At 45.4% G+C, this 57,671-nt stretch carries 42 protein-coding genes and 1 pseudogene (1 of these 43 cut by a window edge); 17 read left to right on the top strand and 26 right to left on the bottom strand.

Annotation, left to right across the window (positions count from 1 at the left end; translation table 11 throughout):
- Positions 1-743: the beginning of a non-ribosomal peptide synthetase gene (locus QUA80_RS09030; protein WP_333423383.1), read on the bottom strand. 1,195 nt of this gene lie to the left of the window's left edge; 743 of the gene's 1,938 nt are visible here — the first part of the coding sequence; it begins with the start codon at positions 741-743; its stop codon lies off the left edge, out of view.
- Positions 744-1,291: 548 nt separating this feature from the next.
- Here QUA80_RS09030 and QUA80_RS09025 point away from each other — a divergent pair.
- Positions 1,292-1,579 carry a PhzF family phenazine biosynthesis protein gene (locus QUA80_RS09025; RefSeq protein ID WP_333423381.1) on the top strand — a complete coding sequence of 96 codons (288 nt, stop codon included), beginning with the start codon at positions 1,292-1,294 and terminating at the stop codon, positions 1,577-1,579.
- 455 nt (positions 1,580-2,034) lie between these two features.
- Here the strand turns inward: QUA80_RS09025 and QUA80_RS09020 are convergent, their stop codons facing one another.
- Positions 2,035-2,886, bottom strand: coding sequence for an alpha/beta hydrolase (locus QUA80_RS09020; RefSeq protein WP_333423379.1), 852 nt, complete (start codon positions 2,884-2,886; stop codon positions 2,035-2,037).
- 249 nt (positions 2,887-3,135) lie between these two features.
- Here QUA80_RS09020 and QUA80_RS09015 point away from each other — a divergent pair, with 249 nt between their 5' ends.
- A complete protein-coding gene (locus tag QUA80_RS09015; protein WP_333423377.1) occupies positions 3,136-3,390 on the top strand; it encodes a hypothetical protein in 255 nt (84 codons plus the stop codon).
- Here QUA80_RS09015 and QUA80_RS09010 read toward each other — a convergent pair.
- Together QUA80_RS09010 and petH are read right to left on the bottom strand one after the other, a co-directional pair.
- A complete protein-coding gene (locus QUA80_RS09010) occupies positions 3,368-4,684 on the bottom strand; it encodes a homoserine dehydrogenase (RefSeq protein ID WP_333423375.1) in 1,317 nt (438 codons plus the stop codon). The two genes, QUA80_RS09015 and QUA80_RS09010, sit on opposite strands and share 23 nt — an antisense overlap.
- A 228-nt stretch (positions 4,685-4,912) precedes the next feature.
- Positions 4,913-6,121 (bottom strand): ferredoxin--NADP reductase, encoded by a 1,209-nt coding sequence (gene petH, locus QUA80_RS09005; protein ID WP_333423373.1) that lies wholly within the window; start codon positions 6,119-6,121, stop codon positions 4,913-4,915.
- A 587-nt stretch (positions 6,122-6,708) separates the two neighbouring features.
- On the opposite strand from petH, the gene QUA80_RS09000 reads away from it, so the two are divergent.
- Positions 6,709-7,713, top strand: coding sequence for a phosphoribulokinase (locus QUA80_RS09000; RefSeq protein ID WP_333423371.1), 1,005 nt, complete (start codon positions 6,709-6,711; stop codon positions 7,711-7,713).
- Positions 7,714-7,804: 91 nt separating this feature from the next.
- Here the strand turns inward: QUA80_RS09000 and QUA80_RS08995 are convergent, their stop codons facing one another.
- From QUA80_RS08995 to QUA80_RS08975, 5 genes are all read right to left on the bottom strand, one after another.
- Entirely contained in the window at positions 7,805-9,001 is a 1,197-nt protein-coding gene (locus QUA80_RS08995) for a 5-methylcytosine restriction system specificity protein McrC (RefSeq protein ID WP_333423369.1), read from the bottom strand.
- Positions 8,998-10,692 carry an AAA family ATPase gene (locus QUA80_RS08990; RefSeq protein ID WP_333423367.1) on the bottom strand — a complete coding sequence of 565 codons (1,695 nt, stop codon included), beginning with the start codon at positions 10,690-10,692 and terminating at the stop codon, positions 8,998-9,000. The genes QUA80_RS08995 and QUA80_RS08990 overlap by 4 nt, the downstream gene beginning before the upstream one ends.
- A 197-nt stretch (positions 10,693-10,889) precedes the next feature.
- Positions 10,890-11,063: a PIN domain-containing protein gene (locus QUA80_RS08985; protein ID WP_333423365.1), complete on the bottom strand. Its 174-nt coding sequence runs from the start codon at positions 11,061-11,063 to the stop codon at positions 10,890-10,892.
- An 84-nt stretch (positions 11,064-11,147) separates the two neighbouring features.
- Positions 11,148-11,291 (bottom strand): hypothetical protein, encoded by a 144-nt coding sequence (locus QUA80_RS08980; protein ID WP_333423363.1) that lies wholly within the window; start codon positions 11,289-11,291, stop codon positions 11,148-11,150.
- Positions 11,291-11,668: a hypothetical protein gene (locus tag QUA80_RS08975; RefSeq protein ID WP_333423361.1), complete on the bottom strand. Its 378-nt coding sequence runs from the start codon at positions 11,666-11,668 to the stop codon at positions 11,291-11,293. Before QUA80_RS08975 ends, QUA80_RS08980 begins: the two co-directional genes overlap by 1 nt.
- Positions 11,669-11,726: 58 nt before the next feature.
- Between QUA80_RS08975 and QUA80_RS08970 the strand changes: the two genes are divergently transcribed.
- Positions 11,727-13,379 carry an FAD-dependent oxidoreductase gene (locus QUA80_RS08970; RefSeq protein ID WP_333423359.1) on the top strand — a complete coding sequence of 551 codons (1,653 nt, stop codon included), beginning with the start codon at positions 11,727-11,729 and terminating at the stop codon, positions 13,377-13,379.
- A gap of 251 nt (positions 13,380-13,630) precedes the next feature.
- Positions 13,631-16,192, top strand: a complete 2,562-nt coding sequence (locus QUA80_RS08965) for a calcium-binding protein (RefSeq protein ID WP_333423357.1) — start codon at positions 13,631-13,633, stop codon at positions 16,190-16,192.
- A 1-nt stretch (position 16,193) separates the two neighbouring features.
- Here the strand turns inward: QUA80_RS08965 and QUA80_RS08960 are convergent, their stop codons facing one another.
- The gene (locus QUA80_RS08960) at positions 16,194-16,391 is read right to left on the bottom strand and encodes a hypothetical protein (RefSeq protein WP_333423355.1); all 198 of its coding nucleotides are present in this window, start codon (positions 16,389-16,391) and stop codon (positions 16,194-16,196) included.
- Positions 16,392-16,422: 31 nt separating this feature from the next.
- Here QUA80_RS08960 and QUA80_RS08955 point away from each other — a divergent pair, with 31 nt between their 5' ends.
- On the top strand, positions 16,423-19,146 hold the full coding sequence (locus tag QUA80_RS08955) for a valine--tRNA ligase (RefSeq protein ID WP_333423354.1): 2,724 nt from the start codon (positions 16,423-16,425) through the stop codon (positions 19,144-19,146).
- Between the two features lie 155 nt (positions 19,147-19,301).
- Positions 19,302-19,799, top strand: a complete 498-nt coding sequence (locus QUA80_RS08950) for a hypothetical protein (RefSeq protein ID WP_333423352.1) — start codon at positions 19,302-19,304, stop codon at positions 19,797-19,799.
- Between the two features lie 142 nt (positions 19,800-19,941).
- Here the strand turns inward: QUA80_RS08950 and crtB are convergent, their stop codons facing one another.
- Positions 19,942-20,871, bottom strand: a complete 930-nt coding sequence (gene crtB / locus QUA80_RS08945; RefSeq protein ID WP_333423350.1) for a 15-cis-phytoene synthase CrtB — start codon at positions 20,869-20,871, stop codon at positions 19,942-19,944.
- Between the two features lie 92 nt (positions 20,872-20,963).
- The gene (gene pds / locus QUA80_RS08940; protein ID WP_333423348.1) at positions 20,964-22,337 is read right to left on the bottom strand and encodes a 15-cis-phytoene desaturase; all 1,374 of its coding nucleotides are present in this window, start codon (positions 22,335-22,337) and stop codon (positions 20,964-20,966) included.
- A gap of 357 nt (positions 22,338-22,694) precedes the next feature.
- Here pds and QUA80_RS08935 point away from each other — a divergent pair, with 357 nt between their 5' ends.
- Positions 22,695-23,333 (top strand): restriction endonuclease subunit R, encoded by a 639-nt coding sequence (locus tag QUA80_RS08935; protein WP_333423346.1) that lies wholly within the window; start codon positions 22,695-22,697, stop codon positions 23,331-23,333.
- A gap of 102 nt (positions 23,334-23,435) precedes the next feature.
- On the opposite strand, the gene QUA80_RS08930 is transcribed toward QUA80_RS08935, so the two are convergent.
- The 12 genes and pseudogenes from QUA80_RS08930 to QUA80_RS08875 all read right to left on the bottom strand — a co-directional run bounded on the left by QUA80_RS08930 (position 23,436) and on the right by QUA80_RS08875 (position 38,971).
- Positions 23,436-24,065 carry a TraX family protein gene (locus QUA80_RS08930; protein WP_333423344.1) on the bottom strand — a complete coding sequence of 210 codons (630 nt, stop codon included), beginning with the start codon at positions 24,063-24,065 and terminating at the stop codon, positions 23,436-23,438.
- Positions 24,066-24,432: 367 nt separating this feature from the next.
- On the bottom strand, positions 24,433-24,612 hold the full coding sequence (locus QUA80_RS08925) for a hypothetical protein (RefSeq protein WP_333423343.1): 180 nt from the start codon (positions 24,610-24,612) through the stop codon (positions 24,433-24,435).
- A complete protein-coding gene (locus QUA80_RS08920) occupies positions 24,609-25,793 on the bottom strand; it encodes a hypothetical protein (protein WP_333423341.1) in 1,185 nt (394 codons plus the stop codon). The genes QUA80_RS08925 and QUA80_RS08920 overlap by 4 nt, the downstream gene beginning before the upstream one ends.
- 86 nt (positions 25,794-25,879) lie before the next feature.
- Positions 25,880-26,968 carry an SPFH domain-containing protein gene (locus tag QUA80_RS08915; RefSeq protein ID WP_333423339.1) on the bottom strand — a complete coding sequence of 363 codons (1,089 nt, stop codon included), beginning with the start codon at positions 26,966-26,968 and terminating at the stop codon, positions 25,880-25,882.
- A 430-nt stretch (positions 26,969-27,398) separates the two neighbouring features.
- Positions 27,399-31,430 carry an Eco57I restriction-modification methylase domain-containing protein gene (locus tag QUA80_RS08910; protein WP_333423337.1) on the bottom strand — a complete coding sequence of 1,344 codons (4,032 nt, stop codon included), beginning with the start codon at positions 31,428-31,430 and terminating at the stop codon, positions 27,399-27,401.
- A gap of 129 nt (positions 31,431-31,559) precedes the next feature.
- Entirely contained in the window at positions 31,560-32,129 is a 570-nt protein-coding gene (locus QUA80_RS08905) for a Uma2 family endonuclease (RefSeq protein ID WP_333423336.1), read from the bottom strand.
- A gap of 162 nt (positions 32,130-32,291) precedes the next feature.
- Positions 32,292-35,690: a helicase-related protein gene (locus QUA80_RS08900; protein WP_333423334.1), complete on the bottom strand. Its 3,399-nt coding sequence runs from the start codon at positions 35,688-35,690 to the stop codon at positions 32,292-32,294.
- A gap of 104 nt (positions 35,691-35,794) precedes the next feature.
- Positions 35,795-36,544, bottom strand: a pseudogene (locus QUA80_RS08895) (Uma2 family endonuclease).
- A 75-nt stretch (positions 36,545-36,619) separates the two neighbouring features.
- Positions 36,620-37,027, bottom strand: a complete 408-nt coding sequence (gene vapC / locus QUA80_RS08890; RefSeq protein ID WP_333423332.1) for a type II toxin-antitoxin system tRNA(fMet)-specific endonuclease VapC — start codon at positions 37,025-37,027, stop codon at positions 36,620-36,622.
- On the bottom strand, positions 37,024-37,278 hold the full coding sequence (locus QUA80_RS08885) for a hypothetical protein (protein ID WP_333423330.1): 255 nt from the start codon (positions 37,276-37,278) through the stop codon (positions 37,024-37,026). The genes vapC and QUA80_RS08885 overlap by 4 nt, the downstream gene beginning before the upstream one ends.
- A gap of 181 nt (positions 37,279-37,459) precedes the next feature.
- Positions 37,460-38,710 carry an FAD-dependent oxidoreductase gene (locus QUA80_RS08880; RefSeq protein WP_333423328.1) on the bottom strand — a complete coding sequence of 417 codons (1,251 nt, stop codon included), beginning with the start codon at positions 38,708-38,710 and terminating at the stop codon, positions 37,460-37,462.
- Positions 38,711-38,848: 138 nt separating this feature from the next.
- The gene (locus tag QUA80_RS08875) at positions 38,849-38,971 is read right to left on the bottom strand and encodes a hypothetical protein (protein WP_333423327.1); all 123 of its coding nucleotides are present in this window, start codon (positions 38,969-38,971) and stop codon (positions 38,849-38,851) included.
- 55 nt (positions 38,972-39,026) lie between these two features.
- Here QUA80_RS08875 and dnaK point away from each other — a divergent pair, with 55 nt between their 5' ends.
- Together dnaK and QUA80_RS08865 are read left to right on the top strand one after the other, a co-directional pair.
- A complete protein-coding gene (gene dnaK / locus QUA80_RS08870; protein ID WP_333423325.1) occupies positions 39,027-41,123 on the top strand; it encodes a molecular chaperone DnaK in 2,097 nt (698 codons plus the stop codon).
- Between the two features lie 178 nt (positions 41,124-41,301).
- Positions 41,302-41,652, top strand: a complete 351-nt coding sequence (locus QUA80_RS08865; protein ID WP_333423323.1) for a four helix bundle protein — start codon at positions 41,302-41,304, stop codon at positions 41,650-41,652.
- 56 nt (positions 41,653-41,708) lie between these two features.
- Here the strand turns inward: QUA80_RS08865 and QUA80_RS08860 are convergent, their stop codons facing one another.
- On the bottom strand, positions 41,709-41,972 hold the full coding sequence (locus QUA80_RS08860; protein ID WP_333423321.1) for a hypothetical protein: 264 nt from the start codon (positions 41,970-41,972) through the stop codon (positions 41,709-41,711).
- Positions 41,973-41,974: 2 nt separating this feature from the next.
- On the opposite strand from QUA80_RS08860, the gene QUA80_RS08855 reads away from it, so the two are divergent.
- The 6 genes from QUA80_RS08855 to QUA80_RS08830 all read left to right on the top strand — a co-directional run bounded on the left by QUA80_RS08855 (position 41,975) and on the right by QUA80_RS08830 (position 47,523).
- On the top strand, positions 41,975-43,117 hold the full coding sequence (locus QUA80_RS08855; RefSeq protein ID WP_333423319.1) for a DnaJ C-terminal domain-containing protein: 1,143 nt from the start codon (positions 41,975-41,977) through the stop codon (positions 43,115-43,117).
- Positions 43,118-43,523: 406 nt separating this feature from the next.
- Positions 43,524-45,959 carry a dynamin-like GTPase family protein gene (locus tag QUA80_RS08850; protein ID WP_333423318.1) on the top strand — a complete coding sequence of 812 codons (2,436 nt, stop codon included), beginning with the start codon at positions 43,524-43,526 and terminating at the stop codon, positions 45,957-45,959.
- A gap of 144 nt (positions 45,960-46,103) precedes the next feature.
- Complete coding sequence (locus QUA80_RS08845) at positions 46,104-46,514, top strand: KGK domain-containing protein (protein WP_333423316.1); 411 nt, start codon at positions 46,104-46,106, stop codon at positions 46,512-46,514.
- Between the two features lie 12 nt (positions 46,515-46,526).
- Positions 46,527-46,715 (top strand): hypothetical protein, encoded by a 189-nt coding sequence (locus QUA80_RS08840; protein ID WP_333423314.1) that lies wholly within the window; start codon positions 46,527-46,529, stop codon positions 46,713-46,715.
- Between the two features lie 47 nt (positions 46,716-46,762).
- Entirely contained in the window at positions 46,763-47,230 is a 468-nt protein-coding gene (locus tag QUA80_RS08835) for a KGK domain-containing protein (protein WP_333423312.1), read from the top strand.
- Between the two features lie 47 nt (positions 47,231-47,277).
- Positions 47,278-47,523: an HNH endonuclease gene (locus tag QUA80_RS08830; RefSeq protein WP_333423310.1), complete on the top strand. Its 246-nt coding sequence runs from the start codon at positions 47,278-47,280 to the stop codon at positions 47,521-47,523.
- A gap of 187 nt (positions 47,524-47,710) precedes the next feature.
- Here QUA80_RS08830 and QUA80_RS08825 read toward each other — a convergent pair whose 3' ends face one another.
- On the bottom strand, positions 47,711-51,526 hold the full coding sequence (locus QUA80_RS08825) for a sugar-binding domain-containing protein (protein WP_333423308.1): 3,816 nt from the start codon (positions 51,524-51,526) through the stop codon (positions 47,711-47,713).
- Between the two features lie 343 nt (positions 51,527-51,869).
- Here QUA80_RS08825 and QUA80_RS08820 point away from each other — a divergent pair, with 343 nt between their 5' ends.
- Entirely contained in the window at positions 51,870-57,419 is a 5,550-nt protein-coding gene (locus tag QUA80_RS08820; protein ID WP_333423306.1) for a PAS domain S-box protein, read from the top strand.
- Positions 57,420-57,671: the final 252 nt, after the last annotated feature.

Raw genomic sequence — 57,671 nt, 5'->3', positions numbered from 1 at the left:
ATCATGAGACTTCTTTGTGTAATGTCGAAACTGAAAGAACTCATAATAAGTACCTTGTCGTGAGGACTTATTTGAAATTCTTGGGTAAACCAATTTAATAGGTTATTCCAGCCACGATTAAATACAGCAGTCGCTTTTGGCTTACCTGTAGAACCCGACGTAAAAACGACGTACGCAAGATTCTCGGGCGTAGGATTTTCACCCGTGAGATTTTCTGGATCTCCTTTTGTAAACAGTTCCCGATCTGTGTCCAAACAAACGATTTTTGCTTGACGATCGGGTAAGTGATTTATAAGGGATTCTTGCGTGAGCAGAATGCCGATCGGGACTTCTTGAAACATTGTTGCAAGACGAGCCTTCGGATATGTAGGGTCGTATGGTACATACGCCCCACCAGCTTTGAGGATACCTAGCAATCCAATCACCATCTCAACCGATCGATGGGTGAATAGTCCAACTGGCATGTCCAAGCTGACACCGATTTGTCGCAAGTAGCGCGCTAGTTTATTAGCTTGCTCGTTGAGCTGCAGGTAGGTCAACCGCTGATTGCCGAAAACCACTGCGGTGGATTCTGGAGCGCGTTCCACCTGTAACTCGAATAGCTCGTGAACACACTTATCGATCGCGTACTCAGCCTCAGTATTATTCAATTTTGTCAATAGTCGATCGTACTCATGCGAAGACAGGGCGTTAGATGAATTGTCGATCGTAGAGATCGATCTTTGCTGGTCAACACGTGCCATAGTAATCAATCTTCCTAATTCTTATTTTCTTCAACAAGCTTCGGGAACATTAGCGATGCCGAGGCATTAATTTGAAAAGAGAATGTTCGGATTTCCGTTGGCTGGATGTCAGGTATGACCTTTCTCTTAGCCCAATCTCTTAGCGCTACATCAGAAGAGAGGACGAGAGAGCACGCCAAAAACCTGATGACCTCGCTATAAAACGAGTTCAGCAGATTGAATGGGTCAAGTTTCTTCTCCTATCAGAAAGCAACTAAATTGATTTTGAGTAATTTTCATGATGTTAGCGATCGCAAAATCATTGACAGCCATAATACAACCAAACAAACAAAGATTTTAGAAAGCAATATTAATATTTGTTAAGAGCGCTCGCACTTAATACATTGACAAAAAACATCATCATACATTGACAAAAAACATCATCATACATTGACAAAAAACATCATCTATGAGTTTTAGATAATGCCATCACTGCCAAGGTTGACAAAAATCTGCTCAGGTATAACTAAAGTGAACACATTCGTTAAAATTGAAGGAAAATTTAATATTTGATCCTGAGACTTACAGCGATATTTAATGATTTGAGCGTGCGAGTCTTTGCTGATTCTTTAGGAATTCCCAAAGATCCGGCGACGGGGAGTGCAAATGCCTGTTTGGCTGGATATTTGGTCGAGTATTCATATTTTGGGAAATCAAAAGTTGATGTTAAAGTTGAGCATGGTTATGAAATCGATCGACCTTCGCTGCTGCTGTTGCAATCTCAGAGAAACAATCGTGAAATAGAAGTGTTGGTAGGCAGAAAAGTTGTGATGGTGGCTAAAGGAGAATTTGTTTAGAACCCGCAACTTAAATAATCGTAAATATCTGTAGTGGCGGATTTTACCAACCATAACGATCGAAAACCAACAATCTCATAAACCCCGGCAGAACTTCTGTGCGTAACTTCTGTTAATATGAGGTAGCTCATATTTATTGATGTGCGTTAGTCGGAGCGTGAAAGTGTCATCTCTACCAAATATTTTCCGACGCTAGAAACATTTTCTCAGTCTTTAAATTTATCCCCTGACGCTTCAGAAGCCCTGCTTTCACTTCCATTAACCACTTGGCTCGATTCACCGGAACTCAATCAATTATTGGGAAGTCTCGATACTGCTTTACTCAAAGAAACTTTGCCTGCTGCTGGATCTGTAAAGCAAGAATGGGAAAAGGCGGTAGGGGCACTTTGTCTGTTTCTGGCAGTCGCAGCGCGGGAAAACCAGCCATCTGCAGCTTGAAGCAATTCTGTCTGAGTTTAAACAAAGCGCTTTTTTCGGAACAATTGCAATTGAGTGCGATCGATCTCAACGACTACCGGCCGCCGTTTGTTGAGGACGATCGCATTGTGTCTGTTTAGCAAAAGCAACTGAGCCAATATTGCCACAATCGCGCGTCTTTTGAGAAACTTGCCTTCAAAACGCGCCATTCGGACGATCGCCTCTTCGATTTTATAACAACAGTTGTTGCCTTTGGGGGAAATTACAAAAATCGTTCCCGGTATGTAATCGCCTTCATTTGCCCAGAAAGCATACCTTTCGCCTAAAGTAAAGTAGTGAAAAACATTGTTAGCGGTGGAAGTTTTAGCTAACTTTTCCGAAACGCCCAAAGAATTAAAAACTACAGTGGATCTAATATAATCCGGGTATTTTGCTGCTATTTGCTGAGCAACTTTGCCGCCCAAACTTTCTCCGATGACATCCGGCGGATTTCCGCTGTAAAATTGCTGCTTTATCCAATCAATAGCACCCGCAGTTTGCGCCGATTTTAACTGGCGTTCTAGTTTTGCTATAAATACATCTGGCGTATCTTCCAAAACGCGCTCGAAAGGATACCAAGAACCGTATCCGCGAATCACTAAAACAGGTGGGTTATTGCCAGAAATGGGGAGGCGACTTTCAGCATAAAAACCAGTTCGATAGTCTTCAAACACTTGTTTTATGATATAATTTCCATCAATAACTTGCCCTGACTCGTGGCGAATGTAAATAGACGGGTTATTGGGTTTAAAAGTATCGTGCAGTTGGGGTTTTGCAAACTTTTCATACAGGGAATCCAGCAAGTGCCTTCCCGTTTGGCGATCGACAAAATCTGATTTTGTTATTTTCATCCCAAATCTCATTTTTAACTGATTGTGAGGGGAAAACCCGGTATTGTTGCAAAATACCTTTACCCAGATTTGGTAGGGGCGGGTTCACCAACCATATCTAACGATGACCGACAATCTAGATCAACCCGCCCCCACCACCGATAACCTACGTCAACCCGAAATTTGCCTCGCATCGGAAAATGTACGTGATGATTTATGGTTCGGTTCGAGCGGGTTTTCGAGATTGTTTGTTTCAGGCAATTATTGTTTGTGAACCCGTCCCTACAAGTACCAGGTACATCGCATAGGCAAATGTACGTGATGATTTATGGTTCGGTTCGGGCGGGTTTTCGAGATTGTTTGTTTCAGGCAATTATTGTTTGTGAACCCGCCCCTACAAGCACCCGCTACATTCTGATTTATGCTTGGGTAGGGGCGGCTTTTAGAAATTGTCAATTATTGGCAAATATTGTCGGTGAAACCCGCCCCTACCAAATCACTTTTACAAAACTCGCAACGTGCTAGCAATACTATCGACTGCTTCCATCGCGCGAATTTCATCGAGTGCTTGTTGAAAATTTCCTTCCCTAACATCGTGAGTCACGACGACAATTTCTGCTAAATCGCCGTGAATTCCCGTTTGCACAACTGATTCCAAACTAACTTTGTGGTTGCCGAAACAAGTGCCGAGTTTGCCAATTACCCCCGGAGTATCGCGCGTCAGAAAACGGGCGTAAAAGCGAGTAACAAGTTCCTGCATCGGGGCAATTTTGCAGTAGTGTTGGTGACTGCAACTCAGCAAAGGATGGGGAATCGGAACAGTTTCGGTTTTCAGGATGGCCGCCACATTCATAATGTCGGATACTACGGCGCTAGCTGTTGGGCCCGCACCCGCGCCGCGCCCGTACAGCATCAATTGCCCGATCGGCTCTCCTTCGACTAAAATTGCATTGTAAACCCCGTTCACACTCGCCAGCGGATGAGTTTTCGGCACAAAAGTAGGATGCACTCGAATTGACAGCAGTTCGCTTTCTCCCTCCGCTTGCTTGCCATTGTAGCGGGTGGTTTCTCGAGCAATAGCCAACAATTTGATCGCAAATCCCAGCTTGTCGGCGTAGTCAATATCAGCCGCACTAACTTTTCTGATACCTTCGCAGTGAACATCTGCTAATTTGATGCGTCCGCCAAAAGCTAGCGAGGCTAAAATAGCAATTTTATCTGCCGCATCTAATCCATCTACATCTGCTGTGGGGTCAGCTTCAGCATAACCTAATTGCTGGGCGTCGGCGAGCACTTCGGCAAAGTCTGCGCCTTCTGTTTGCATCCGCGTCAGGATGTAATTAGTTGTGCCGTTGACGATGCCGGTGACAGTTTGAATGCGGTTTGCACCTAAAGATTGTTTGAGGCTTTGAATGACTGGAATGCCGCCGCCGACAGCAGCTTCTAGCATTACGTAAACGCCTTTTTTGTTGGCGGCCTCGAAGATTTCATTACCGTAGCGGGCGATAACTGCTTTGTTGGCAGTGACGACGTGCTTGCCGCTGGCAATAGCTTGCAGAATGAGCGATCGCGCCGGTTCCAATCCGCCAATCAGTTCTACTACAATATCAATTTCCGGGTCAGTTGCGATCGCTTCTAGGTCAGTTGTCAGCACATTTTCTGGCAATTGTAAAGACCGAGTTCGAGAAATATCGCGCACTCCCACCCGATAGATTTCCAATTCCTGCAACAGCGGATGGCGGCCGTCTGGGGAGAGCAAAATCTCTGCTGTTCCCGCCCCAACTGTACCCAAACCTAACAAACCAATTTTGAAAGCCACGACTTTGACCCGTAGAAACTCAATTAAGCCACAACCATTGTAGGCTATTCCCGTACCGGAGCAATCAAAATAGTATTGTAGGGTTCGGAATGGGCATCGAAAAAATCCTATGCAATCACGGAGGTAGGGTTCGGAATGCGCACTTGAAAAGTCGGATATAATTGCCCTACAAACAATTGTAGGGCGAGCCAAGCCCACCCTACAAATCAGATTAAATCAAGTAACACATTAATAAGTTTCAACGTGCCAGCGGTGTTCTTTCTTCAACTGTTTCTGATAGGCAGCCCAGTCAACACCGTACTTGCTAGACGCCGCCGACATTCCCTCATCAATTCCACCTTCCATGCCCTTCAAACCGCAGATATAAGTGTGAGTATTCGGCTTTTGAACCAATTCCCACAATTGGTCTGCGTTCTCTTGAATCCGGTTTTGAATGTACATCTTGCCGCCTTCAGCATTCTTTTGCTCGCGGCTGATGGCATAAGTCAAGCGGAAATTATCGGGGAATTCTTGTTGCAATTGCTCCAACTCTTCCTTATACAGAATGTTGGGAGTGTAAGCAACGCCAAAGAACAGCCAAGCTAAACCTTTGAATTTGTAATCGGGATTGTTTTCTTTAAACATCCGCCACAAATACGCCCGGAAAGGAGCAATACCCGTACCCGTAGCCATCATAATAATGGTGGCCTCCTCATCGTCAGGCAATAACATTTCCTTGCCTACAGGGCCGGTGATTTTGACATCATCTCCAGGTTGCAAAGCGGTGAGAAAAGTCGAACACACACCAAAGACTTTTTCACCGGTTTCTGGGCTTTTGTACTCTAGGCGGCGGACGCACAGAGAGACTGTTTTGTCGTCTACATCGTCTCCGTGACGGGTGGAGGCGATCGAATAAAGCCGAATTTTGTGAGGTTTGCCGTTCTTATCAGTCCCATCTGGAATAATGCCAATACTTTGACCTTCCAGATAGTGCAGATTGCCTCCAGAGATGTCAAATTTGACGTGACGGACTGTGCCTTCGCCGCCTTCTCTGACTAATTCTTCTGTAGAAATGCACTTACCAATATAGGGATTGGCCGGCTTGTAGAGGTTGACAGGAACCTGAACTTTTTCCTTGGCTTGAGTCATGGGCTTAGTTTTTTCTCCAGATTTCTGACTCTGTAGCCCTGCTTCTGGTGCGACTTTGCCGTTATTAGTTTCGGGAGCGCCGTTTAAGGGGCGGATGCTGATGATTTTGCCACCCATGCCAGCAATTCTGCGCATTTCCTGATTCATGCGATCGTAGGGAACAGAGATAAATACGCTGCCGCTACGGCGAATCGGGTTACTTGTTTGGTCAGTTGCTTTGTTCTGACGCATACCCTCCACTTCGTAAACAAAGATGCGGCTGCCTGATTCTGAGTTGGCCGCTACACCAGATATGCTCGGGCTGTACATTTGTTGCTTGTCCTTCACGATACAGAGTTATAAAGAGAGAGAATGTGACGTTAGACTCAATTTACTTTTTTTTTAAGGCCATCTAGACTAATTGGCCGCACCAATCTTTGGGCCTTCCCACGCCGGCGGGAGTGTCAAGTTGCGATCGCTCCCGTCTGGAATTTCCAATTAGCCGAACATCACGCTTGCCGAGTCCGGCTGCGTTCAGGTGTTGACCTATAGCTATTGTTGTCTGCGTACTGCCAATATTTTACCCGATCGGGGGATCTGACCCGATAAGTCCTTCTGATTTGGAGAGCGCCCCACCCGATCGAGGAAGATTCGAGCAGTTTAATGAGGTTGAGCTTGTAGGGGGCGGACGCATTCTGGTAAGATTAACCACTAAAGTTAGTATTAATTACTTGCCTTGAAGATTGCTTGGCTCTTCCCGGGCAGGCAGTCAACTCACTGCTGTATGCTGGTGAGAACTCGATGCTCTCGGGGTAGCAAAGCAGCACAAAGCCTGCTTATCGGTACCTGCGGGCTGAAATTTTGTGGAATCTAGACTTGAGTTAGTTAGTAAACAGTGATTTTGTTAGAGGGAAACTATGACAAGTAAGCCGGATCGCGTGGTTTTAATTGGCGTTGCCGGAGACTCCGGATGCGGAAAATCTACTTTTTTGCGCCGATTGACAGATTTGTTCGGGGAAGATTTCGTGACTGTAATCTGCCTTGACGACTATCACAGTCTCGATCGCAAGCAGCGCAAAGAAACAGGGATTACTGCCCTTGACCCCAGAGCCAACAATTTTGACCTGATGGCCGAGCAAATGAAGGCCCTCAAAGAAGGTCATGCGATCGACAAGCCGATCTACAACCACGAAACCGGTATGATCGACCCGCCTGAAAGGGTAGAGCCGAATCACGTGATTGTGATTGAGGGGCTGCATCCGCTGTACGACGAGCGAGTTCGATCGCTCCTCGACTTCAGCGTCTACCTCGACATCAGCGACGAGGTAAAAATTGCTTGGAAAATCCAGCGCGACATGGCGGAACGGGGCCACCGTTACGAAGACGTGCTGTTTGCGATCAATGCTCGCAAACCGGATTTTACCGCCTACATCGACCCGCAAAAGCAATATGCTGATGTGGTAATTCAAGTGTTGCCGACCAACTTGATCAAAGATGACAAGGAGCGGAAGGTTCTGCGCGTGCAGATGATCCAGCGCGAAGGCATCGCCAATTTTGAACCTGCGTATTTGTTTGACGAAGGTTCAACAATTAACTGGGTTCCTTGCGGCCGCAAGCTGACTTGTTCCTATCCCGGAATTAAGATGTACTACGGGCCTGACGCTTTCTACGGTCACGAAGTCTCGATTTTGGAAGTAGATGGTCAATTCGAGAATCTCGAAGAAGTTATTTACATCGAAAGCCATTTGAGCAAGATTTCTACGAAGTATGAAGGCGAGTTAACTCACCTGTTGCTCCAGCACCGCGAATATCCTGGTTCCAACAATGGAACTGGTTTGTTCCAAGTGTTAGTCGGATTGAAGATGCGGGCGACTTACGAGAAGTTGACTGCAAAAGAAGCGAAAGTGGCTGTTAGTGTTTAGAACCCTGACATGAAAGATTTGGGAGGCGCAATTGCGCCTCTTTTTTTGTGGGAAAATGAACCGCAGAGGGCGCAGAGGGCGCAGAGAATAGTTAGGGGAGGGTGTTTGGAAGTAGAGATTTTAAGAAAATTTTTCCGGCTTCATTCAGGTCGCTATCTAGGGAAAAAGTTAGACTGCGAACTCGAATATCGTCATTTTTTATATCTAGTGGCTGTTTGAGGTTTTGCGGGTAGATGAGAATTGCATTTTGGCACTTTAAGGCATTTGCGTAAGCAACTATTTGATGAATGTCATTATTGGCTACTTTATCGGGCGCTTTGTATTTTGTATCGAGGACGTATTGGACTTTTTTTGTTTCACTATCGCCTAGGAGTAAGTCAATGCGATCGAAATAGTTTTGGTCGTGGGTGACTCGGTGTTGTTGTTTGACAAAAAAGCCTGTTGGTGTATTTGCTTTGAGCCATTCAGCGACAAATTGTTCGTATAAATTAGCCATGTCTATGAGAAAAGGGAGCATTTCGCGATCGCCACTTTCGTGACTCGGCCCTGTGTTATCTAAAAAGAATCGACATAAGGCGTGTAAAAGTTGATAATCTTGATTCAAACGGTGATAATTTCTATCAATACAAGCTTCTGATTTAAAATGTTTTAATGTAACAAATCCTTGGAGTGCGTGAAAGGCTTTTCGCACAGTGGATGAAACAGATTCACGGCACAAACCGCTGCGGCCAATGATGAAAAGTGTCCAAGCGAGTATTTGATTATCTTCGATGTCACCTGTTTGTTCGTGATAGTGGCATTTTAGTTTAACATCCCAAGGTTTTTGCAGGGCTGACCGCAAATCGACGCGGCCGCGAATGTAGGCGAGTCTTTCTGTTTTGGATAAGTAATCGCGATATAATCCTTTGCGACAGCGTTCTAGGATTTTTTGGGCAAGGATGTTAGCCAATCGTTCATAGACTTGTTCTAAAGATTCGCACTCAATCTGTCCATTCGGAAAATTGATATTAAGTTTGTAGGCATACTCAAGCATTCCGAATAAGTTTGTTATCGGAACTTTTGGGCGGATGGCGATGTGAAATTCTGGAGTGATGGGAATGTTGCCAACTCTGCCTTTAGATTTTAAGTGCCATTGATATTTTGTTTTAAAGTTGGGAAATTCTATATCGATTTCCTTGTCATAATTCTGGTGTATTTTTTGTGCGACTGATTCGGGGATTGAGTATTGTTCAAAAGTTGCTAATTGATATTCTGTAAGTTCGATAATTCGGCTGGATTCTGGTTTCATAATTGTGGTGGATGCAGTAACGCCACCGTATCGGCGTTAATGACGGAGTTAGATTGTCCATAGCCCAATTTATTGTTGATATTCTTCCAGAGAAACTCATCCATTTTTGCCTGATTATCAAAGAAGTATTCTTCGAGGTATGGCTCAATTTCCATTTGCCAAATATCTTGCATATCTTCAGCTAAGGTTTTTGTCAAAAAGAAGGAGATGCCTAGTTGATAGTGTTTGTTGTTAATTGCCAGATTGACATTTTTGAGAAGGTTAATTAATTGATCAACTGCAAAACCTGTTTCCTCTCTATTATGATAGTTTTGCAGCAGTTCATAGTTAGGATAAAGGGGGACGAATGCGAAGCGGCGGCGGAGGGCTTGATCGACTAAGGCAATAGAACGGTCTGCGGTGTTCATTGTGCCGATAATGCGGACATTTGTAGGGATTCTAAACTTTTGACCGTTGGCTAGTGTAATAAAGCGTTTTGTGTCTTGTCGGTCATCTAGGAGATACATTAACTCGCCAAAGACTTGAGAGAGATTTGCGCGATTAATTTCATCAATAATGAGAACACAAGTGTCTTCACAGACTTCGGCTTTTTCGCAGAATTCTAGGAACCTACCCGGAACTATTGGATAAGTTAATTGCCCATCTTGACTTTGGGGACGGAGGCCTTGAATAAAGTCTTCATAAGTATAAGCTGGATGAAATTGGATAATGTCAGAGAAACCGTCACCGCCGCCGATTAATTGTTGGGCAAGTTTTTGGGCGAGGAAGGTTTTTCCGGTTCCGGGGGGGCCTTGGATGATGGTTTGACCTTTGCGGTTAATGGTGTGTATCCATTGGGCTAGTTGTGTTGTTTGAAAACCAGTAATTTTAGAAATTTCTTCTAGTTGGTACACAGGATTAAATTTTTGTTCATATACTGCAAAATATTCACTAATAAGAATAGGTAAATCATTAGGGGAGAGCGTTGACATCAAAACTAATGGAAATAATTTTTTAAAAGCCTGTGCTATTTGCTGAATTAATTGTTTAGCAGAATATCCTAATATTTCTTCTAATTTCAGGGATACTTTTCCGTGAAGATAATGATAACGCTCGACTTCAAATTCTAGTGCATAGCCAGAAATTTCTTTCAAAAATAAGAGAGTTTCACATAGTTCATAAATACATGGTTTTTGTTCTATTGGGCAACAAAAAATGTTTTTTTTATCATCTTTTTTAGAAAACCCTAAATTAAACTCACAACTATTAGGAAGCTTATAACCTTGAAAAAATTTGAGTAAATCCACATTATTTGTATAATATTTTTTGTAATTACATACCAGACGTTCTGCACATTTCAACCCTGCATAAAAACCAAAATTTAATTGTGATTTACCAAGTGTTAGCCTTAAAAGAGAACCATGTAAATCAGTGTTCGATAAAGCTAACTCGTAGGATTGTGATTCCAAATTTTTGGATTTAATCTTAAGATAACATATTTCATACTTAATATTTAGATATTTTTTAATAAAATCAGGTAACTGCTCTTCTACCTGGCTTAAAATATACTTTAATGGCTCTTCTACATATTTTAAGCAATCTTTTTTGTGTGCCATGTAAAAATCAGGGCTTTGGTCTTCATAAAATTTTTCCAATAGGTCAAATGTTTTTACTGAAAAAGGGCAGTCAGGATGTACAAAAACTTTTTCCATTTTTTCTGTATGTTTAAGGTGACTCAATTTTTGTTCTTAAATTATTGTAGCCGATCGCCCTTCCCGACACCAGATATCTGAAATACGATCGCACCCCCATCCTTACCCACATCAATAGCCCTCCCAAACCAGTAACACTGGCAAAACCGCTAACAACAGTTCCCGGAAAAGTTAAACTTGCGCCGAGTGACTCATATTTACCAAATAGTGTCTATACTAGATAATTGAATCCGGCGATCGCGACTAATAACGGGTACATTAAGATACAAAGCAGTAGCAGCAATAATGCGATCGGGCAAATCGGGAATTTGCGATCGGTCAACTTGCTTTAAACTCAAAGCTATATTGCGATCGAAAGGAATTTCAACCAATAAGGCATCATCGCTCTAAACTTCTCTCAATCATAGATCTAGAGTAGTTGAATTAATCCGCCCTCTCTCGCTCAGATAGACAATTTATGCTAATGTAATTGATGAAAAAGCCACCTGATTTCCCTCGGCAGCTATCTGTTCTATAGTCGTTCTAGCAGTCACCGAAAGTCGTGAATCGGCAAAGATATACCAGATAACAGCATGAGTATCAGCTACAGCACGCAGCATTAGAAATCCTCCCTTGGGAAATTCGCCCATTCTTCGCTGCGAGCTTCATCTATATCAGCGGCAGAGGGTGCAATTCCCAAGTCAGCACATAAACCCCACAACGATTTGCGGGGACTCGGCCCAACAACTAATTCTCGTTCTATTTCAGGAACTATCCACTTAATCAATCGTAACTTTTCGGCTAGAGACAAGTGCTTAACAAGATTTAAAACCTGCTCAAAAGTCATGTTTTTTATGTTTAAATTGGTGATAGATGTAATTGTAGCATTTTGGCTGCCAAGCACAGCATCACCAGGTTTGGGTTGAGAAGATTCGTTTACTGCGGTTCCCGGAAAAGTTAAAACTGTGTCGAAACTATCTAAACGTGCTATATTCAATTCCGTAAACCCTGAACAGCCCTTTCAGGTAATGCAAATTTATAAACGAGTCAACTGAATGCTCTCTACTTTCAAGAAATTAGCTTCAATTGCAATCTTCTTTGTCGCCCTAAAACTTTTAGTTAACTCTCCCCCTTTCAGAGAAATAGAAAATTATATCGCAAATAGAAACCCAGCAAGTGCCACCTTAGACGCTGGAACTCTGCAGCAAAAATCCAGCAGCCCGCCTCCGGTAACTCCCAAAAAATCACCGGAGCAAACATTCGATGTAGTAGTATATGGTGATGAAGTACCGGGGATATGTGCGGCGATATGGGCGAAGAAAACTTTAGGCGCAAAGGGCAAAGTTGCGATCGTGCGATCGAACTACGGAAGAGCACCTTTGGGCGGCTTACTCACCCGCGGCGGTTTAGCTTACCTCGATTTAGATAAAATCCCCGATTGGTACCGCCAACCCTACGCCCAATGTTTTAAGGAATTCTTAGATAAAGCGAATGCGCGCGAATCTTGCTTAGACCCAAAAAGGGCAGATCGATCTCTCAGGCAAATGCTTTCAGCAGCCAAAGTCAGAGTTATTTCCAACTCAACTCTTACTCCCCACGTTGTAGATAAAAAAATCGAATATGCCGAAGTAAAAGGCAGCAATCTAATAATTAAAGCCAACTCTTTTATTGACGCAACTCAAGATGCAGAATTCGCCAGAAAAGCCGGGTTATCTTATTATACAGGATATGAATCTCAAAATATAAAATCCAAAAATGAAACTTTAGCTGTCTCTGTAGTTCCGAGAATTACGGGTATAACGATGTCCGAATTCCGCAGCATAGAAGATGAAATTCTCTACAACCGGCCTTTGGTAAAAAAGATTAAAGAAAGCATTATGAAATCTAAAGATCCGGCTAGTACAAAATTCTGGATGAGGAATTTCTGGAGTACGATTTATCAACCGTATACAGACGGCTACGACATCAGAAGCGTAGCTATAGGTGCAGCGTATCACATAGACAGAAATCTGCCCTTTAGCCAAAATAAGGGATTCTTTTTTGATAAAGGCAATGTCTGCGTTTATAACAAAAATGTGCTGTCATGGAACGGGTTTCTGTTTAAATACCAAGTTGACCAAATCATGAAGATGGAAGCTAATGGCAGAAAACCGACTCCTGAGATGATTAAAGAAATGTCATATCTCCAATACTGGCTACAAAAGAAGTCTGGTAAAGATGTGAGAGTATTTATTCCAGACGAGGTTTATATCAGGCAAACTTTGAACGTTCGCGATGTGGTAGATCCGCTGACGGGACAGGAGATTATCAAAGGGGGAACTGCACCCGAAAAGTCGATCGGCAGTTTTTCCTACGATTTCGATATGCGGGGCGGAGTCAAGAATTTATCTGCGAGAATTCCGCCGCTGCCAGTGTATAATTTCGGGATAGAAAACGCTTTGGCTAGCAAAGTCAAGAATTTAGCCATTGTCGGGCGATCGTCCGGTTATGTTGGTATGGCTGTATCCGTCGGGCGAATTGCGACGGTGAATATTTATCAAGGACAAGGTGTAGGCGTGGCGGCTGGTTTGGCTAGCAAGTTCGGCGTGCCGCTGAATTCGATTACTTCGGCTGAAACGAAAAAAACTCTGGAGACTTTAACGGGGAAAACTACGTATTTGTCGGGGAGAGATACGAGTTATGGCGTGGATTATAAGGAAGTGAAGTAATTCGGTAATATTTTTACTAAGTAAATCCACTGAATTAAACATAAAGTGCGATCGCACTGTCTGAACCCCGACTTCTTAAAGAAGTCGGGGTTCTCGGTGTTCTGTTTTTTTAAGCAGAATTCTCCCTGCCGGGTCGATCGTATGAAGTTCTATTACAAAAACTGTCGTGACGCATAAAAAGTAGAGATTGACTCAGATAGAAAAATAGACCACCTCTGGGTGTTTTATAACTCTAATACTGAGATTTCAAGATGAATATTAATGGAACGTTGGTTGACGATACTCTCAATGGCACTGCCAATGCAGACTCAATATTTGGACAACAAGGCTCTGACTTAGTGTTTGGCCTCAATGGGGATGATTTAATCTATGGCAAGCAAGCAGATGACAAGCTACACGGTAACGAAGGTAATGATACTGTGTACGGTGGCAAAGGCAACGATACTGTGTACGGCGGCAAAGGAGAGGATAAACTCTTTGCTGACTCTGACGATAACTTGCTCTACGGCAACGAAGGCAATGATACCCTTAACGGCGGCAAAGGCAACGATGTTTTGTACGGTGGCAAAGATAATGACAGCTTGTTAGGCAACTTCGGGGATGACATTCTCTATGGAGATAAGGGAGCAGATACCTTAACTGGGGGGAATGGTAATGACACTTTCTTTATCGGTAAGACTACTGGCGGCCCTCAGCTTTTGGATGCGGACTTTATTGTTGACTATACAGACGGTGAGGATGTAATTAAGTTAAACAGCGACCTTGCGTTGGATGACCTCAAAATTTATGTGGGTAAAGGGGTTTATTCTGGCTACACGATTATTCAGGATGAGGTAACAAGGCAATATTTGGCAGTTTTGGAGGGCACGAACAGTATCGCTATTGCTGATTCTAGCGGGGTTAACACTGTGAAGCCGGAGCCTTTGCCAACACCTGCACCGACGCCTGCGACGACTCCGACACCTGCGACGACTCCGACACCTGCACCGACTCCGACACCTGCGACGACTCCGACACCTGTGACGACGCCGACACCTGTGACGACTCCGACGCCTGCGCCGACGCCTGTGACGACTCCGACACCTGTGACGACTCCGACACCTGTGACGACTCCGACGCCTGCGCCGACTCCGACACCGATGACAACGCCGACGCCTGTGACAACGCCGACGCCTGTGACAACGCCGACGCCTGTGACAACGCCGACGCCTGCGCCGACTCCGACACCTGTGACAACTCCGACGCCTGTGACAACGCCGACGCCTGTGACAACGCCGACACCTGCGCCGACTCCGACACCTGTGACGACGCCGACACCTGCGCCGACTCCGACACCTGTGACGACTCCGACGCCTGCGCCGACTCCGACGCCTGTGACGACTCCGACACCTGTGACGACGCCGACACCTGCGACGACTCCGACACCTGTGACGACTCCGACACCTGTGACGACTCCGACGCCTGTGACGACTCCGACGCCTGCACCTGTAAAACCGACAGCGTTTGATGAAAAATTCTACTTGGTCAATAATTATGATGTTGCTAAAGCCGTTTTGACTCGTCAAGTGAAAAGTGCTTTGGAACACTACGAGACTGTGGGTAAAGCTCAAGGTCGGGCTAGCGCTCCTTCCCAGGTAAGCACTTTCAACATTACATTCGACTATCGGTTTGATACTGATGGGTTCTTCAATGACCCCAACCGCAAAGCTACTTTGGAAGCAGCAGCAGACTACTGGGAATCTGTCATCCTAGACGAGTTTCCTAATATTGCCACTGGTACCGAGTTTTGGGTACCAAATCCTCAAACTTCAAAATTGGAAAAGGTCGTTTTAGATAACGAAATCGACGATGTGTTGGTATTTGTCGGGGCTCGACCTATCAGGAATTTCGCCGTTGGAGTAACAAACAGCTCTGGTGCTGGTTATAAAGATGAAACCAGTTTTTCGTATGTTTTGCCCGATCGAGTAAATGGAGTCAATTATGAACCTTATTTAGGAAGTATTTCCTTTGGTTCTGATATTGCATATAGTGTTGACAAAACTCCATATGACTACAGCGATACTCCCAGTGAAAATGGTAATGAGGCTAGCCTTTTTATCACTGCCACCCATGAACTGGCTCATGTACTGGGGTTTATGGGATCACCTATAAATAGTGCCCGAGTTAATGGTACATCTTTTAATGGTGTCAACGCCAAAGCTGTTAATGGAGGCAATCCGATTCCTGTAAGCAGTGCAACAGACATAACTCATTTAAGCAATATTACAACACCATCAGGCGTATCATCTCTGATGGGTAGTGGCGGTGGTGCATTGGCATATATCCCCACAAAAGTTGACTTGGCAATTTTGGCAGATATTGGCTACAAATTTGACGGCTTTACCGTTCAAGATTCAACGCCAACCCTTGCCACTGAGGCAGATGATAAAGTTATTGGTACTGATTCGCCTGATACTCTCAACGGTTTGGGCGGTAACGATCGCATTTACGGTGTCGCTGGCAATGATAGCCTGATTGGAGGTGCTGGCAATGATTCGCTCTATGGTGGTGGAGGTCAGGATACTTTTGTCTTTGGGGCAGCCAATGGTCAAGATCAGATCGGTGATTTTGTAGCGGCTGATGACAAGATACAGTTAGCTGCTAGTCTTGGTTTTAGCAGTGGATCTAATGTTTTAGCAGCACCAGGAAACTTCTTTAATGGCCCAAATTCTTTTACTGGAGAGCTTTTTTCTCGGATCACCCTCAGTCCTGGAAATACAATTCAAATATTCCATAAAGATCCCCTAACTGCCGCGAATTTTATCATCATCTAGTCTAGTCGTCAGACAAGTTTAGAATTAGAGCGATCGCACTTTTTTCCCTCAAGTGCGATCGCTCTTTCTTTGCCTGTAAAAGTAAAATAAGATATTTTTGAAATAGTAAATCCTGCACCAGCTCAACTAAAGTTAAAATCATCAGAGGCGCGATCGGACTCTCCCCTAAATTCTCCTCACCCTCCCCCCTCTGTGGCACAATCTAAATAAGATCAAACTCTCAAGCCACCATGACCGCAAACCTACCCCCGCAATACGACCCCAAAGCCACCGAAACCAAATGGCAAAAATACTGGGAAGACAACCAAACCTTCAAAGCTGACCCCGAAAAAGGTGGCGAACCTTACTGCGTCGTCATCCCGCCGCCCAACGTGACCGGCAGTCTCCACATGGGACACGCTTTTGAAGAGACGCTGATTGATGTCCTCGTCCGCTATCACCGCATGACTGGACGCAATACCCTGTGGTTGCCGGGAACGGATCATGCTAGTATCGCAGTTCAAACTATTCTCGAAAAGCAACTCAAAGCAGAAGGCAAAACTCGCCACGATTTAGGCCGAGAAAAATTCTTGGAACGGGCCTGGGAGTGGAAAGCGGAATCGGGCAATATTATTACTAATCAATTACGCAGTTTGGGCGTGTCTGTCGATTGGTCGCGCGAACGCTTTACGATGGATGAAGGCTTATCCGCTGCGGTTTTAGAAGCTTTTGTCCGCTTGTACGATGAGGGGCTGATTTACCGCGGCAATTACCTGGTGAATTGGTGTCCGGCGAGTCAGTCTGCTGTGTCGGATTTGGAGGTAGACCAGCAGGAAGTTGACGGCCATTTGTGGCATTTCCGCTATCCTTTGACGGACGGTTCTGGTTATTTGGAGGTGGCGACGACTCGGCCGGAAACGATGTTGGGCGATACTGCGGTGGCGGTGAATCCACAGGACGATCGCTACAAGCATCTTATCGGTAAAACTGTGACTTTGCCGATCGTCAATCGCGAAATCCCGATCATTGCTGATGAGTTTGTCGATCCGACTTTCGGAACTGGTTGCGTCAAGGTGACACCCGCCCACGATCCGAATGACTTCGAGATGGGTAAACGTCACAATTTGCCGTTTATTAACATTATGAATAAGGACGGCACTTTAAATGAAAATGCCGGAGTTTTCCAGGGACAAGACCGCTTTGTTGCCCGGAAAAATGTGGTGCAGCGGTTAGAAAATGACGGGGTTTTGGTTAAAATAGAAGATTACAAGCATACAGTTCCCTACAGCGAACGCGGCAAAGTTCCGGTCGAACCGTTGCTATCTACGCAATGGTTTGTGAAGATCGATCCTCTTTCTCAACGCGCTTTAGAAGCATTAGATAAAAGTAACTCACCAGTCTTTGTTCCTGATAGATGGACAAAGGTTTATCGCGATTGGCTGGTGAAGCTGAAGGATTGGTGTATCTCCCGCCAATTGTGGTGGGGACACCAAATCCCGGCTTGGTATGCTGTTAGCGAAACCAAAGGAGAAATTACTGATACAACACCTTTTATAGTTGCGAAAACAGAAGCTGAAGCTAAGGAAAAAGCAACGGCTAAATTTGGTAATGACGTGCAGCTAGCAAGAGATCCAGACGTATTGGATACTTGGTTTTCGTCCGGGTTGTGGCCTTTCTCAACTATGGGATGGCCGGACGAAACTAAAGATTTGGATTTTTACTATCCCACAACTACTTTAGTTACAGGTTTTGATATCATCTTTTTCTGGGTCGCTAGAATGACGATGATGGCCGGACATTTTACGGGAAAGATGCCTTTTGATACTGTTTACATTCACGGTTTGGTGTTGGATGAAAACGGTCAGAAAATGTCTAAGAGTAAAAACAACGGTATCGACCCGCTGCTGTTGATTGGCAAGTACGGTACTGATGCTTTGCGCTACACTTTGGTTAAGGAAGTGGTAGGGGCCGGTCAAAATATTCGCATGGAGTACGATCGCAAAACTGATGAATCGAAATCGGTAGAAGCTTCGCGGAACTTCACGAATAAGTTGTGGAATGCGGCCAGGTTTGTGATGATGAACTTGGAGGGACAGACTCCGCAGCAGTTGGGAAGTCCTTCTGGGGGAGGTGGTTTGGAATTGTGCGATCGCTGGATTCTTTCTCGTTACAATCAAGTTGTGCAAGAAAGCCGCAATTATTTGGAAAATTACGGTTTGGGGGAAGCGGCGAAGGGACTTTATGAGTTTATTTGGGGCGATTTCTGTGACTGGTATATTGAGTTAGTCAAGTCTCGCTTGCAGCAGGATGCTGAACCAAAGTCTAAGAAAGTGGCACAGCAAACTTTTGCTTTTGTGTTGGAAGGGATTTTGAAACTGCTGCATCCTTTTATGCCGCACATTACTGAGGAAATTTGGCACACTCTGACTCAAACAGGTGATGGTGAATGTTTGGCTTTGCAAGCTTATCCTGAAGCGGATATCTCTCTAATCGATCCTGATTTGGAACAGCAGTTTGAGTTGTTGTTCGGTACAATTCGCAATATTCGCAATTTGCGGGCAGATGCTGATATCAAACCCAGTGTGAAGGTGACGGCGATTTTGCAAAGCGAAAGCGAGAAAGAACGCCAAATAATCTCAGATGGAAGTGTTTACATTCAGGATTTGGCAAAAGTCGAACATCTGACAGTTACTGCTAGTTTGGATGCAGATTTGGGACAGACAATTGCTGGGGTTGTCGGTACTGTGCAAGTATTGATTCCTCTGGCTGGGGTGGTCGATTTGGCGGCTTTGCGTGCTAAGTTAGAAAAGAAGTTGAACAAAGTGGAAGCTGAAATTAAGCATACTGCGGCGCGCTTGACTAATCAGAAGTTTGTGGATAAGGCTACTCCGGATGTGGTTCAGGGCGCGAGGGATGCTTTGGCGGAAGCCGAAAAACAGGCGGAGATTTTGCGCGATCGGCTAAAGGTGTTTTAATAGTTGACAGTTAACTGTTGATAGTGGCGGGGGCGGGTTTACGAGATAGTTAGTTTCAGGCAATTATTGTTGGTAAAACCCGCCCCTACGGGTGCACAACTCGTAAAACAAATAACTAATAACTAATAACCAATTACCAATTACTAATTACCCTCATGTTATATTTAGCCCTAGTACAAAATCAGGAAATTTTAGGCGAGATAAGTCTGCAATTGCTGGCTTGCCAAAATTCTGATGATACTTGGGCTCTTCTTAGTGAAGAATGTTTTTTGACATTACCGAAAGATTTTGCTCAAAATCAAATTAACTCTGCAACTAATGTTTTAAATGAAGGGATGCTATTATTAGCAATTGTTGACGAAAATAGCCAGGTTGTGGATATTCAATCAGCTACAGACTGGGTGCTAGAATTAGTTGAGAAGTATTTGACAACAGGCTTTACTCCCGATTTTTTTCAAAAAGAAGCCCAGAAAGCAGAAAATTGGCGGCAATCTCTCACTTTGCAAAGTCAAGAATTGTCTCGCCGCTTGATTGAAGTTGAAGCCCGCCGAGAACAAATTCAAAATTTAGAGATAAAACTCCAGCAGGAAAAGCAATTGTTGAAAAGTTCGATCGACCAATTGAAAATTTCACCCGCTACACCGCCACTTTGACTTAGATCGACACACAACAGGCAGGGACACGGAACTAGCGCATCCCCACAAACCTAATATGCAATTTGCTGGACATCATATAATTTGTAACTTGACAAATACCCCTTACCCGTTGCCGAATCGCCAGCAATACGGGCTGGGACTAAAGCACTTTTGACTTCAGCCAAGCGGCGGGGAGGCACAGCAATTTCTGAGAATTGCTAACATAAGCCCGCTTCTGGAAAACATCGTACTTATTCCGTTCGATCGCATTTAAGATTCTGCTGTACAGCATTGTAGCAGCCCAAACAGTCCAGCGGATATCGGGACTGAGCACTTTAATTCCCGGTTCCGCGCTGGCGTATAATTTGCGAGCTCGCTGAATTTGAAACCGCATCAATTCCCGCCAGCGGTTGTCAATGACACCGTTGAATAAATCTTCTTCGGTGTAGTTAAACAAGGCTAAGTCTTCTAAGGGAATGTAAATGCGGCCGCGGCGGGCGTCTTCTCCGACATCGCGCAGAATATTAGTCAACTGCTTGGCAATACCGAGGGAGACGGCTTCTTCTTTGGGAATTTTATTACCCCAGTGCCAATTCCACTTAGCAGCGGGATTCGACTCGTCTACACCCATGACAGACATCGACATCAGCCCGACTGTACCCGCTACTCGGTAACAGTAAAGATTGAGCTCTTCAAAAGTTTCGTAGCGGCTGCGGTACAAGTCCATTTGCTGGCCCGCAATCATCTCTCGAAACGGCCCAATGTCGATCGGGAAACGAGACAGCGTATCCACCAAAGCTACGTCGTAGTCGTCGTGAGGATGGCCGGCAAACACAGATTCTAGGCGTTTTTCCCACAGATTGAGGGTTTCAGGGGTCGTTGCATCAGAACCGGGCCCGTCTACGAGTTCGTCGGTGCGGCGGCACCAGACGTAAATCGCCCAAATCGCCCGACGCTTCGCTTCGGGCATGAGTTGAGTGCCTAAATAAAAATTTTTGGCATAACTCGCCGTGACTTGGCGGCACAGTTCGTAAGAGTCATCCACAGAAGCCAGAGTTCTCATGCACTGGAGTTTTGACAGTTGCAGCATCCGAGAATAAGAAATTTAAAGATTAGAACTGACATTCCCCCGTTTAGAAAACGGGAGATTCTTTTACGTCTTTATGAAAAATTCTTAATTTTTCATTTGTTATTGGCCGTCGAAATAGCCTGCGCTGTCAGCTTACCAGAAAGCACGGCACCTTCCATACTCGCAAGATAACGCTGCATCGTATAATCCCCCGTTAGATAGAAATTGCTAATGGGAGTTGTTTGTGTGGGACGGCACTGCTGGCGTCCGGGAGTGGCTTTGTAGACGGAACGAGGGGTTTTGACTACGTGATATTTGAGCAGTTTGGCTGGTTCTGGGATTTGATCGGGAAAGAGTTTTTCTAACTCGACCATTGTGGCTGCGACAATATCTTCGTCAGATTTGCCTATCCAGTCTTTGGCCGGTGCTAAAACCAGTTCCAGCATGGATTTGTCTGGGCTGGCATATTCGCGGCAGGTGTTGCTCATGTCGGCGTAGACGCTCAGCAGGGGCGATCGCGAGAACAGCAAGTGATCGATATCAGTTAATTTGCGATCGAACCACAAGTGTACATTAATGACGGGTACTCCCTCCAAGCCTTCGAGCTGTTTGAAATAATCCATTTCGCCCCAAGGTTTCGGCATCATCAACTTCAGCGGGTCAACCGGCATCGCGGAAACGTAAATATCGGCCGTCAGAATTTCTGAATCTGCCCCTTTTACTCCCCGAATCTGGAAGCCGCGCACCGTGTTGTCATCGTTGAGCAAAAACTCTTTGATGGGTGCATTCAGCCGGACTTCGCCACCTCGCTCAGTTATGTAGTCTACCATCGGCTGACACAACCTCTCTGTGGGGGAACCGTCTAAAAAGGCCATTTTCGAGCCGTTTTTCTCTTGCAGGAAGCGGTTGAGGGCTGTCAGCAGTATGGTTGCAGATATTTCGTGGGGGTCGATGAAATTGAGCGCCTTGGACATGGCGATGAATACTTCTTTTTCGACTCTGGGGGGGACGTTTTGCTTTTTCAGCCAGTCGGAAAACGAGTATTTGTCCATTGCTTCGACATATTTTTGACCCTGAAGCATTGCGGGAATCAAACCGATGCCGAAGCGGATTTTTTCGGGCCAGGTGAGCATATCGTTGTTGCCCAGGATGGCTGCGACGCCGTTGAAGGGGGCGGGAAGGTCGGGAAAGTCAAAGCGGGAATAGGTTCCGGGGGTTTCCGGCTGATTGAAAATCATGCTGTGCTGTTTCCATTGCAGCCTGTCTTCAATGTCAAGTTCTTTGAAGAGTTGGAGCATATTCGGGTATGCGCCGAAGAAGATGTGCAGCCCGGTTTCGTACCAGTCGCCGTCTGCATCTTTCCAGGCGGCGACTTTGCCGCCGAGTACGTCTCGACTTTCTAGGACTATGGGGGTGTGGCCCGCGTCGGTGAGATATTTAGCGCAGGAAAGTCCTGCTAAGCCTGCTCCGGCGATCGCAACTCGCATTTGATACTACTTGGCCTCTGTGTTCGCTTCGGTTTAATTATACTTTACAACTCGTTACATTTTTTGGGAAATCTGTAGGGACACGGCTGTGCTTGGAGGTGTCGGCTGAGCCCGAAAGTCCGCCAGGGAATTAATTCCCTGTCTCATAGCGCAAGTCCTCTCAAAGAGGACTAATGAGTTCTTCAGTCCTCTTTGAGAGGACTTTAGCTTTGAGGCAGGGGTTTCAACCCTTGCCGGACTGCGGGTCTGACCTGAAGTGCCCTAGTGCCCTATGCCCTAGGAAACGCAATTAACAGAAATTTAGCAATAATTGCTATCATCAATTATGAGGAAAATTTTAAGAAATTAGTTAAATTTATGGTACAAACAATTCAAGCTAGAAATGTCGCACTGAACGATTTGGAAACCCACTTCAAAATTGAGTGGGTTGAGGATGACCAATTTTTTCGCGAGTGGCAAGATGATTTGCCAGAAATCAGCGATCATGAAAAACAACGATTAGACAGAGTGAAAGCAAGTTACAGGAATTTGCTCAAACATCCGCCGCTGCTCGAAAATACAGTCAAAATGGTGGTGCTGTCTCCGCTTTTGGATTTAGCTGATTTCTATCTGGCTCCTTTTCATGTTACTTCAGAAAAGTCTGTAGAAATTGTTGAGGAAGACGAGGGAGTGATTGTGAGGGGACAGTTGGATGTTTTGGCTTTGTTTCAGGAGTTTTGGGTAGTAGTGATTGAGTCCAAGCAAGCGGCGTTTTCTTTGGAGGTAGGGATTCCGCAGTTACTGGCTTATATGTTAGCTAATCTCAGTGCCGATCGACCTACTTACGGATTGTTAATGAATGGGGCAGATTTTCTATTTGTCAAGTTAGTTAAGCGGGAAAAAGCACAGTACGCTTTTTCTCGGAAGTTTTACCTTTTCAATCCGGGGAATGATTTGTACAGCGTGCTGAGTATTTTGAAGCGCCTCGGTCAGTTGAATGTTGGCAATACAGTTTAGAAAGCGATCGCACTCTTCTGTGAGGGCGATCGCTCAGAGATGCGGTTGTACTTCGTTTAAATAAAAAATCAATAATCAACTAATTAGAATCCCCAGTCTTATTTAGACAATTGTTCGCAGTGCAGCTAGCCCCCCAAGGTGTAGTGGATAAAAATAATAGAAAAATCTTTTTTCTAAAGCCGTTGGTTTTCGATCTTTAGAACTATCGTAGTATGCCATAACTAGCGGCGCGAATATGGCGAAAATTTGAATCCAGCTTTTGCAACTAATTGTATATCCGATATTTGCTATAGTCCAGCCGAACCACCAAAGGCGATCGCCTCCTCCTTGCCACCTAATCATCAATAGCGGGCAAGCCACTGCATACCAGCCGTAACTCACTCCTAAAATTTGAGCAGCTACTAGACCTGTGCTTAAAACTGCAATTTTGCGATCGAAGCGTCGGATGTAGCTCAAAGTTAGTGCTGCTACGGCAAAGCTAAACATGATGTTTAACTGTAAATTGCCAAAAAGTAACATATGAGGTATTTGAGAAAGTACCCCAAATAATATCAGTCGAGTAATTAGAGGATTTTTGTCCCCCGGTCGTTTCCAGTTTTGAGCAAACACCCAGCTAAACAACGGAAAACTGAGGCGGCCGATGATACGCATGGGTTCTGCTTCAAGCATCAATCCGATGTGGTCTATTAGCATTAGAGCAGCGGCCAACCATTTAATTTGATTTTGATTCATACAATTGATTCTCAAATTTTGTTAGTAAAAGTTAGTTGGTTGTGCTAATTCAATAAATATTTAGACATTTTATCCACAATATACTTACCGATTTGGAATTTTTAAGTATGTTTGGTCAATAAAATGCAACCATTTCATGTATTTTTAAATATCGATACTTCGTATTTTATCTATAATTGTGAAATTAGTAGTTGTTTTTTTTGAATTATCAGTACACTTAAATAGACTGTACTCATAATCTATCCTTAAAGCAACACCTAAATTAAATATAACAAGTTATATTTAATTTAGGTGTTTTAAAAAAGATACTTACAAACCCAGTTGTGTACTCCTTAAGGTAGATTTACATTAAATTTATTGATTCGGCTCAAATAATAATTGAGTTAATTTTACTGACATCGATCGCGACTACTACACCGACGACGATGCCTCCACCGCCTCCGGTGACTGCTCCATCCAGAATTACTAGAGTGAAGAGGGAACAGGCGCTGGCGGTAATTTTGTGTTCGGTACAGGTGCGGTTGAGGGAATAGGAACTGGCGGTCATTTTTGGCTCGGTACAGGTAGGGAAGTTGGTTGCGGTTGCGGCTGAGGCAGACCGGGAACACGGATATATTTCCAATTACCACTAAACAATAGGTACATCACACCAGCAAGCAAGACACCGCTAACAACCGCAGCAGTAATTTTCCAAACACTGTAGGGACGTTCCCCTTGAACTTCAGCGGTGCGTGCATTAACCATTACTTGATATCGCTGGTTTTGATAGCGATAGGCGCACAGCCACACAGGTAGCAAAATATGCTTAAAAGTGATAGCATTGTAATTAGTAGAAATGCTGTGAACCTGCTGCTCGTCGCCGCCGATATCTCTACAAACATCGTAGCGAATAGTACCGGTCATGACATTTTTAGCAGATTCAAATCCTTGAGTGAGAGAAACTTGCGATCGCTGCGCTTCAAACCCAGCTAAATAAGATGAATTGTAAGCGCGCAGCGACTCCTTGAGATGCCAAGGTTCTAACGCATCCAGACGCGGGCGATCGACTGAAGTTGTGGCCGGAATCAGAATATCATCAAAAGAGCGATCGACTCTGCCAGAAGCAGGCCACCACCTGGTATGTTGCACTTGGCGAGTTTTAGTTTCAGTTTCGCCCTGCGAGTTTGTTTCCGTATAAGTTTCAGTTACGTAGTAGTGTTCTCCGCGAGAACCCTGATAGTAACTAACCGTATAAGTGTCGTAAGTCCAAAACGGCAAATAAACCCCTTGAATTTTCTCCTGTTGCGCTAGGGATTTCAAAGCAGAGGGAGCAAACCAGCGATTGCTCAACCACTTCTGAATGCTTTCTCTGGCCTGTTTAGCAGTAACTTCAAAAGGGACAATTCCCTCTGGATGCAAACTCGGGCTAGCTTTTTCAGGTTGCGTCACAATTGGCGAAGCACAAAATGGGCATTGGCCCGCTACTTTTGGCGGTTCAAAAGTAACACTTGCTCCGCAATCATTGCATTTTACTTCAAGGGCGGTTGTTGATAAAGCTGTCAGCGTTGTTTCGTCGAATTGTAGATATTGTTCGTAAGAATTTTCCTTTACCTCTTCAGCAGTTTGGGGAATTGCATCTTCCCAGCCGCAGTAAGCACACTTGAGCTTTCCTGCTTCGGGGTTGAACTCTAAATAAGCGCCGCAGCTAGGACAGGGAAAACGTTTAACAGCAGGTTCAGAAGTATTCATAATAGTTTATTGGTGATGTAATTGGTAATTAGTAATGGGGAAAGCAGATCAATTACTAATTACCAATTAACTAAACTTGCAAAATTTTAGGCTGCGGCGGTTGGGGGAGGCGGCGGTACTGTCGCCAACAAAGATGCTAATTCCGGCACTTGCGATGCTAACTTCCAGCCGTCAAAACCCGCACGCCACACCATTACCTGATGTGTCAAACCATTTGGCAGAAGTTGATGCAATTCAAAAGGGCCTGATTGTTGACCGTTGTGGGCAATATACCACTGATTTTGTGTGGGCGGGGGGGGCGGCGGTGGAGTTTGAGATGCTGGCGGCTGCATCATATTTGTCATTTGCTGACCTAGTGCCATTCCCATGCCAAATTCTAATGCTTGATTGCCGCCGCTGGGGTTATTTGCTGATGCTTCTATGGCGTTAGCAGCTTGATATTGGGTATATTGCTGCATATTTCCCAGAAGTCCGATAGAGGCTCGTTTGTCGAGTGCTGCTTCAACTTCTGGAGGCATGGAGATGTTTTCAATTAATAGCTGAGTTAACTCTAACCCGAACTGCTGGATACTTGGCTCTATGGCAACTCGTACCTGTTCGCCCATGTGCGTGTAGTTGGCTGCAAAGTCTAGGAGGGGAACGCGGGAACTGCCAACCCAATTGGCAAAGGCACTGACTATTGTATTGCGGAGTTGATCGGTAATTTCATCTACTTGAAATAGTCCGTCAGTGCTGATTAGTTGTTTTAAGAGTTGTTCGGGATGAGAAACTTTAATGTTGTAGGTTCCAAAAGCCCGCATTCGCACTGGGCCGAGTTCTGGATCGCGGATAATTACAGGGTTAGAGGTTCCCCATCTCAGGTTGGTAAATATTTTGGTGTTAAAAAAGTAGACTTCTGCTTTAAAGGGAGAGTTGAAACCGTAGGGCCAACCTTTTAAGGTGCCCAGAACGGGTAAGTTGCGGGTGTACAGTTCGTACATTCCCGGATCGAAGACATCGGCAACTTTGCCTTCGCTGACAAAGACTGCTATTTGTCCGGGTCGTACAGTTAGTTTAGCACCTTGTTTTATTTCGTTTTGGTGCCGCTCGAATCGATAGGCAATGGTATCGCTGGTATTGTCCAACCATTCGATGATATCGACAAATTCGCCGCGAATCTTGTCAAAGAGTCCCATAGATTTATTTGGGGTTGTTGTTCAATTTTAGCTTCAATAGGAGCGATCGGAGTTCCCGATCGAGAGGCATTATTTAACTGTTAGGTACGGTTGCGGGCTCAGTTGCGATCGCCCTTGGAAGGAAATAGACCAGCCGAGTGCGATCGCCCTTAATTTCCTCTGTCAAAAAATCCGATGGTATTTAGTTCTCACTTATTATAATAAGTAATCTCACAATTGCTTTAATTCGGGTCGATCGCAATTTGACACTGCGTTGGTGGCAGTCATTAAGAAGGCAGAGATGATAGGAGGACACGGCAATGGCATTTTCCTATCCCAAAATAATCAATCTTCCTCGATGAAAGATGTAACCATCCCCCGATTATTTGTAGGGAAACGGCACCGCCGTGCCCTGACTGTGGGTAATATCAATTCCGATGCACTCTGGAATTCATCGCCAGCGATTTTTGCTGTATTCGACAGTTTCCTTAAGGCCGAGTTTAACACTAGAATTATTGCTGCGAATGTAGAAACAGTCTTCTTCTTTTCCGCCCTTATCTTTGAGCTTTACATAAATCGGTTTCGGCGATGGTTGAACGACAACCCGACACAAATCTAAACCGCTGACTTGATGAAACGTGATGTGCCACAGTGCGCCGCTATCTTTGCCAATTTCTGTCAGCAAAAGGTCGTGATTCAGAAATAACATATAACCATCAGGATTTTTCTTTTTCAATGTTTGGTAATCCGTATCCAAACCTAGGGGTGTTCCTGCATCATCTACTCCGATTAACAGAGTCCCTCCACGGGTGTTTAAAAATGCCGCCACAGTTTTGACAATTTCGTGTTCGATGGCCTTGTCTTTTGTGTTTTCTCGGAGATTCCAGCGGGCGGTTGATTTGAATTCTATGATATTGTTTTCGCCTGTGTCGATTAAATTGATGATTTCAGGTTCGCCGGATTTTGGTGCAAAGGTGCGATATGCTGCTAACGCTGCTTGTTTGACGGTTTCTGGGACGATGGGAAAAGTAGTCAGGATATAGGCAAATTCTGCGTCGGTTAATCCGTAAAGGTGGGCGATAATGCCGTCTAATTCGGCTCGCAATTGAGCGCGTTCTGTTTCATCGGTAACGCCTTCTCGGTGGGAGTTTAAGCCGACTTCTTGGGCTAATTCGTCAAATTCTGGGGCGGTGCAGATTAGTTTGGCGGCACGCTGTACGATGTCGGTGAAGTATTTGTCACCTATTCGCGATCGGGGGACAGGAAGTTGGTATATGTAGAACATATTAATGTTTGACGACACTTTTTGACGCAAGGCAAAATCTATACAAAAACTGTTCAAAAAAGCGCTAACGAATAGTGTATGCTGATTGTCTTGAATAGGGGAGGCAATATTGAGAGAATTACCACAAAAAACATTTGTAGGCAGTATTGTACCAATAAGGCTACGAGCATTTGTACTGCTAGCAATGGAACGATAGGCCAAACGGTAACACTGATAATCTAACTTTTGACTATTATCTATACCATTCTTTCCCAACAAAGCCTTTCTCCCTTCCGCTTCATCCACCCAATACCTCGGTTCAGCATATAGGTGAGTAAACTGATGAATCATTTTACCTTCATAAAGTGGCAGTCTCCCTTTCCCTGGTTCTTGCTTGAATAAATGACTGTCATTAGTCATGTGAAATTCGGCAGTTAACCGCAGATTCCATTTCCCCTCAATCTGTTCGCCCAGTAAAGGGAATTGCAGCATTTTCTCAGCAATCCGAATATCTCCCTCATTTTTAAACTCCATCACCGAGAGAGAGTCAGGAGATAAGCGACGAATCAAGTTAACAGAAATCTCAATATATTCATCTTGATTGTTCAGAAAAGTATCGAGTTTGTCCACGCGAATCGCTTCTCGCGGATTGATGCGGAAAGCAGCTTGAAATGACTCTGTATTTTTACCTTTCTCAAAAGTGAGCAAGCAAAACTTGAAGCTGTGATGTACTCCTTCAAAAATAAACCTTTCATTGGACAAACCAAACAGCGCATCAATCTCAGTCTGAACAAATAACATTTCCCGCAGTTGCTTAGTTCCCAAATCAGTATAAACTCCAGAAGGAATGATGATGCCGCACTCGCCATTTGGGCGTAAGAGGTTAAAACATTGCTCTAGAAAAAGCTTGTAGAAGTTAATATCAGTGCCAGATTTTTTGCCGTTGACAATTGAAATCTGATTTTTGTACTGTTCTGCTGAACGGTAGTAAGCGCTAACATGAGGAAATTCACTCAAATATTTTAACCAAGTTTCAGCAATCTCAGGGTTTTGCAGAATTTTATTTTGCTCTTTTTCAAAAGTTTTGATATCCATCTTACTTTTTTTTGCTAGTTCGTTATGCTGGACAAAAAACTCTCTAGCATTTGGCTTAAAAATTTCCCAAGGTGGATTGGTAATAATCGCATCAAATCCACCGCGTTCTAAAATTCTGTCAAAGTGGTATCCCCAGTGAAACGGTTGCAACTCAGCAATATCATCAATAGTTAAAACTCGTTTCTTCGGTTTCCCCGCTAACTGCACTTGTTCGTACTTAATTCCCAGCCGCTTACTAAACTCATCCAACAATAACAAATTTAATTTATCCTGCGACTCTCGATTTAACTGTTCGATGTGACTCCGCAACATCAACAAACGTGATTCTTGAGAACCTGCGGCTTGTTCCCCCGACTCAAAAGCGTGTGTTTTGTACAAATCTACCGATTTATTTTTGTCTGCTAAGATTGCTTTGTAGCTGTTAGCCGCCAAAGTTTGCAGCAGATTTCCTTGCAGCGAATTTCCTACAGAATCAAACCCCGTCTCATCCACTCGAATCAATCCAATTAAGGAATTCCCCGCCATAATGTTAAAATCAATATTCGGCAGCGGTTCCAATTCGCTGACATCGTGCGCCGCCGAAACTAAGGCTAAAAACAAGCGCAATTTAGCGATTTCCACTGCTTCCGGCATGATATCCACGCCGTAGAGGTTATCGCTAATAATCCGTTTTTTGATATAGTAGTTGAGTGATGAATGCTCTTTTTCGATTGTTTTGAGTAAATTATTGAGGTAGTGGTCGGTTAAAAACTTGCTTGTACCAAAGACTTTTGAATAGATGTAAATCAGCGTTTTCATTGCTGCAACTAAAAACGCGCCGGAACCGCAGGCTGGGTCTAATAATGTTAAGTTTGGGAGGATGTCTTCTAGCAAGCGGCGGCAGAGATTTGCGTCGAGATTGGTGAGGAGTTCGGTGATGGTTTCAAAGTGACGGGCAATACCCCCCCGGCCCCCCTTAGTAAGGGGGGAGGAAGAGGGAGATTCCCCCTTAGTAAGGGGGGAGGAAGAGTTGGAGGAGTTAAGGGATTGGTTGACTCTATCGAGAATTAGTTTGTTGATTGTGCGATCGCACAAATATTCAGTAATCTCCGGCCTGGTATAATAAGCACCAAAGGCTTTTTGGTTAATGTATTTCTCAAAGATGTATCCCAAAACCGCCGGATTAATTTCGTTTTCCTTCCCGCCCACCGTATCGTCTAGATTCCAAGAATAGGCGGCAAATAAATTAAATATTTTCTCAAAAGCAGCATCGGGTATGGCGATATTCGGATAATTTTGTTCGATGGGATGTTCGAGAAACAGTCCCCCATTCAAATATTTAACATCGCCGATTAATTCTTTAACGCCTTTCTCCCGCAAATCCAGAGGTTTAGCAAATCCATCAAAAAACAGTGTTTTCAAGAATTGCGAGTAAAATAAATCCGTTCCCCGCTGCTTGCTTTCGGCTAACTTTTCCTGCAAATACAGGATTTTGCCGCTGTCGATAAACCCTTTGCGCTGCAAAAAATAAACAAACATCAAGCGGTTGAGTAAAACCGAAGTATACCAGCGTCTGTCAGTTTCTTTGTCAATGCCGCGAATCACACTTAAAAATTCAACGTGTTGCTGTTTAAACTCTTCAAAAAACTTTTTAGTTACTCGTTCGACATCCAAGCCAGCCTGCAATCTTTGGGCGACATCAATCACCGAAAGCGTTTCTAATTCTTCTAAATCAACTTTTAAAGCTGTCACTTTACTCAGCAGCAAATCGCAAGGTTCCCGTTTCACGTATACATGATCGCGGGGATAAAGTTTTGTACCTTCGCGCTTCACCCAATACCAGAGACATTTGGTGCGATTTTCATCAATAAAAATCAACAGATTTTCGGCGGAAATTTGCACTATTTCGCGATAAATCGTCAGTCTTTCGGCGCTGTTGGGGATATTTCCGCTATCGGCGATAATTTCATATACAACTACTCCTAAAAGTTGGGCGATTGCCTTTCGGGAATAAGTCTCGCCGTCTATTTCTACAGGTACGGTTTTTTGGGATGATGGATTATCCCAACCGAGTTTTTGGACGAACAATTTGTTGAATTCAAAGTCTTGGAGAAGTTCGCGGGATTCTTTAAGTGTTGGCGGCATAGTTATATATGAAGGCAGAAACGGGTGGTCAGAAACCGGGTTGTTGCAGAATACTGGTTGATAGCCTTTAATCTCGGAAAAAACTCGGTTTCTTGGGCGCAGTCGATAAATCAGAAAGACGGTACTGGATTAATTAACTTGTAAAAAACTAAAAATATCTGCAACTCGCACTTGCCAATCGCTCAATACATTGAGAATTGTTAACATATCGCTGTCATACTTGACCTCTGGCAACTGATTGGGTTGAAATACCATGATAGAGCGATCGTGAGGATCGATGAACCAACCTAATTTGGTTTGGTGCTGGATCGAAAAAATAATCTTGTTAATTACACGATTGGGAGACTGTTCTGGTGAAAGAATTTCAATCACCCAATCGGGATGACTTTCAAATCGATTAGCAATTTCTCCATTCTCATCAACTGGGATGCGAGACCATTCAAAAACTGCAATATCTGGCACTAAAGAACGTCCCCCAAATGTGCAGCGTAACTCAGTCAAAGCTAAAGCGAGTTTTCTGGGTTTACCCTGCTGATTAATCGTGGAGGCAAACTCTGTTTGAATCAGACTATGTTTTCCTTGAGGCATCGGTTTCTGATAAACTTGACCGTCGATGTATTCACTCGCAGGTTCGGTTTCTGGTAAATTTAAAAATGCAGCCAGAGAAAGCTTGGATTGAGGCTCAATTGATAGCGTCATACATCTTTACTCTTAAAATAAAGCTATCCTTCATTATACATCCTAACGGGCGGAGTCGATAAATCAGAAACCGGGTTTTTGCGAGAATACTGGTTGATAGTCTTTAATATCGATAAAAACCAGGTTTATTGGGCCGCAGCGCCCAAGCCCTAACATAATTAATTATTTCTCCTGAAACAAGCCTAAAGAACAAATAATCATCGGTTCCCGTTTGTCTTCGTCTTCATTGACAATACACAAACGGTCGTCCATCCGCAAACCCACGACTAATTCTGCTAATTGTCGATCGCCAATACCGCTTTTTAACTGCCGATTTAACGTGTCAATTGCCGACTGGCGCAGGGGATAGCGGTAAATTTCATCTATTGCTTTTGCCAATTCATCGGATGCAAATATTGTACCGCGCATGGACTGGGCGTAACTCTTCAAACGTTCATAGGTTCGGAACCTGGCCCCGGAAGGGCGGCCCAATTGTCCGCCCGCAGTTAACTCTTCTTCTGCTATCAACTCTGCACCTTTTGTGACTAATTCGTGATGCTGTTTGTCTCTGGGAATTGCTGGTGTCGCTTCGTCGCAGGCGGCAATTCTTAAAATTGCCAGTTGCGATTGAGTAACGCTATTGCCATCGCGATCGACCCAAATTAACGAATCATTTCCCTCGGCGGTTTTCATGTACAATAAAACTCCTTCTGGTTGCAAGGGTGCGGGAGTATGATTGCGAGTTGAATAAACTACATTTGGCATTGACTCAATCGTTTTTTTCAAAATAGGGTTGTTGTCAGTCGCATTTTTCCAAATTTGAAAAGCTTCGGATGTTAAGTCAACTTCGGCATCTTCTTCGCCATCTAAAATTCCTGATTTTTCATTGTAAATATCGAGAATGACTTGAGGTGAGTCATCCTCAAAAAATGTCTCATCAGTTCCGACAACTTCGGCATTTTCTTGCAAGCGTCGGCGCAGTCTTTCGCGCAGGTTGATAATGCGATCGACTCCTTCATCCGGCAAGAATGAATAACACAAAATCTGCTCAGCTTTTTGACCGATTCTGTCCACTCTTCCCGCCCGCTGAATTAACCGAATAATTGCCCAAGGTAAGTCATAATTAACGATAATCGCACTGTCTTGCAAGTTGTGGCCTTCACTCAGGATATCGGTGGCAATTAAGACCCGCAATTCTTGTTCTGGGGAGATTTGATCCTGCTTGCCGCTGCTAGCCGGACTAAACCGGAATGTGAGTTCGGTGGGGTCTTTTGATTTACCTGTCACCGATGCAACGCCCGCAATATTTAGGGCAGTTAAATTATCATTTATATAGCGGACTGTATCGGCAAACTGAGTAAAAATTAATACTTTCTCATGGGGGTGAGTTTCTGTGAGCAATTTAACCAAAGCTGCTAACTTTGCATCTGGTTGAGAATGCCATTCACCGCAAGTTTGCAAGACTTCTATCAGACAGCGGGCATCTGCTAGCAAATCCCGTTTTAACTTCTTGGTATCAAAGAAGTCTGATTTGAGCCATTTAAACCTGCGCTGATAGCGCGTTTGATATTCTCGATAAACAACTTCTGCCCGCTGTTGAAAACTCTTTTGGGTTAACAGTAATTCGGCTTCGATATCTAAAAGTTCGCCCGCATCATCTTCAATTTCTTCGGTATCAAAACTGCTAACCACCACAGAATCAGCATCTTCATCGCTGTTGCGGGTATCCAACAAGTCTGCATCCTGGGTGCCGATCGGAATATCTAAGCTTTGGTCGATCGCGTATAAATAGATAAAATTCCGCAGGATGTGGCGCTCGATCGACTGAATAAAGGCACTGCCACTGCTTTCTAGCCGTTTAAACAGGTTTGTCCGCGAAAACCCCATTAACCGGCGACCCCCACGGAATAAGGCATTTAACTGCCGCTGTTCTGCTTCAGTCGGCTTGTGTTTGGGTTTTTTGGCAATGTAATTTCCCAGCCCGTAACGCGGCAGATTCAGTGCATTGATGACTTCGACAATTTCTGAGAAGTCAAGCTGGCTATGGGAGTTAGCTGCTGAGGCTTCGGAGTAGAATTTAATGGTTTTGGGAATGCGATCGGGAAAATAGGAGCGCGTGCGATCGGCAAATTCTAAATATTTGCGTCCCTTCTCTGCGTCAGTTTCCGCATAATTTTCTTTGATAAACGAGCGAGTGCGTCTCACCATGTAGCGCTTCATCAAATCTCGCCAATCATCAGGATGTTCGCTTTTTTCAAAAGCAGCTAAAGAGCGCACGGAACATTGATGCCGCTTAATAAATTCTAACTCTCCTTGACTGCCTCCGCCCAATTGATTCAGCAAAGCTTCGGGCCGCAGTCCTAAATTTTGGTCTTCAGGAATAAACAGCCGCAACTGAGAAGATAAATCTAAATAGGTTTTGTTGTAGGGAGTTGCTGAAAGCAAAATACATTTACTTTCGTTGATTGCAATATATTCTTGAATCGCTCGATATCGCTTGCCTTCTCGGTTTCTGAGGTTGTGACTTTCATCAATTAACACAACTCGATAGCGGCGCAATTCTGGCAATTCTTGCTGTACCAGACTGATCGATAAGACTTTCGCAAGCAGGCGAAAGTTATCTGCATATTCCTGCCACATTTTTACCAAGTTTTTGGGACAAATAATCAGGGTTTCCAAGAGACAGTCTTCTTGTAAAATTTTGGCGATCGCAGTTCCGACTAAAGTTTTACCCAACCCTACAACGTCGCCAATAATCACGCCTCCCCGTTTGGTAATGTGACGGGCGGCTAACTTAACCGCTTCTTCTTGAAATTTAAATAAACCCTTAAAATCGCGGGGAATCTGAAACTCAGCAATACCTGCGATCGCCTCGCGCGACAAATGATAGACAATGTTGAGATAGATGTGATAAGGTGGAATTAGTTCGGCTCTCGCCCAACTGCGATCGATAATTTCTGCGAGTTCTTTAGAAATATCAATACAGCCGTATTCTTCCCAGCGATCGTCAAACCATTTTTGCAATTTATTACAAGCATCAGAATCTAAAATATCAATATTCAATTCCCCTTGTTTTGACAGTCCCGATAAAGTCAGATTGCTGCTGCCCAAAAAACCGACGATCGGACTGTTGGGATCGTGACGGTGAACGAGATACAGCTTAGCGTGCAGTGGGTAAGCTAAGAATAATTTAACAATGACTTTTCCGGTTTTAATCTGATAGCTTAACCTGCGTAAGCCCTGCTCGTCGCGATCGTTGGGAGCACCGATCGTCAACTGGTGGCGAAACTCCTCAGCCATCCGTTTTTTGAGCCGAATAATGGCATTATTGTCAATCCCCCCGTGATGGGGAATTAGGCTAAAACTAGCATTCAATTCATCGGCAGGCAAACTTTGCATTCCCACCAAAAGGCGGCAGCAGGCTCCTTGATTTCCCATATATGCTTCTATTAAATCGCCAATTCTCCGCCATCCCCGAAGATTGAAATAGCCCACACAAAAATCTGCCCTATAGGAGAGTTTAATGGTGTCTCGCAATGCTGGTAGCAGCGGCAGTTCAATGTTGTCAAAAATGCGTGGCACTGGGTTTCCTCTGTTATATTAGTTGTACATAAAAAAGTTTGTAGTAAGGACTTTAGTCCTTAAAAAATCACATGGAAGAACTAAAGTCCTCACTACAAACCTGCTCACAATTGCGGTTCAATTCCAGCCGATCGCAACTGAGCGCGCAATTGCTCTAATTGGTCTTCTGCTTGTTGAGCTCTTTCAAAACCGGTTAACAATAGATTACCTGCACTATCCCACCAGCGCAGCCAAGGTAACTCAACATTTTGATACATCCCTTGCCAAATTCCCAATTCCACCCCTAACGGTTCAATGGGATAATGACCGCGATCGTTTGCAGCAACTAATTGATACCTATTTTCGATCAGGTGATAGACTTCAACGCTAGCCTTAGTTACTTCATAAATCCCGTAAAATGCCGGACGGATCACATTTTCATAAATCCAAAATTTACCCGGCTTAGTTTCCTGTTGACCCGATCGCAATAAAGGCGTTCTGTCGCGTTCTTCTGCACCATTGCCCGATACAAATTATAACACAATTAACGGTGCTACAAATTCTTGCCACATCACATAAGAACGGTGCAATTGACCGTCAATAGTTGGCGGCACATTCGGCACATAAAACCAGTCTGGCGCTTCTGCACCCCGTTCTAGTGGCTCAGTTAATCGCCAATAAATACCGCTGTCTTGACCGATACAATAGTTACCATCTGGATGAATGCTTTGGAAGACGGGAGTAATTGAATCGGTTAACAGGATGCTTTGGGGATGTTCTTGAAAATTCTCCACAAAAGTGCCGTCTGATTCGGGTAGCTGAGTGTGGTCTGGCCAGCCTGTAGGATTGTTTTCTACATCTAGGGTGAATTTCATAGTATTATTTTGATTGCAGGCATTTTTGGCAGCGAGCTTTTGATTTTGATTGTAGGCGAACTCGATACATCTAACTCATGCCTCTATCTCCCAATCCTCGATACGCAAACCTCCAACGCGGCTGAACTCGCGGGTATTGTGAGTTACTAGAATTAGGTTGTTGGCAATAGCAATAGAGGCAATCAACAGGTCATTAGGGCCGATAGGTGTCCCAGAGGCAGCTAGTTGAGCGCGAATTTGACCGTAAATTACGGCAGACTGGTCATCAAAGGGAAGAGATATAAAGCGATTCAAAAAATCTTGCTGTTTGGCGATCGAGCGATCGGGATTGTTGCTTCTCATAGCTCCATAGAAAAGTTCAGCTTTAACAACAGAACACACTGCTACCTCATCTGAAGGTAGAGCCTGTAACCTTCGCAAAACTCCAATTGCTCTACCGTTCAAGTAACCGATACAGGTATTGCTATCCAGCAAATAAATCACAACAATTCCTCCCGTTCCTCAAATTCCCCTTGTTCTTCCCGCACTAAAGGTTCATCCTGAAAGCACCCAAAAGTTTTCTCAAAAAAACCGGGCGGCCAGCCCAAATCTTCCGGCGTTTTAGCCTCAGTTGCAGGTGCTATAGGCTGAAAAATTACAATAACTTCCAAATCTGTATCTTTGATACCACTGGGGATTTGCAAATGCAACATCCCATCCGAACCGACGCGCGATCGTACTTTAATACTTTGCATAACTCTGGCCTCCTTAAGTTTGTACTGAAATTCAATCTTGTCAGTCCTGGACGCATCTATGCCAAAGAAACCGGGTTTTTTACCGAATATGTGGGTGAGTGCGAAAGATTTTCGTCAAAAAAGCCGGTTTCTGACCACCCGTGCGTCATTCTAACTCTATATTTAGGATTGTTGTACCTCATTAATTTTGCACCCGAACCCTAGTTAATCCAAAACCAATTAATCGCGCTGGAATATTTCGCAAAATTGGTAACTGCAACAAAAGTGGCGGTGTAAACGGTCGATCGCTATTTAATGCCCCTTTAATAATTCGCTCCTGTACAAACGACTGAAATGCTTGAATTACCCGCGTGGGTAACTCCCGCTGTCGCTGCACCTCTGCCAAATCCCACAGATGCACGCGATCGTTTTTCAGGGGGGCGCTGAGTACATTGGCCGCGACGACAGCATCTTGAATCGCATAGTTGATTCCCACGCCACCTACGGGCGACATGACGTGAGAGGCATCCCCAATTAATAGCAAACCTGGACAATACCAACGGGGAAGGCGGCTCGATTCAACTGATAGAAAAGAAATTTGCGACCAATCTTTTAGTTGCTCGACCCTATCTGCAAATTCTGGTGCTAATTCAGCAACAGATTTTTGCAAAGCTTCTATTCCTGATTCGCGCAATTTCTGATAGCTGCCTTTCAGAATAATGTAACCGAGCTGCCAATAATCCAAGCGGTCAATTATGGCTAATAAATGACCTCCAACAGCTCGACCTCCCACGCCAAAATCTTCGACATCACGGGGACTGCGCGGCAAACGAAACCACAGGACATCCATCGGCGGGGAAGTTTTAATCGGTTCAAAACCTGCTAGTTGGCGCAGGCGAGAAAAGCGACCGTCTGCAGCGACTGTGAGGGTCGATCGCACTTCATGCCATCCCCCGCGTCCCCGGTAGCGAATGCCGCACACAACGCCATTTTCGACGATCGTTTCTTGTACGTTAGCTCCCATTACTAGCTGAAAACTGGGGTAGCGCTGCGCTTGGGCCGTGATGAATTCGAGGAACTTGACTTGGGGAAGAATAGTGATGTAAGGATACTTGGTTTTGAGACTGGACAAATCTACGAGTGTGGCGGTATTTCCAGCCGCTTGGATGGTGAGTTGGCGCATTTTTGTATGGGGGAATTCCAGCAACTTTTCGGCTATTCCCAATTGCTCCATAATTTCCATTACTGAGGGATGCAGCGTGTCGCCGCGAAATTCTCGGTCAAAATCTTTATGTAATTCTAGCAGCATGACAGGAATGTTTTGCCGCGCTAAAAGTAATGCTAAAACAGCACCCGCAGGCCCACCGCCGACAATGCAGCAGTTGGTATGCTGCACGTCAACGATAGAATGTTCTTGAGAGGATTCTGAATTCTCAACAGAGTTGACAGTCATATTTTTATGCTCCTGTTTGCTCAACCATCCTGCTAGCTGCTTTGAGTTTAGCAAAACCCAGTAGTTAATCAATTCTCTAATTTTTTTTGCTTTCAAAAGATGGACATACACGGCTTTCCCAAGTTGACAATCCTACTCCTAAAGGCGATCGCCAATCCACTCTTGGGATCGATCGTACCCAGCCAACCCCAGCCTCAGCCGCAGGTGAGGCAATCCCCCCGCAGCCCCCGCTTCTCGACGCGGTACAATAAATGCAATCATACTTAACGCTTATATTGAAAAGGCTACACACAACGCCACAGGAGACAACTAACGCATGGGTAAAGTAGTTGGCATTGACCTCGGAACAACAAACTCAGTAGTAGCCGTCATGGAAGGTGGCAAACCGGTTGTGATTGCCAATGCAGAAGGGATGCGGACAACTCCCTCGGTAGTCGCTTTCACCAAGGAAGGAGAACGCCTTGTCGGACAGATGGCCAGACGCCAGACTGTTCTCAACCCGCAAAACACGTTTTACGCCGTCAAGCGGTACATCGGACGCAAATATACCGAACTGAGTCCAGAATCAAAGCGCGTTCCTTACACAACTCGCCGCGACGAAAACGGGAACATCAAAATCAAGTGTCCCCGCCTGAAAAAAGATTTTGCCCCAGAGGAAATTTCGGCGATGGTGTTGCGGAAACTGGCCGATGAAGCCAGCCGCTATCTGGGACAAGAGGTGACGGGGGCTGTAATTACTGTTCCGGCTTATTTCAACGACTCGCAGCGACAGGCAACGCGGGATGCGGGACGAATTGCCGGACTTGAAGTCAAGCGGATTTTAAATGAGCCGACAGCGGCTTCTTTGGCTTACGGTTTGGACAGGCGAGAAAGTCAAACTATTTTAGTGTTTGATTTGGGCGGCGGTACTTTTGATGTATCTATCTTAGACGTGGGAGATGGAGTATTTGAAGTCAAAGCAACTAGCGGCGATACTCAATTGGGCGGCAATGATTTTGACTCCAAAATTGTTGATTGGTTGGCCGATCAATTCTTAGAAAAAGAAGGAATTGATTTGCGACGCAACCGCCAAGCTTTGCAGCGCTTGATCGAAGCGGCAGAAAAAGCCAAGATTGAGCTGTCGGGAGTCGGTGTCACGGAGATTAATTTGCCGTTTATCGATGCGAATGAAGACGGGCCTTTGCATTTGGAAACGCGGCTGACTCGCGGTCAATTTGAGGGGCTGTGTACAGATTTGGTGCAGCGGCTGCGGCGGCCGGTGAAACAAGCTTTGGCTGATGCAAATTTGAGTCCTTCTCGAATTGATGAAGTGGTGTTAGTCGGCGGTTCGACTCGCATTCCTTTGGTGCAGGAAGTTGTTCGCAACTTGATTGATAAAGAACCGAATCAAAATGTCAATCCCGATGAAGTTGTGGCGGTGGGAGCGGCAATTCAGGCGGGGATTTTGGGTGGCGATGTCCGCGACGTGCTGTTGTTGGATGTGACGCCGCTGTCGTTGGGTTTGGAAACTATCGGCGGGGTGATGAAAAAACTGATTCCTCGGAATACTACTATTCCAGTCAGGCGATCGGACATTTTTTCGACTGCTGAAAACAACCAAACTGTGGTAGAAATTCACGTAATCCAAGGAGAACGGGAATTAGGCCGGGATAATAAGTCTTTGGGACGGTTTAAACTAACTGGAATTCCGCCGGCACCGCGAGGGATTCCGCAGGTACAAGTAGCTTTTGATATTGATGCTAACGGGATGCTGTTGGTGACTGCTTTGGACAAAACTACCGGCAGGGAACAAAGCATTACTGTGCAAGGTGCTTCGACGCTGACTCAGCAAGAAGTGAATCAAATGATTCGCGATGCGGAACAGTTTGCTCAAGCTGATAAGTTGCAGCGGGAAAGGGTAGAAAAACGCAATCGGGCTGAAGCTTTAGCTTATCAAGCGGAGCGGCAGTTGCGGGAAGTTGCGCTCGATCGCGGAATGCAGTTTGCTCAAAGAAGCCGCCAGCGAATTGAAACTTTAATTCGGGAATTGCGAGACAGTTTGGAACGCAACGACGAGCGGGGAGTCGATCAAGTTGGATCGGATTTGCAGGATGCTCTTTACGATTTGAGCCGGGAAGTTTCCGCGTTTGCGATGGATGACGATGATGACGATTTCTTTGAGTCTGTGAAGCGGACTTTTACGGGCGACGGTACCAAGCGGCGCAGCGATGACAGCAGCTATTATACCAATGCTAAGCCGTACAGGCGATCGACAGTCGATCCAATTCCCGATCGCCCCTACGATCGTTCCTACGATCGAATGGGCGATCGAATGGGCGATCGAATGGGCGATCGCAGAAGCAGTGCTAATCGCCCCACTCGCCCTTATCAAAATCAAAGCGACGATTGGGATGATGACGACGATTGGCTCTAATTGAAGGAAGAAGGAAGAAGGAAGAAGGAAGAAGGAAAATAGTGGATTTTATGCAGATAATTTGTGACGGCTGTTTTTCTAATTCTTCTGTGCTTTTTTCTTTCTCCTCTCCTACTAGACTAGACTTCTATGAATTAGATAAAGATTACTAGGATAAGTAAGGAGAAAATTATGTTGCATGACCCATAGAGAACAATACATCTGGCAGCGTGGTATTTATCTTTGTCAACTTTGCTACGAATTAACTAAATCTTTTCATTCGTCTGAACTTTATGGTATTACCAGTCAAATTCGCCGTGCATCTGTATCAGTACCAGCTAACATTGCGGAGGGATATGGGCGTGTTACTAGACAAGAGTATATTCGATATTTGCGAATAGCTCTCGGTTCGCTCAGAGAACTGGATACTCATCTAGTGATTTCTGAAAGAGTAGGGTTAGCAGCACCAGAAAAAATCTCACCAGTTATCAAAGAAGCAGATGAACTCACACGATTAATTGTCAGTACAATCAACAAACTAGAAGGATAAAACCTCATCCCTCATCCTTCCTCCCTCATCCTTCTTCTTCCTTCCTCCTTCCTCCCTCATCCTTCTTCTTCCTTCCTCCTTCCTCCCTCATCCTTCTTCTTCCTTCCTCCCTCATCCTTCTTCTTCCTTCCTCCCTCATCCTTCTTCCTTCTTCTTCCTTCTTCCTTCTTCCTTCTTCCTTCTTCCTTCCTTCTTCCTTCTTCCTTCTTCCTTCTTCCTTCTTCCTTCTTCCTTCTTCCTTCTTCCTTCTTCCTTCTTCTTCCTTCTTCCTTCTTCCTTCTTCCTTCTTCCTTCATCCTTCTTCCTTCTTCCTTCTCCAACTATGCAGAATTTTCGCAATTACTATCTAATTTTGGGAGTGCCCAAAGATGCCACGGCTGATGAAATAAAAAAAGCCTATCGACGGCTAGCCCGACAGTTGCACCCTGACGTGAATCCGGGGGATAAATCTGCTGAAGATAGGTTTAAGGATATTAATGAAGCTTACGATATTCTTTCCGACATCGACAAGCGAACTCAATACGACCAATTTAGTAAATTCTGGAAGCAAAAGGGATTTCAAGGCAAGCAAGGGGTGCGGCTGCCTAATTTCAAAACTTGGGGAAACACTAAAAATACCCGCAAGAAACCGGCCGAAGATGTCGATTTTAGCGATTACTCGGATTTTAATAAATTTCTCGACCAAGTGCTAGGAAGACGCCGGGAAGTGAGGATGGCGACAGCGAATGACGCACCGGGAGTAGCCTCCTCGGAACCGTGGAGTACGGCTTCTAAGAAAACGAGTTATGTTGCTAATTCTCGCCCACCTAGAAGGGATTTAGTCGATCGCGAAATGCGACGGGATATAGTCGATCGCGAAATGCGGCGGGATATAGTCGATCGCGAAATGCGACGGGAAACAGTCGATCGCGAAATCAGAAGGGAAGTTAGAGAAATGGACGATCGCGAAATCAGAAGAGATATTGACGCGAGGCTGACTTTGCGCTTAGAAAAAGCTTATGCCGGGGGAACCGAGCGAATTCGTTTGGAAGACGGGCGAGCGATCGAGGTAAATCTGCCTCCTGCTATGGTATCAGGCCAGCGGATTCGCTTGCGAAATCAAGGTATAGGCGGCGGAGATTTATATTTGAAAATCACGGTTTCTCCCCATCCATTTTTTCGATTGGAAATGTCGGATGTTTGCTGCGAATTGCCGCTGACTCCCAGCGAAGCGGTGTTGGGGGGAGATATTGAAGTGCCGACGCTGGACGGGCTGGTAAAGATGAAATTGCCGCCTGGAGTAACGTCTGGAAAGCGGTTGCGGCTGGCTAACAAGGGCTATCCGACTGGAAACGGCGATCGGGGCGATCAATTGGTAGAAATTCAGGTGTTAATTCCCAAGGAAATTAGTGAAGAGGAAAGGGAATTATACGAAAAGTTGCGGCAGATTGAGACTTTTAAACCGCGTCAGGATTTATCGGTTTAATGTAGAGTACGCAATGCGCCAGTTTAATTTTGTAGGGGCGCAATAATGCGCGCCTTACTACTGATTGTGTACGAAAAATTAGGAGATGCTTGGCTAAATTTTATTGACATATCAGATTTAGCCACTTGGATGTAAATAGATGATAACAAATCCTTGGGTATCGGAATTATTCATCTTTCTCTTATATTCCTGAGCGACCTCTGCGACCTCTGCGGTTTAATCATTCCCAAACAACCGTGAATGATATGATTTGTCCCCAGAATAGCCGTTAGCGCAGCCCTCGAAGAGGATCGCACTTTCAGCAATCCTGGATAACATAAGTAAAATTACTGTTGTGATTGTTCCTGAACTAGCCGAAAATTAACAATAAGGTAATTTTCCCACAATTCAGGAGCAGTCTGCCGCGATGACTCAAATGCCCCCTCAATGCACAAATCTGCAAGAGCAAGTTGACTCTTTACTGCAACTGCTGCGTCAGGAATCGTCTTTGCGACAACAAGATATTACAGCGGTAGAAGCTTCTTTAAAAAAGGCAATTTCTCCCCAATTTGAGATTGTATTTGCGGGTGCTTTCAGTGCCGGAAAATCGATGCTGATTAATGCTTTGCTGGAGCGTGAATTGCTCTACAGTGCTGAAGGACACGCGACAGGTACTGAATGTTATATCGCCTTTGCTGAGCCGGAAAAAGAGCGCGTTGTCCTCACTTTTTTGAGCGAGTTTGAGATTAGCCAGCAAGCTGCTGTGCTTTGCCATCAGTTAGGTTTAGCTACTGAACTTAATATTAATCAAACAGATGTAGTGTCTTTGTTGTCTCAGGGATGTAACATAATTATTGAAACGGAAGGCGGCGAGAATAAATCGGAGATAGCCAAAAAAGCTAAGGCTTTGATGCTGCTGTTAGAAGGTTTTAAGGCCAATCGCGATCGCATCCAAACTCTCGAAAACGCTACCTACTCGATGGAACAGTTTAACTTTTCCAATCTCAAAGAAGCTGCTAGCTATGCCCGTCGCGGTAGCAACAGTGCTGTACTCAAGCGAGTAGAATATTACTGTTATCATCCGCTGCTGGAAGATGGGAATATTATTATCGATACGCCGGGAATTGATGCGCCGGTGCAGCGGGATGCAGAATTGACTTATGATAAGATTGAAAGCCCCGATACTTCGGCAGTTGTCTGCGTTTTGAAAGCGGCTTCGTCTGGGGAAATGACGACGGAAGAAACCGAGTTGATGGAAAAGACGCGGGGAAATCCGGGAATTCGCGATCGGCTTTTTTACATTTTCAACCGCATCGACGAAACTTGGTACAACACTCAACTGCGACAGCGCTTAGAAAATCTGATTAATTCCGACTTTCGCGATACTGCGAGAGTTTACAAAACTAGCGGATTGTTGGGGTTTTACGGCAGTTTGATTCGAGGGACAACAGGGCGCGATCGCTTTGGTTTAGATACAATATTTGCCGCAAGTGAGGGGCGAGTTTCTGGAGATGATATATTAGATTCAGAATTGCTCGGTAATAGTGAAGAAACTCCGCAATTTGTTAGTGAATTTAATCGCTACTGTGCGAATTCCGGCAAGCTATCTCCGAGCAAGTTTCGCATTTCAGTTAACAGCTACGAAACACCAAATGAAAATTACGTGCGGATTCTTGCGGAACAAGGACAACCATTAATTGCTCAATTAATTCAAGATAGCGGCATCGAAGATTTTCGCACAGCCATCACCCGCTACCTCACCGAAGAAAAACGCCCGCAACTGTTCAAAAATTTAGCTGACGACTTGGAAGACTTGTGCATTCAACTGCGAAAACACTACCAAACAATCCAGCGGAATTTGGACAGCCAGCCCCGCGAAATTGAGGCAATGAAAGCACAGGAACTTTTACGCTTAAATCAAGAGTTGCAGCAAGTCGGACAGGATTTTCGGGAACATATCGCCACAGAAATCAATGAAATGATTATGAATAAATGCGATATTTTCGATACTGATTTTCGGCAACTGCAATCTCGGATGATCCGGCGCTTGGATGAATTGCTAGATAGCTTTTCGGTTGAGGCAGCTTACGGCCGCACTGTGCTGACTCATCCCCGCAATGCGACAGCACCTTTAATTGCTGTTTTAGTTGAGGCTCTTTACTATTTAGCCAATCAGTTAGAAGATATCTTAGTAGAGTCTACGGCGTCGCTGGTTGCCAATTTTTTCCAGTATTTAAAAGACAGCGTTCGCAAGTCTGAATACTATCGATTACTTTATCGGTTGTTGGGTAACGACGGGGGAATTGAACAGCAGCTAGAGGAGTTGTCAAAGCGGGTTTCTGATGCTTTGGTAAATGCGGCGGGCGTAGAGTGCGATCGCTACGTGCGAGAAAGTCCCCGTTTTTACGACGAAGACACATTTTCTATTTATCAATTCCGGCAAACATTGCAGCAAACATCCCAAGGTTACGACTGCGAAAACATGGTAGAGGCCCAACCCGCAATTAGACAACTGTTGCGACTGGATTTCGAGCCAAAAGTATCGAAAACTATTCGACAAACTTTCCGGCAAACTGTTAATAAGACGCTGAAAGATCATTTGTTGCCGATGGCCCAAAAGCAAGCTGATGATATTTTGCAGAAATACAGTCAAGCCCGCGATTATTTGGAGCAAACTTTGGCACAGGAGGCGGAGGAGAAAATTGCCCGCAACCAGCGGCTGCAAGCGGAGAATGAAGAAAAGATCGAAAAGTACGATCGGGCAGTTTCGGGGATTAATAGCTGTTTGCAGGCGATGAAGTTGCACGAGCATTTGTTGCCTGTAATTGGACAAAATGATAGCGTTGCGGTGGATGGTGAATGATTGCAATTTTGGCGATTTATATTCGCCCGGTTATTCCCAAAAATGTTGCAATACTCTACAATCATTATAAGTAGGTTGGGTTGAAGAATAAACCCTCCGTTTGACTCCGCCCAAGACCACGTTTAACTTAAACCAGATTAAATTATGAGCAATAATAACGTTGAAGAAAAATTTATCAACTTAGACGACGGAGAAGTTTTGTGGCTTGTAAACGAATGGGTAACTCTCAACAAAGATTTAGGAGTCAACTCTTATTTTAAACATCCAATTATTAGTAGTGGTCAATTTCAAACCTATCTACAAAATTCTACGTGCCTCAAAGATGATATAAAATCTGTGCTATTTGGTGAAGGCATAGAAGGTGAAGTTCTTAGGTTTGGTTCTCAAAGATGGCAAAAAGGAAAAATAAGAGTTAAAATAGCTGTAGAATTTTGCCCCGACGAACCAGAAGTTGATGAAGCACCCGAACACAACAACTCAGAAACCAGCCAACCAGAATCCCCCCTCGATGATTTGCGCCGCCAACTTCTGAATCAAGAAAACTCACCCACCTAATCCATCAAACCTATGAATCTTTGCCAAAAAGGTCTAAGAATAATCGAGCAACTTTCCGATGATAAGTTAGCAACACTTCTCAGCCTAGCCCTGTTCTTGAAAACAGGGAAAGAATCTGTTCAACCGATGCTTGCATCCCAAGCTTATCAAGATTGGCTGAGTGCGGAAAATGACATTTATGACGAACTATTTGCCGACTGAGCCATCAAACATCCGCGTTGATTCGCGTTCATCTGCGGTTAAAACTCATGGCTAAAAAACCTATTAGGTTAGATATCAATATGGAAGATAAATTTGATTTTCACAACTGCGGTAATGATGATGCTTTATCTTTTGGTAACGCAATGCTTAAAGTAGGAAAACTCAAGGAAACAGTAAATGGAGTTTTGCCAGAATATGGATTAGGACAGACACTCAATAAGTCGTTAAGCCAACAGAAACTAGATATTGATGTAGGTTTAGATACTGACCAACAACCTAATGCTTATGAGAACTGGTTTGGTCAAGGTATAGATTGTGAAATTCTCAGAGTGGGTGCTAATGGCTGGAAGAAAGGAAAGATGAAGCTCAAACTCAATGTCACTATAGAGTTTTGGCCCGACGAACCAGACGTTGAAGAAACACGAGAAAACAACGAATCAGAAACTAGCAAACCAGAATCTCCCCTCGATGATTTGCGCCGTCAACTTCTCAATCAAGAAAACTCACCCACCTAATCCATCAAACATCCGCGTTAATTCGCGTTCATCTGCGGTTAAAAATCATGTCCAAAACCCCCAGAATCCCCATTCCCCCCGAAGTCAGAAAATATGTATTTACTCGCAATAAATACCAGTGCCAAAGCTGCGGCCAAACCAAACTAGAAACCCAACTGACGATCGATCATATCATCCCCCTAGCCCGCGGCGGCAGCAACGACATCAGCAACTTGCAAACCCTCTGCCGCACCTGCAACCAACAGAAAACCGACAAACTAGACCCCCGCTTCAGGCGACACTTTGATTTGTGATATTTAACAGTATTAGGACTTACGCACCGGACTCCAGAAACCGGGTTTTTTTACGAAAATACTTCGTTGCAAACCACAGATTTAGTAAAAAACCCGGTTTCTTATATCGAAATGCGTCCCGGACTAAATTATTCATCTCTCTCTTCTCTTCCTCTGCGTCCTCTGTGCCCTCTGCGGTTAAAAAATCCTACCATCGATAATACCGATAAGGATCGTCCCCATTCTCAAAATCCGTTCTGTAATCCCAGTGATAAAACTCCCGACTCGAACCGTTAAACACAGATGTATCCGCCTTAAAACTCGCCCCTAAATTACCCAAAATTTGAGCATTTGCCCGGGTTTGCCGCCAGCGAGTAAAACGAAAATAAGTCTTAGTATCCGCATTCAAAATGTCCGGTTCAATCTGAGAAAAAATCGCCACACCTTTGCCAACTTGTACGCGACTTAACAAACCGTCAGCACCGATTTCTCCCCCAGACTTAATCAACCAAGTATCATAAAAAGAGCGCGATCGCAAATCTGAAGCGCTAACCCCCTTCACTTCATCCCAACTCGGAACCGCCAGCGAACCCCCGAAATCCTTCCCTTGCTGCAAACCCACGCCCAAAGCCACAACAGGCACTTGACGCGGCAAGAAAAACGCCTTCCCGCCAGCCTTCAAATAACCGCGCAAATCTGCATCTTTCAGATTCGCTTCTGTCCCCACAATTGTCAGACCAACATCATTAGAAAGCGAATTAGCGCGCTGATAAATTACCCCCAAACTGTCTAGCTTCTGTGCATCCCCATCTCCCCCAATTAAAACCACTTTATCCGGCTTTCCAACCACCGGAGAATTTATTCCGTAACTCACAATTTGTTGCAGTAACTGCGCCGCCCCAGCATCTACCGAATAATGGTCTTCCAAATCCAACTCGTTTAAAATCAACCGCCCTTTTCCGTAATCCAATTCCATCAGCGGCGAATAGGCTAAATCAAACTCAGATTCCAAAATTGGCCGCCAACCGCTGCGGTGGGGCTTCTCAATAGAAGCGCTGCTGACACCGCCGCGATTTCCCCAATGCCAGCCGTACCAAGGCATATTTGCCGGACTCATTCTCGGCGCAGTTTGAATCGTATCTGGATAAGCTTCAACCAGCGTGCTTTCCCCCACCCAATCCCGCAAATCTTCACTGTCTAAACCGCTAATTGCCGGATGGTTGCTGTCAACTGGATAAGCGCGGCGGCCGACGTGAGCGGCAACCCGGAAACCCGTATTTTCCAGCCATTCCCTGCGCTGAGGAAACACAATTGCTTTGCCGCCGTTTCGCACAAAACTTTCTAAACTTCCGGGCAATTTTTCCCCGGTTGAAAACGCTTCCCTACCGATAATTAATAGCGATGAAACTTGCGAACCGTTCCACGGCACAAGCTGATAACCTAATTGTTTTAACATTGCCGATGTTTTGCCCGCTGGATCGAAAATTGTCAGCGTGTCCTTGACTTTTGCTGGATTGGCAAAAACTCGGAAAGCAAATGTATCAGAATGCGATCGATCGCCTACTCGCGCAGTCAAGCGAATTTCGCCGTCAGTCTTGCTAGAAATGGTATTTGGCATTTTTACGTCTATTGGGAAAAACAGCGTGCCTGCCTGGTCAATAATCCCTTTTTTATCGCCTTTTTTGACTTCTTTCCCCGCCACCAAAACCCGCCAATTAAACGCAAATTCTTGCGCCGCCCGCGTATCGTTAATTAACACTACTTGCTTGGCCAGTTTTCCGCCCACCCAAAAGTTGCGATCTTTTGCAGTAAAAACCGGACTAGCACCAGCAATCCAAGCCAAAGTCGAGCTATTATTGTTCATAATTGCCTGGCCCCCAGGATGAATAGTGTAACCTTCTGGCTGCAAATAATTCAAAAGATTATTCGAGACTTGTTTCAAATAAACGCCCCGGCGACCAGGTTGAAATTCCCCAATATCCACCCGAGTTCTGCCAGCATCAGAAACTTCCCAACCGTGTCCGTCACTCCAAGGAATCATCCCGCCAGACATTCCAAAAGTCCGCCAACTACGCCAAGTATTTGTACTGAATAACTGCTGCAACTTTTGAAAAGCTGGTGCAAAATCTAACTCCTTGTTAAGATGCCAGTTTTGATACTCCTGACCCTTGACAAATTGCTCGCGAATTTTAGCTTTATAAGCGGCAGTTTCCAACTCGTAAGCCTGCTTGCCAAAATAAATTGCTGCAAACTCAGTCATCCAAGGTTCGCTGACAATTACCCGATCGAAACCTGCGCGGTTCCGCATCATTGTAGCGAACAGCGGCGTCCCAAACTCGACTACCATGTAGGGCATTTCCCCGGTTTTGCTCCACTCAGAAATCCACTCTTCTCGTTCTTGCAAGGGAATCATATTTAAATAAGAATTCAGCGCATAAACATCGCCGAAGTTTGCCCCTTGGTGTACCATCACAGGTCTGGTGGGGTCAGCGGATTTAATAGCAGCTAAAGCGTCATTTCCTAGGGGAGTGTTGACCCGCAAACGCTCGTTGTCCGACTGACTGAGAGTTCCTTCTACTTTAGTTTTGCCGATGCGGCGGGGATTTTGGTCGTCAGCGTTGCCGAAAAAATTAGGACTTGTCGTCCACATTAATACTGATGGATGATTGCGGTAGCGGCGCATTTCATTCGCCATTCGCACTTTCCAGCGGTCTCTCCACTGGCGGTTTTGCCATTTGCCGTTCCAAGCAATAGAAGTAATATCTAATGCCGGTGTCATAATTGGAAAACCTTTGAGGTCTGCCCTTTCGGAAAACAGTTCTCGAAAGTGCCACCGACCGCGTTCGTCGTGATCCCAAGGCCAAGTTTGTACTATATTAAAACCTGCTTTAATGTAGCCGTTAATTAATTGGTCAGCAACTTCTACTGTGCCGCTTTCCCAAGAAATGTCTGAGTGCAAGCCTGGCCGGAGGCGAAACTCTGTTCCGTTTAAGAAAAATTTGCGGCCTTCTACCCAAAATTCGCGGAAGCCGAAAGGTTGGTTGTATTGCGTGTCAATGCCGCTGCCTTTTACTTCTAATTGCAGGGTGTAAAGGTTGGGTTGGGCGAGATCCCAAAGCCGGGGATTTGGCCAGTCCCACTGCAATTTTACTGTTTGAATTGGTTTAGCTTGAACGCTGGCCGTGCCTGTAAATTTTTGTTCGACTCTACCTTTTTCGTCGAGCATTTGCGCGGTGAGTTGAACTTTGCCATTTTGGGCAACGTCTTTGAGTTCTACATCTAATGTAACTTGCTTTTTTCGGGTGGAAGTTTGGACGAATACGTCGCTAATTAGCGGGCCTGACGGAACGCTGAAAAGTCGCACTTCGCCGATGATTCCGCGCGATTGCAAGTGGGATTTTTTTGTGTAGATTTCTGTGGGGCCCATAATCACGGCTTTGTCTTTTTCCTCGGATACTGCCGCGACTAAAATAGATAGGGTGTTTTGACCGAGTTTTGCTGCTTTGGTAATGTCAACATTGCCGTAAGGCCATTCGATTTGACCGCAGTTAACGCCGTTGACAAAGATGACTGCATCGGTGCTGACTCTGGCTAAGTCGATAAAGATGCGGCGGTTTTTCCAGTTTTCGGGAATGTTGGCTGTTTGCTGGTACCAAGCTTTTGAGAGTTGTTTGCTGTTGAAGTTTTCCCAATCTTTGCCGGTGCCGCGAGTGATGATTCCGGGTACGAATTCGTTGTTTTCTTCTTGCCAGTCTCCGGGAACCCAGATGGAACCCCAGCTTGGGGAGGCGGGGGGGTTTTGGGGGTCGCCAACTGCGGGGACAAATTGCCAAGTTCCGTTGAGATAAATTTGATCGCGTTTGTTGTCGATCGCCCCGACGGCCGCGATGGTAAGATTGGGAAAGCCGATCGATATCGCTGAATTGCTCGCCGAGTTAGGATTTTGAAGGGCGTAACCGATGAATCCGAAGACGGTGGCGGCTGCGAAAAATAATCCGATAATTTTTGCCAGCTTGTGATTCACTTTAATTTACTCCCAGAAATCGGCCATCCAATTTGTCCTTTCATCCATAATAAGCTGCTGCACAGATAAATTACTTGGTTTTGACGACTGGAGAAAGACGGAGAGTGAGAGAGTGCGAAAAATCTTCCTTTTTCCCTCAAAATCAATCCCTTAAATCAGTTAACGTTGTTAAACAATCCGTTGGCAAATTTCTTGCTTCTTCCTTAGCAAAATCTGTCTCGGGGAAGATGACTGGTCCCAACTAATGTGTTTCTATATAGAAAAACAAATCATTAGTTGTAACAATGTTGTTTTATCGGCACAAGAACTAGCGCGAGCGTGCCATCGCTACAGGTCAACAAAAATGAGTCGCTTTCAGGTCTTGCCCTTACCCATTAAATCTTACAGCATTGCTATATTTAGCGCCGGCACGGCATTAATACTGACAACAATGCTGACAACTGTGTTACTGTTGGCACTCAAGGCAACTCCTGCAATCTTACTTTTTGCCGCGGCGATGGTTAGCGCTTGGTATGCTGGCTTAAAGTCTATCGAACAAGAACTAGAAATAGAACGCAATATTATTTCAAAAGTAGTTGACACGACGGCTTGCTTGATTGTAGTTCTCGACAGCCAAGGACGGATTGTTCGCTTCAACCAAGCTTGCGAAAAAACCACAGGCTACTCGACATCTGAAGTTCTTAATAAATATGTTTGGGATTTGTTTTTAATTCCCGAAGAAATAGAGCCAGTTCAAACAGTTTTTACCCTACTCGGCACGGAACAATCTTACAGCGAATATCAAAATTATTGGCGCACAAAAAACGGCGACAAGCGCTTCATTTCTTGGTCGAATACGGTGAGCATCAATAGCGAGGGTTTGGTAGAATATGTGATCGCAACTGGCATCGATATTACTGACCGCAAAGAAGCAGAAATAGCCCTGGCTTTATCCTACGCTAACCTAGAAAAATGCGTCAAAGAGCGCACAGAAGAACTGACAGTAGCTAAAGAAGCGCTGCAAGCTCAAGAAGAACGATTTCGCTGTTTGAGTTCCTGTTCGCCGGCCGGCATTTTTATGGCAGATTTTGAGGGGCGCTACACCTATGCAAACCCTCGCTGTCAGGCTATTTGCGGGTTGAGTTTGGCAGAACTTTTAGGAGACGGTTGGGAGAATTGCATTCACCCGGAAGACAGCGATCGCGTATTGGCCCGATGGCTGGATTATACTCGGGAAGGTGGGGAATATGGGATCGAATATCGCTTGCAAACACCACAGGGGGTTGTGCGCTGGATTAACGTTTGTTCCTCGCGGATGTTCTCCGACTCCGGCGAACTCATCGGATACGTGGGCACGGTGAGAGATGTCACGGAAAGACAACAAGCGCAAGCAGCTTTGGCAAGCAGCGAACAGCAACTGAGAACGCTGCTAGAAAATACGCCAGATATAATTATTCGCATTGACAAAGAACTGCGTTGTATTTATGTCAATCAAGCAGTTGAAAGAACCCAAGAAAAACCGCTTTCATTCTTCCTAGGCAAAACCAGTCAAGCACTAGGAATGCCGCCGGAACTGTGCCAAAGTTGGGATGAAATCCTGCACAAAGTTTTAGAAACAGGTCGAGAAAGAATTATTGAATTTCAGGCATTGTCAACCAACGGGATCAGAACTTATCAATCCCGCGTAGTTCCAGAATTTGACAAAGAAGGCGTACCAGAATCGGCATTAATTGTCGCCCGCGATATCACAGAACTCAAACTTGCAGAAACTCAAAGATTGCAGTTAACAATCGAGCAAACAGCGAGAGAAAAAGCGGAAATAGAACAGCAGCGCTCGGCATTTTTAGCAGAAGTCAGCAAAATTCTGGCTGCTGCGTTTGACGGGGAAACGGTGCTGCAAAAGGTAGCAGAATTAGCAATAAATTCGATCGCCGACGGGTGCTGCATTCATTTGACCGAAACCGACTCAAAAGTCCGTCTAGTCGCTGTGGCTCACGCAGAACCCTCTACGGTTGAGACTATTAATAACTTCAGCATCCGAAGTCCGATCGCGGACAATGCTGTTAACGGCTATCCGATGGTAATCCGCACCGGAAAATCCGAACTAATTGCCGAAGTGGATGAGGAGATTCTAGCAGCAGGAGCCGAAAATGCTGCTGAAATGGAAATATTGCGATCGCTCAATATCGGATCTCACGCTTGCGTACCGCTGAGGGCTCGCGGGCGCGTAATGGGTTCCATCACTTGCTTTACCTCGAAGTTTGGCCGCCGCTACAGTGAAGGAGATATGGCAATGCTAGAAGACCTAGCATACCGCGTGGCGATCGCCCTCGACAACGCCAGACTTTACACTGAAGCGCAGCAAGCACTATCTCAAACATCGCAATCCTTTGCCTTAATTGACGCGCTGTTAGAAGCATCTCCCCTAGCGATTTGCTTTCTCGATCGCGAAATGCGCTTCATCCATATCAATCAAGTATTAGCAGAACTCAACGGTTTGCCGATAGAACAGCATCTCGGCCAAGACTTCCGGCAATTGTTGCCAGAATATGCAGCCAAATTTGCGCCGATAATTCAGCAAGTTTTAGAAACCGGCCAGCCTGTTTTAAACTTAGAAATGAGCGGCGAACCTGATGGAAAACCGGGATATTTCAGTTACTGGGTAGCCAACTACTACCCAGTTAAAAATGAAAGAGAAGAAATAATCGGAGTCGGCCTAATTATCACAGATATTACCGCATCCAAACAAACAGAATTAGCTTTGCAAGAAAGCGAAATGCGCTTCCGCAGCGTGGTAGAATCTAACATGATCGGCATCGGTTTTTGGGATGTCAGCGGCGAAGTTACGGACGCTAACGACGCCTTGCTAGAAATGATCGGATATACGAGGGAAGACTTAGTTTCGGGAAAGATTCGCTGGATCGATATCACGCCGCCGGAATACGGAGAACTAGATCGCGCAGCCATTACACAAGTGGCAGCATTCGGAACTTGCGAGCCTTATGAAAAAGAATTCATCCGTTCTGACGGCACGCGCTTCCCAATTTTAATCGGCGGCGGAAACTTGCAAAAAGGCACAGACAAAGGAGCATTTTTCGTGCTCGATATCACCGAGCGCAAACAAGCCCAAAACCAACTTCGAGAAAACGAAATACGCATTCGCCACCAACTAGCAGAACTCGACTTAGTTTACAACACCACACCAGTCGGGCTGTGCTTTCTCGATACCAATTTGCGCTACACCCGCATCAACGAATGCCTCGCTGCCATCAACGGCCGACCGATCGCAGATCACCTCGGGCGTACCGTTAGAGAAGTGATTCCCGAAATGGCCGATATTCTAGAGCCGATTTATCACCAAGTGCTGGCGACGCAAACCCCCGCGATCGACTTGGAAATTAAGGGCGCAACCAGTCAACAGCCGGGAGTTTTGCGGGATTGGCAAGTCAGCTTTTACCCCGTGAACGATGAATCGGGAACACTGCTGGGAGTCAGCACCGTGGTTGCCGAAATTACCGATCGCAACCAAGCAAAACGAGTAATGCAGCAAAGCGAAGCCATATTCCGGCGGCTGTTCGAGTCAAATATTTTCGGAGTCGCGATCGGCGATTTTAGCGGCCGCATCGCCTACGCCAACCAATGCCTGCTCAACATGGTCGGCTACACCCGCTCAGACTTGCTCTCCGGTCAAATGCGGTGGGACAGAATGACCCCCCCCGAATACCTGCACCTCGACGCCGTGGCGGCCCAAGAACTGCGGGCTAAGGGAGTCGCAACTCCTTTCAAGAAAGAGTACATCCGCAAAGATGGCAGCCGCGTGCCGATTCTGATGGGCGGGACGACCCTGTGCCCGGACGATCGCGAAGCAGAGACGATCGTCGCATTCTACATCGACTTGACCGAAATCTCGCGGGTGGAAGCAGAACTTAAAAAGAATCAAGAACGGCTGCAAATCGCTCAGCAAGCAGGCAAAATCGGAACTTTTGAATTGAACGTCCAAACCGGCGAGCTCGCGTGTACGCCGGAGTTAGAGGCGTTGTACGGGCTGCCGGTCGGCGGTTTAGACAGCTATCAAAGTTGGGCCCAAATGCTGCATCCAGACGATCGCGCTGTTACCGAACAGCAGGTAAAAGCTGCGGGGGCTTCCGAGGAGGAATTAAATATTGAGTTCCGCATCTGCCGCCCGGACAACAGCGTGGGCTGGATTGCTTGCAGGGCTAAGGTGTTTCAGGACGATCGCGGTTTGCCTTGGCGGACGATCGGGGTGAACGTCGATATCAGCGATCGCAAACAAGCAGAAGCCGCGCGATCCCAAATCAATCAAACTTTGGAAGCCTTGATCGGCGCTTGTCCCCTAGCAATTACCGTTTTGAGTACCGACGACGGCACTGTGAAAATGTGGAATCCAGCCGCCGAGAGGATTTTTGGCTGGTCAGAATCAGAGGCGGTAGGTCAATTCGTGCCCAGCGTTCCTGCAGACAAGCGGGAGGAATTCACGGCGAACTTGAAAAGAATTCGCGCAGGAAACGCGATCGCCGGCATGGAAACCCAGCGCCAAAGGAAAGACGGCAGCTCGCTCGACATCAGTTTGTGGGCAACTCCAGTCCGCGACAGCAACGGCAACATCAACTGTATGTCGATCGTCGCCGACATCAGCGATCGCAAGCAAGTCGAGGCCCAACGCGCTCAGTTGCTCGATCGCGAACAGGCCGCGCGGGCCGAAGCAGAAGCGATCAACCGCCTGAAAGACGACTTTCTAGCCACTCTTTCCCACGAACTGCGCACGCCTTTAAATGTGATTCAGGGCTGGGCGCAGAGGCTCCGCACCCGCCCGTACACGGAAGAAGATTTAGCTTGCGGTTTGGAAGCGATCGAGCGTCAGTCTAGGGTGCAGACACAGGTAGTAGAAGATTTGCTCGATGTTTCCCGGATTATTCAAGGCAAGCTGGCTCTGAAACCTGGCTGGTTCATCATGAGAAAGACGATCGAGGTGGCTCTGAATTCAGTTCGTTTCGCCGCCGAGGCCAAGTCTGTTACCGTTTCGTCCGAATTTGACCCCAAAGTCGGCCTGATGTGGGGCGACGCGCAGAGGTTGCAGCAGGTAGTGTCGAATTTGCTGACTAACGCCGTGAAATTTACGCCTTCTGGAGGAACTGTGGAAGTGCACTTATCTGCGGTAGCTGTTACCAATTCCCAAGACTTCGGCTACCCTCAGCACAAGTTCTCAATTCCCAATTGCGTGCAAATTACTGTCAGGGATACCGGAAAGGGCATTTCCCAAGAGTTTCTGCCCTACGTGTTCGATCGCTTCCGACAAGCAGACGGATCGCTTACTAGGGCTGACAGCGGTTTGGGACTGGGATTGGCGATCGTCCGGCACTTGGTGGAACTCCACGGCGGTACTGTGACTGCCGAAAGTCCGGGTAAAAACAAGGGTGCGACATTTACGGTGAAACTGCCGGTCAAAAAGCGTCGGAGTCAGCAGCCGCAGTTGAGAGGAGAAAGGAAATCCCATTCAATGCGTCCGGGTATTTTGGCTGGTTTAAAGGTGGTGGTAGTTGACGACGAACCCGACAACCGCCAGTTTTTGATTGTTACACTCCAACAGTGGGGGGCGACTGCCACTGCAGTTGCTTCGGCTGCGGAGGCGATCGACATTTTACAGCAGTCGCCGCCGGATATTTTAGTCAGCGATATCGGTATGCCCGTTGAGGACGGCTACTCGCTGATCCGCAAAGTGCGATCGTCCGAATCCGACAAAATCAAGCGCTTGCCGGCTGTGGCGCTGACAGCTTATGCTAGCGAACAAGACCGCGATCTGGCGATCGCCGCCGGTTACAACGAACACTTAACAAAGCCGATCGATCCCGCTCTCTTCGCCGCCGTTTTAGCCAAGTTAACAAATTTGCAGTAGTGCGATCGGCGAGCTCTTGCCAACTCCGACCAAAAGTAATTTGGTCACAAGTCCCCGGATTTATCAGGGGTCAATTCTCCAATCCTTCAATCCTCCAATCCTTCAATCCTTCAATCCTTCAATCCTTCAATCTAAAATCGCTTGACTGCCAGATGTTGCCAACTCTGACCAAAAGTAATTTAGTCACAAGTCCCCGGATTCATCAGGGATCAATTCTCCAATCCTTCAATCCTCCAATCCTCCAATCCTTCA

This window comes from Microcoleus sp. F4-D5 (assembly GCF_036704885.1).
Taxonomy (GTDB): Bacteria; Cyanobacteriota; Cyanobacteriia; order Cyanobacteriales; family Microcoleaceae; genus Microcoleus.
The sequence above is the reverse complement of the archived record's forward strand: the minus strand, read 5'-3'. Positions and strand labels throughout refer to the sequence as shown.

Excerpts from the sequence above, each read along its gene's own strand:
- QUA80_RS08875 (WP_333423327.1), bottom strand. The coding sequence starts at position 38,971 with ATGATTGCATTTATTGTACCGCGTCGAGAAGCGGGGGCTGCGGGGGGA.
- QUA80_RS09020 (WP_333423379.1), bottom strand. The coding sequence starts at position 2,886 with ATGAAAATAACAAAATCAGATTTTGTCGATCGCCAAACGGGAAGGCAC.
- QUA80_RS08855 (WP_333423319.1), top strand. The coding sequence starts at position 41,975 with ATGCAGAATTTTCGCAATTACTATCTAATTTTGGGAGTGCCCAAAGAT.
- QUA80_RS08935 (WP_333423346.1), top strand. The coding sequence starts at position 22,695 with ATGGTACAAACAATTCAAGCTAGAAATGTCGCACTGAACGATTTGGAA.
- dnaK (WP_333423325.1), top strand. The coding sequence starts at position 39,027 with ATGGGTAAAGTAGTTGGCATTGACCTCGGAACAACAAACTCAGTAGTA.
- crtB (WP_333423350.1), bottom strand. The coding sequence starts at position 20,871 with ATGCTGCAACTGTCAAAACTCCAGTGCATGAGAACTCTGGCTTCTGTG.
- QUA80_RS08980 (WP_333423363.1), bottom strand. The coding sequence starts at position 11,291 with ATGCTGCGTGCTGTAGCTGATACTCATGCTGTTATCTGGTATATCTTT.
- QUA80_RS08920 (WP_333423341.1), bottom strand. The coding sequence starts at position 25,793 with ATGAATACTTCTGAACCTGCTGTTAAACGTTTTCCCTGTCCTAGCTGC.
- QUA80_RS08835 (WP_333423312.1), top strand. The coding sequence starts at position 46,763 with ATGGCTAAAAAACCTATTAGGTTAGATATCAATATGGAAGATAAATTT.
- petH (WP_333423373.1), bottom strand. The coding sequence starts at position 6,121 with ATGTACAGCCCGAGCATATCTGGTGTAGCGGCCAACTCAGAATCAGGC.
- QUA80_RS08865 (WP_333423323.1), top strand. The coding sequence starts at position 41,302 with ATGACCCATAGAGAACAATACATCTGGCAGCGTGGTATTTATCTTTGT.
- QUA80_RS08925 (WP_333423343.1), bottom strand. The coding sequence starts at position 24,612 with ATGACCGCCAGTTCCTATTCCCTCAACCGCACCTGTACCGAACACAAA.
- QUA80_RS08995 (WP_333423369.1), bottom strand. The coding sequence starts at position 9,001 with ATGAAACCAGAATCCAGCCGAATTATCGAACTTACAGAATATCAATTA.
- QUA80_RS08930 (WP_333423344.1), bottom strand. The coding sequence starts at position 24,065 with ATGAATCAAAATCAAATTAAATGGTTGGCCGCTGCTCTAATGCTAATA.
- QUA80_RS08990 (WP_333423367.1), bottom strand. The coding sequence starts at position 10,692 with ATGGAAAAAGTTTTTGTACATCCTGACTGCCCTTTTTCAGTAAAAACA.
- QUA80_RS08820 (WP_333423306.1), top strand. The coding sequence starts at position 51,870 with ATGAGTCGCTTTCAGGTCTTGCCCTTACCCATTAAATCTTACAGCATT.
- QUA80_RS08905 (WP_333423336.1), bottom strand. The coding sequence starts at position 32,129 with ATGACGCTATCAATTGAGCCTCAATCCAAGCTTTCTCTGGCTGCATTT.
- QUA80_RS08955 (WP_333423354.1), top strand. The coding sequence starts at position 16,423 with ATGACCGCAAACCTACCCCCGCAATACGACCCCAAAGCCACCGAAACC.
- QUA80_RS08970 (WP_333423359.1), top strand. The coding sequence starts at position 11,727 with ATGCTCTCTACTTTCAAGAAATTAGCTTCAATTGCAATCTTCTTTGTC.
- QUA80_RS08885 (WP_333423330.1), bottom strand. The coding sequence starts at position 37,278 with ATGCAAAGTATTAAAGTACGATCGCGCGTCGGTTCGGATGGGATGTTG.
- pds (WP_333423348.1), bottom strand. The coding sequence starts at position 22,337 with ATGCGAGTTGCGATCGCCGGAGCAGGCTTAGCAGGACTTTCCTGCGCT.
- QUA80_RS08845 (WP_333423316.1), top strand. The coding sequence starts at position 46,104 with ATGAGCAATAATAACGTTGAAGAAAAATTTATCAACTTAGACGACGGA.
- QUA80_RS08965 (WP_333423357.1), top strand. The coding sequence starts at position 13,631 with ATGAATATTAATGGAACGTTGGTTGACGATACTCTCAATGGCACTGCC.
- QUA80_RS08915 (WP_333423339.1), bottom strand. The coding sequence starts at position 26,968 with ATGGGACTCTTTGACAAGATTCGCGGCGAATTTGTCGATATCATCGAA.
- QUA80_RS08880 (WP_333423328.1), bottom strand. The coding sequence starts at position 38,710 with ATGACTGTCAACTCTGTTGAGAATTCAGAATCCTCTCAAGAACATTCT.
- QUA80_RS08950 (WP_333423352.1), top strand. The coding sequence starts at position 19,302 with ATGTTATATTTAGCCCTAGTACAAAATCAGGAAATTTTAGGCGAGATA.
- QUA80_RS08850 (WP_333423318.1), top strand. The coding sequence starts at position 43,524 with ATGACTCAAATGCCCCCTCAATGCACAAATCTGCAAGAGCAAGTTGAC.
- QUA80_RS08910 (WP_333423337.1), bottom strand. The coding sequence starts at position 31,430 with ATGCCGCCAACACTTAAAGAATCCCGCGAACTTCTCCAAGACTTTGAA.
- QUA80_RS09000 (WP_333423371.1), top strand. The coding sequence starts at position 6,709 with ATGACAAGTAAGCCGGATCGCGTGGTTTTAATTGGCGTTGCCGGAGAC.
- QUA80_RS08830 (WP_333423310.1), top strand. The coding sequence starts at position 47,278 with ATGTCCAAAACCCCCAGAATCCCCATTCCCCCCGAAGTCAGAAAATAT.
- QUA80_RS08840 (WP_333423314.1), top strand. The coding sequence starts at position 46,527 with ATGAATCTTTGCCAAAAAGGTCTAAGAATAATCGAGCAACTTTCCGAT.